The sequence below is a fragment of the Humitalea rosea genome, assembly GCF_003253705.1.
Taxonomy (GTDB): domain Bacteria; phylum Pseudomonadota; class Alphaproteobacteria; order Acetobacterales; family Acetobacteraceae; genus Humitalea; species Humitalea rosea.
Window position 1 is genome coordinate 57,333 of sequence record NZ_QKYU01000016.1, and the last position, 56,160, is coordinate 113,492.

Consider the following 56,160-nt stretch of genomic DNA (forward strand, 5'->3'; position numbering starts at 1 on the left):
GCCGCCTTCGAGGATGCGGTCCAGCGCGCCGCCGCCTTTGTGTTTCGGCAGATGCGAGGCCATCAGCGGCGTCAGCGTCAGCGACACGGCGCAGGAGACGATCACCGCGAGCGAGACGGTGGCGGCGAAGGCGTTGAACACGCGCCCGACCACGCCGCCCATCATCAGGATCGGCAGGAACACCGCGATCAGCGAGGCGGTGATCGAGAGCACGGTGAAGCCGACCTCCTTGGCGCCCATGATGGCCGCCTGCCGCGCCGGCATCCCCTTCTCCATGTGATGGACGATCACCTCCAGCACCACGATCGCGTCATCCACCACCAGCCCGACCGCGAGGGTGAGGCCGAGCAGCGTGATGTTGTCGATGCCGAAACCGAGCAGGTACATCAGCGCGAAGGTGCCGCAGAGGCTGATCGGCACCGCGATGGTCGGGATCAAGGTCGCCGAAACCCGGCGCAGGAACAGGAAGATCACCAGCACCACGAGGCCGATGGCGATCAGCAGGCTCTCCTGCACGTCATGCACCGAGGCGCGGATCGACTGGCTGCGGTCCAGCATCACATCCAGCACCGCGCCCGGCGGCAGCGATGCCTCCAGGCTCGGCAGGGCTGCGCGCACGCCATCCACCACCGCGACGGTATTGGCATCCGGCTGGCGCTGCACCGCGAGGATCAGCGAGCGCCTGCCGTTGCGCCAGGAGGAGATGCGTTCGTTCTGCACGCTGTCCGAGACCTCGGCGATGTCGCCCAGCCGCACCTGCGCGCCGTTGCGCGCGACCACCACGAGCTTGCCGAAATCCTCCGCATTCTGCGGCTGGTCATTGGCGCGGATGGTCAGTTGCTGCCGCTGGCCGGAGAGCGTGCCGACGGGGGTGACGGTGGTGGCGGAGGTGATCGCGGTCGCGACCTGGTCCACGCCGACGCCGAGCGCCGCCGTGCGGTCCGGATCGAGCCGCACCCGCACGCTGTAGAGCTGTTCGCCATAGGTCTGCACCTGCGACACCCCCGGCACCCGCGACAGCGCGGGGGAGACGAGGGTCGAGGCGATGTCGTTCAGCCGCCACAGCGGCACATCGCCGCCCGAGAGCGCCAGCAGCAGCACCGGCGCATCGGCGGGGTTGGATTTGCGGTAGCTGGGCGGCGTCGTCATCTCGGCCGGCAGGCGGCGCTGGGCGCGGGTGATCGCGGCCTGCACATCCTGGGCGGCGGCATCGATGTTGCGCGACAGCACGAATTGCAGCGTGATCTGCAGGGTGCCCTGGCCGCTGGAGCTGCTCATCTGCTCCAGCCCGCCGATGGTGCTGAACTCGCGTTCCATCGGCAGCGCGACCGAGGTCGCCATGGTCTCGGGGCTCGCCCCCGGAAAGCTCGCGGTGACCGAGATCACCGGGAAATCCACCCGCGGCACCGCCGCGACCGGCATGGACAGATAGCCGAGCACCCCGGCCAGCACCGTGCCGATCGCCAGCAGCGAGGTCATGACCGGCCGGCGGATGCAGAGTTCGGAGATGTTCATCGCCCGGAAACCTGCTGGATCGCGGCCTGCTGCACGGCCGGGGTCGCCTCGGCGGTTGGCCGGGCGCCGGCAGCACCTCGGGCCACGGCGCGCATGCCGTCGCGCAGGCGCTGGGCGCCCTCGGTCACCACCATGTCGCCGGCGCCCAGCGCCTCGGCCGCCAGCACCGCGCGGTCCCCGGCCAGCCGCAGCAGCCGCACCGGGACGCGATGGGCGGTGCCATCCTTGAGGGTGAAGAGGAACCGCCCCTCCGGCCCCGTCTGCACCGCCGCGACCGGGACGGAGAGCGCGGCCGCATCCGTGCGCGGCACCAGCACCGTCTCGACATATTGCCCGGGCCAGAGCCGGCCCTCGGCATTGTCGAAGCGGGCCTTGAGCAGGATGGTGCCGGTCTGCTGGTCCACGCTGCTGTCGATAAAGACGAGGTTGCCCCAGACCGGGGCGCCGCTGGCGTCCTCCGGCGCGCGAACGCGGGCGCGGGGGGTCTCGCCCCGGGTGGTGGCGGCGCGCAATTCCGCCAGCCAGCGTTCCGGGACGTTGAAGGTGACCAGCACCGGGTCGGTGGGCGTGATGGTGGCGAGCACGGTGCCCTCGGCCAGGCGGACGAGGTTGCCCGCCTTGATCGGCAGCGCGCCGAGCCTGCCATCGGCCTCGGCACGGATTTCGGCGAAGCTGATGTTCAGCCTGGTCTGTTCGATCTGCGCCTCATCCCCGCGCACCTGGGCTTCCCCCGCCAACGCATCGGCCGCGGCCTGTTCGGCGCGCTGGGCGGAGGCATAGGCATCCGAGCGCAGCGCGGCGTATCGCTGGGCATCCGACCGGGCGCGGGCCAGTTGCGCGCGGTCCTTGTCCAGATTGGCCTGCTGCTGCGCCAGCAGGGCGCGGTTGGCCCGGCTGTCCAAAGTGAACAGGGGCTGGCCGCGGGTGACGCTCTGGCCTTCCTGGACGTGCACCACCTCGATCTGCCCATCCACCCGGGCGCGGACCGAGACGATGGCGGTGGCCTGGACGATGCCATTGGCCAGCACCTCCAGCGGCACCGGGCCGATGGTCGCGGGGGCGGCGGAGACCGAGACGGCCGGCGGCCCGGCCGGGGCCCCAGGGCTGGGTTGCGCCCGCAGGTCGGGGGCCCAGAGCACGGGGGCCAGGAGCAGGAGCGAGGCGGCCAGGAGAGCACCGAGCTTCAGACGCATGCGAACAATCGCCCCGCGAGGAATTGAGATGTCCTCATCGCAGACCTCGGCCGTCGTCGCAGTGGCAGCGGTATGAAACCGGCGTCAGATTATGGACACCTTGGGTTGCAAACGACTGTTTCGCGGGCGGAATCGGTCGGGTCCTGCCCGGATTTTCCTCAGATGTTGACAGTCCCCCCGCTGCCCATGACCCTTGGCGCCATAAAAGGGCGGGAAGCGGAGGCATATCATGGCCGAGTTCGACCAGACCAAACGCGCGTTCAAGCTTCGCAGCGAACGCTGGTTCAACGATCCGCAGGACCCGAGCATGACGGCGCTCTATGTCGAGCGTCAGTTGAACTTCGGCCTGACCCGGGGCGAGCTGCAATCGGGGCGTCCGATCATCGGCATCGCCCAGACCGGCAGCGACATCGCCCCCTGCAACCGCCACCACATCGAGCTTGCGACCCGCATCGCCGCCGGCATCCGCGACGCGGGGGGCGTGCCGCTGGAATTCCCGATCCACCCGATCCAGGAAACCCTCAAGCGCCCGACCGCGGCGCTGGACCGGAACCTCGCCTACCTCTCGCTGGTCGAGGTTCTGCACGGCTATCCGCTGGATGGCGTCGTGCTCACCACCGGCTGCGACAAGACCACGCCGGCCTGCCTGATGGGGGCGGCGACCGTGAACATCCCGGCCATCGTCTTCTCCGGCGGGCCGATGCTGGACGGGCATTACCACGGCCGGCTGACCGGCAGCGGCACCATCGTCTGGGAAGCCAGGCGGATGCTGGCCGAGGGCCAGATCGACTACGAGGGCTTCATGGATCTGGTCGCCTCCTCCAGCACCAGCGTCGGCCATTGCAACACCATGGGCACCGCGCTCTCGATGAACTCGCTGGCCGAGGCGCTGGGCATGAGCCTGCCCGGCTGTGCCGCCATCCCCGGCCCCTATCGCGAGCGCGGCCAGATGGCCCATGCGACCGGGGTGCGGATCGTGGAGATGGTCAATGCCAACCTCCGCCCCTCCGACATCATGACCAAGGCGGCGTTCGAGAATGTGGTGGCCGTCGCCTCCGCCATCGGCGCCTCCTCCAACTGCCCGCCGCATATGGTCGCCATCGCGCGGCACATGGGCGTGGACCACACGCTGGACGACTGGCAGCGGGTCGGCGCCAATGTGCCGCTGCTGGTGGATTGCCAGCCGGCCGGCCGCTTCCTCGGCGAGAAATTCCACCAGGGCGGCGGCGTGCCGGCGGTGATGAAGGAGTTGCTGGCCGCCGGGCGGTTGAACCCGCAGGCCATGACCGTCACCGGCAAGACCATCGCGGACAACCTCGCCAAGATCGCCGACGGCGACCGCGAGGTCATCCGCGCCTACGAAAAACCGATGAAGGAGCATGCGGGCTTCATCGTGCTGACCGGCAATCTGTTCGACACTGCGGTGATGAAGATCAGCGTGATCGACGCCGAATTCCGCGCCCGCTTCCTCTCCGATCCCCCGGACATCTTCGAGGGCAAGGTCGTGGTCTTCGAGGGCCCCGAGGATTACCACGCGCGCATCGAGGACCCGGACCTTGGCGTGGATGAACGCACCGTGCTGGTCATCCGCAACACCGGCCCCGTCGGCTACCCCGGTGCCGCCGAGGTCGTGAACATGCAGCCCCCCGCGGCCCTGCTGAAGCGCGGCATCACAGCGCTTCCCACCATGGGCGACGGGCGGCAGAGCGGCACCTCGGCCAGCCCCTCGATCCTGAACGTCTCGCCCGAGGCCGCGGTCGGCGGTGGCCTGGCGCTGCTGCAATCGGGCGACCCGATCCGCATCGACCTCAACACCCGCCGCGTCGATGTGCTGATCCCCGAGGCGGAACTCGCGGTACGCCGCGCCGCCTGGGTGCCCCCGGTGCTGCTGAGCAAGACGCCGTGGGAGGAGATCCAGCGCAGCATGGTCGGCCAGCTTGGCTCCGGCGGCTGCCTGGAGCCTGCGACGCTCTACCTCAACATCCTGGAGACGCGCGGCGAAAGCCGGCACAACCACTGATGGCCGGTCGTCTCAACGGTCGCCGCTGCCTCGTCACCGCCGCCGGCCAGGGCATCGGCCGCGCCACCGCGCTGATGTTCGCGCGCGAGGGCGCCAGCGTCGTCGCCACCGACCGCGATGCGGCGCTGGTCGCCTCGCTCGCCGGGGCGGGGATCACCACCGCCGCCCTGGATGTGATGGATGATGCCGCCGTCGCGCGCATCGTCGCCGAGCACGGGCCCTTCGACGTGTTGTTCAACTGCGCGGGCTTCGTGCACCAGAACACCGCGCTGACCGCGACCGATGCCGAATGGGACTTCGCCTTCGCGCTCAATGTGCGGGCGATGTGGAAATGCATGGCGGCGGTGCTGCCTGGCATGATCGAGCGCAAGCGCGGCAGCATCGTCAACATGGCCAGCGCCGCCTCCTCGGTGAAGGGCGCGCCCAACCGCTTCCTCTACGGCACCACCAAGGCCGCCGTGGTCGGCATGACCAAGGCGGCCGCGGCGGATGTGGTGGCGCAGGGTATCCGGGTGAACTGCCTCTGCCCGGGGACGGTGGACACGCCCTCCCTCGGCGACCGGATCGCGGCCAATGCAACGGCCGCCGGGGGCCTGGAGGTGGCGCGGCAAAGCTTCGTCGCGCGGCAGGCGATGGGCAGGCTCGCGACGGCCGAGGAGATCGCGGCCCTTGCCACCTACCTCGCGGCGGATGAAAGCGCCTTCGTCACCGGCCAGGGCATCGTCATCGATGGCGGCTGGACCCTGTAGAATGATCCCGACCGACTTGAGGAGAGCCTTGCCATGAAGCTGCTGCGCTACGGCCATACCGGCCACGAACGTCCGGGGATGCTGGATGCGGATGGCATCATCCGCGACCTGTCCTCCGTCATCCCCGACCTCTCCGGCGCCGCGCTCTCTGCCGCGGGGATCGCCAAGCTCAAGACGCTGGACCCCACCAGCCTGCCCAAGGTCGAGGGCCGGCCCCGCCTCGGCCCCCCGGTCGCCGGGATGAAGAACTTCGTCTGCATCGGGCTGAACTACGCCGACCACGCGGCCGAAACCGGCAGCCCGATCCCCAAGGAGCCGATCGTGTTCCTGAAGTCGCTGGGCGCGCTCTGCGGCCCGGATGACGATGTGACCATCCCCAAGGACAGCGTGAAGACCGATTGGGAGGTCGAGCTTGCCATCATCATCGGCGACACCGCGCGCTGCGTCTCGGAAGATGCGGCCATGAGCCATGTCGCGGGCTATGCGGTCTGCAACGATGTGTCCGAGCGCGAATGGCAGATCGAGCGCGGCGGCACCTGGGACAAGGGCAAGGGCTGCGACAGCTTCGGCCCGCTCGGCCCCTGGCTGGTGACGGCGGATGAGATCCCCGATCCGCAGGATCTGGCGATGTTCTGCGACGTGGACGGGATGCGTATGCAGGATGGCTCCACCCGCACGATGATCTTCGGGGTGAAGAAGCTGGTGAGCTACGTCTCGCACTTCATCACGCTGCACCCGGGCGATGTGATCAGCACCGGCACGCCGCCGGGCGTGGGCCTGGGCAAGAAGCCGCCGGTGTTCTTGCGGGCGGGGCAGGTGATGCATCTGGGCATCGCGGGCTTGGGGGAACAGACGCAGAATACGGTCGCCTATTCGGAGTGAGGAAGGGTTGCGAGGGGCGCTGCCCCTCGCGCTCCCCGCCAGGACCCTGAGGGTCCTGGACCTCCCTCTCTAACGATCGGCCCAGGCACGGCCGAAGGGAGCCTGCGGTGGAGGGCGTAACGTCGTAGAAGATGCGCGACGGAGGGCCGAAGCGCGGTGACGACAACCTCCTCCCATGGAAGCGCAACTTGCCAGAGGAATAATTTCCTTGCACCGCAGCGAGTCCTTGTGCGAAAACCGCGCATCAAGACCCCAGCCACGCCCGGATCGACCGCAAAACCCCCGGAGCAATCGGTAATATGGTAAGATAGTAAGGCAGTAAGGCCCCTACATCGTCGCCCCCAACACCCAGGGCGCGAACTCCGACCCGCCAAAATCGAACCCCTCGCTCTTGGTCCGCTCGCCGCTGGCGGTCCGCAAAATCTGGGCGAAAATCCGCGTCCCCGCCTCCTGCACATCCTCCTCGCCGGACAGGATGGTGCCGCAGTTCACATCCATGTCGTCCTCCATGCGCTGGTACATGGCGGTATTGGTCGCGAGCTTCATCGACGGCGCCGGCTTGCAGCCAAAAACGCTGCCGCGCCCGGTGGTGAAGCAGACAAGGTTCGCCCCCCCCGCCACCTGCCCCGTCGCCGCCACCGGGTCGTAGCCCGGCGTGTCCATGAAGACGAAGCCGCGCGCGATCGCGGGTTCCGCATAGCCGATCACATCCACGAGGTTCGTCGTCCCCGCCTTGGCCATCGCGCCCAGCGACTTCTCCAGGATGGTCGTCAGCCCGCCCGCCTTGTTGCCGGGGCTCGGGTTGGCGTTCATCTCGGCCCCCTCGCGTTCGGTATAGGCCTCCCACCAGCGCATCAGTCCGACGAGTTTTTCCCCGACCTCGCGCGACACCGCCCGCCGCGTCAGCAGATGTTCGGCGCCATAGGTCTCCGGCGTCTCCGACAGGATCACCGTGCCGCCATGCCGAACGATCAGGTCCGACGCCGCCCCCAGCGCCGGATTGGCGGTGATCCCCGAATACCCGTCCGAGCCGCCGCATTGCAGTGCCACGGTCAGCCCGCTGACCGGGCAGGGCACGCGCTCGACCTGGTTCGCCTCATCCAGCACCTCGCGCACGAAGGCGACGCCGGCGGCCACCGTCTTGCGGGTGCCGCCCATCTCCTGGATGTCCATGTTGCGCAGCCGGCCGGAGAGCCGCTGTTCCTCCAGCATCCCGCCGATCTGATTGACCTCGCAGCCGAGGCCGATGGCGATGACATGGGAGAAATTCACGTGCCGCGCATAGCCCGCCAGCGTCCGGCGCAGCACGCGCAGCGGCTCGCCATCGGTCATGCCGCAGCCGGTCTTGTGGGTCAGCGCGACGACGCCATCGACATTCGGCCAGGCCGCCAGCGGGTCCTCCCCGGTCAGCGGATTGCGGCGGAAGGCCATGGCGATCAGGTCGGCGACATGCGCCGAGCAATTCACCGAGGTGACGATGCCGATGTAGTTGCGCGTCGCGATCCGCCCATCCGGCCGCACGAAGCCCGCGAAGGTGGCGGGATCATTGGCGTATTGGGTGGGCTTGGCGTCCACGCCCCAGGCGTAGTCGCGGGCGAAGTCGCCCATCGCGCAGTTGTGGGTATGCACCCATTCGCCGGCCGCGATCGGCACAGTGGCGAAGCCGATGATCTGGCCGTAGCGGCGGATCGCCTCGCCGGCCGCGTGTTCCCGCACCGTGACCTTATGCCCCGGCGGAATGCGCCGCAGGGTGGTGACGCCGGGGGCGACCGTGGTTCCGGGCGGCAGCGCCTGCCGGGCGATCACCACGCCATCCGTCTCGTTCAGGCGGATGACGGGGGGTGGGGCGATGGCATCCATGGCGGGGTCCTCCAGGCGTTCTGAAAACTCTAGGGCAGGATCGCAGGCGGATGCGATCCTGCCCCATCGGCTCAGGCGTCGTAGCCGGGCTGGGTCGCATCCAGCTTGCGCAGCAGCGCCGGCCATTCCAGCAGCCCGTAGCTGCGCGAGATCTCCGGCCCATACATGGCGCAGGAGGCGGCGACGACCTCATCGGACGGCATGTTCAGCTCGGTATTGCAGGCCATGGCCTGCAACTGCGCCTGGCAGGAGCGTTCCAGCCCATACATGGCGCTGAAGGTCTCGGCGACCGAGGCCCCGGCGGTGATCAGCCCATGGTTGCGCAGGATGAGGTAGTTGAACGACCCCAGGCTCTGCGCCAGCCGCGCGCGTTCGGACGGGTCGCGCTCCGGCCCGCGGAAGTCGTGGTAGCCGATGCGGCCATAGAAGCGCGTCGCCGTCTGCGTCAGCGGCAGCAACCCGCATTTCAGCGAGGAGACCGCCATGCCCGCGACGGTATGGGTATGCATCGCCGCCTGGATATCCGGCCGCGCGCGATACAGCCCGCTGTGGATGGTGAAGCCCGCGGGATGCATGCCGTAGGGCGTGTCCGGCTTGTAGGCGATTTCCCCATCCATGCTGACCTTGAGCAGGGAGGAGGCGGTGATCTCGCTGAACAGCATCCCGTTCGGGTTCAGCAGGAAGTAGTTCGGGCTGTCCGGCACCCGTGCCGAGATATGGGTGTAGATCATATCCGACATCCCATAGCCGTCGCAGAGCCGGTAACAGGCCGCGAGATCGACCCGCGCCTGCCATTCGGCGGCGCTGACCGAGCCCTTGATGGGTTCGATCTTGATGTGCGTCATGCTGGTCATGTCTGCCTCCTTCGAACGGGTCAATCAAACGGGTTCAATGCCGGCGCGTTCGATCACGCCGCGCCATTTTTCGATCTCCTGCGAGAGCTGGCGGGCCAGCGGCGCCGGCCCGTCCAGGCGCGGGATCGCGGCGCCCGCGGCGAAGCGGTCCAGCAGGTCGCGGTCCTGCCGCAGCAGCGCGAGTTCGCTGACCAGCCGCCCGGTCAATTCCTCCGACATGCCCTTGGGCGTGAACATCGCGAACCAGTTCGGCGCCTCATACCCCGGTACCTGCTCCCCGATCGCCGGCACATCGGGCAGTTCCGCCAGCCGCGCGGTCATGGTGGTGCCGAGCAGCCGGGCGCGGCCCTGGGCCGCATGGGCCAGCACCTCGATCGTGCTGCCGAAGATGAAGTCGATCTCCCCGGTGTAGATCGCGTTCACCGCCTGGCTGATGCCGCGATACGGCACATGCACCACGTCGATCTCGGCCAGCGAGGCGAAGAGCGCGCCGGCCAGATGGTTCGCCGAGGCGACGCCGCCCGAGCCATAGGTGAACTTGCCCGGATTGGCCCGCGCCTGGACCAGCAGATCGGCCAGCGAGGTGAAGCGCGACTCCGCCCGCACCATCAGCCCGGCCGGCACGTCGCAGACCAGGCTCAGCGGCGCCAGATCCCGCACCGGGTCGAGCCCCAGCCCCGGCCGCAAGGTCGGGATGATCGAGATGGAGGAGGAGATGAACAGCAGCGTCCCCCCATCCGGGGCCGCCTGCGCCACCGCCTGGGCGCCGAGCCCGCCGCCGGCGCCCGGCCGGTTCTCGATGAAGAAGGTGGCGCCGAGGCGGCGGGACAGCCGGTCCGCGATCACCCGTGCCGGCACATCCTGCGGGCCGCCGGCGGCGAAGGGGATGACAATCTTCACCTGGCGCATGGGCCAGGGCGCGTCCTCGGCCAAAGCCGGGCGCGCGGCCAGGGCGCCAGCCCCGATACCGAGCAGGAGCGACCTTCGATTCATGGGTGTTTTCCTCCACTGCGGCCGTTCCGGCCCTCATGGGGGAAGCATAGGACCGGATCGTTACACCGAACCATCCCTTGCCAAGCGGGCCTGGGGGGGCTTCAACCCCCGCCCATTTCCGGATGTTCCCGCGCGTGACCCCAGTGATCGGTATCGACTTCGGCACGACCAACAGCGTCGTCGCCGCGCGGCGGGCCGATGGCAGCGTCATCGCCCTCAGCCACGACACCGGGGATGTGTTCCGCTCCGTGCTGTGCTTCTGGGCCGATGCCGGCCGCACCCAGCATGCCGCGGGGCCGGCGGCGATCGAGGCCTATCTGGACGATCCGCTGGCCGCCCGGCTGATCATGTCGATGAAGAGCTACCTCGCCACCGCCTCCTTCACCGAGACGCGGATCTTTGGGCGCAGCTACAGCCTGCCGGGGCTGATCGCGTTGTTTTTGCGGGCGCTACTGGGGCCTTTCGCGGAGGAGATGGCCGGCGCCCGCGTGGTGGTCGGCCGCCCGGTGCGCTTCGCCGGCGAATTCGCCGATGACGCCTTCGGCGAGACCCGGCTGCGCGCGAGCTTCGCCGAGGCGGGGTTGCCCGAGGTCGAGGTCGGCCTCGAACCCGCCGCGGCCGGGCACCGTTTTGCCGCGGGGCTCGATCGCGCGGCGACGGTGCTGGTCGGCGATTTCGGCGGCGGCACCTCGGATTTCTCGCTGCTGCGCTTCGATCCGGCGCAGCCGGGGCGGGTGCGGGCGCTGGGCCATACCGGCGTCGGCATCGCCGGCGACGCGCTGGATTACCGCATCATCGACCATGTGGTGTCGCCGCTGCTCGGCAAACATGGCACCTATGGCGTCATGGGCCGCCAGATGCCGATCCCGCCGAGCTGGTACGCGAATTTCGCCCGGTGGCACCGGCTGCCGCTGATGCGGGCGCCGCGCACCCTGCGCGACATCGCCGAGGTCGCCCGCACCGCGCAGCACCCCGAGCGGCTGCACCGGCTGATCCGCTTCATCGAGGATGAGGCCGGCTACAGCCTCTACCGCGCCGTCTCCGGCGTGAAGGCGGCGCTCTCCGGCGCGGAGGAGGCGACCCTCTCCTTCCGCAACGAGGATTTCGTGGTCGAGGCCCCCATCCTGCGCCGCGACTTTGAGGCCTGGATCGCCCCGGAACTGACCCAGATGGCCGGCGCCATCGATGCGGCGCTGACCGATGCCGGGATCGCGGCGGGGCAGGTGGACCGGGTGTTCCTGACCGGCGGCACCTCGCTGGTGCCGGCGGTGCGGCAACTCTTCGTGGACCGCTTCGGCGCGGAGCGGATCACCGGCGGCGGCGAATTCGTCTCGGTCGCCGAAGGCCTGGCCTTGATGGGATGAAGGCCGGGGCCGCCCTGCTGCTGGCGCTGGCCGGCCCGGCCATGGCGCAGGAGGTGCCGGACCTGGTTTTGCCGGTGCGGCCGGCCTGCATCTCCTCCCCCTTCGGCGCGCGTGGGGATGACATCGGGCCGCGCGCCTCGACCAATCATTCGGGGATCGACCTGCCCGCCCCCGCCGGGGCCTGGGTGCAGGCGGCGGCGGCGGGGCAGGTGGTGGCCATCCGCCGCATCGGTGCCACGGGGCTGGAGGTTCAGATCCGCCACCCGAGCGGCGCCGTCACCCGCTACGCCCATCTCGGCACGGTGGCGCCGGCCCTCGCCTCCGGCCGCCGCGGCGTGGCGCGGGGGGAGCGGCTGGGGCGGGTGGGGCGCAGCGGCGTCACCTATGGCACGCATCTGCACTTCGAAATCCGCCTCGGCGGGCGGGCGATCGACCCCGCGCCCCATCTTCCTGTCGCCCCCTGTTCTTGACGGGCCCCCTGTTGACGGGGCCGGCGCCACGGCCTGACCTGGGGGCATGACGCTCCAATTCTCCGACATCTCCGCCGAGACCCCCACCCGCGACGGCCTGGCCCGGCGCTATGCCGCCATCGAGGCGTTGCTCGACGCGGGCGACCGCCCCGCCGCCATCGCCGCCTGGGACGGGCTGCGGCGCGAGGTGGAGACCTGGTCCTCCCTGGTCGGGCTGCGTTTCGCCCAGAACACCCGCGACGAGGCCGCCCGCGCCGCGCGTGACTACGCCGATGCCCTGGCGCCCGAGGCGCAGGGGATGGAGGTCGCCCTCAAGCGCCGGCTGCTGGCTGACCCGGACCGCGCGGCGCTGATGGCGCTGGTCGGCGCCCATGCGCTGCGGCTGTGGGAGACCGACATCACCACCTTCCGGCCCGTGATCGCGGCGGATCTGGAGGAGGAGAGCCGGTTGGGCGCGCGCTACACCGCGCTGCTGGCCTCGGCCGAGATCGAGATCTGCAGGGTGGTGGTGAATTTGGCCGGCCTCGCGCCCTATGCCGAGCACCGGGACCGCGAGGTGCGGCATGAGGCGGAACGGGCGCGCTGGGCGTTCTTCGCGCGGCACGGCGAGGAGCTGGATTCGATCTTTGACGCGCTGGTGAAGCTGCGGCACGGCATGGCGCGCAAGTTGGGGGATCGCGACTTCACGGCACTCGCCTACCGCCGGATGCGGCGGGTGGATTACGACGCGGCGGATGTGGCGCGGTATCGCGACCAGGTGGCGGAGCATGTGGTGCCGCTGGTCGCGCGGCTGCTGGAGGCGCGGCGCGTCGCCAATGGCTGGGACCGGCTACGCTACTGGGACGAGGCTTTTGTCGACCCGCAGGGCAATCCCGCGCCGATCGGCGACCACGACCATCTGGTGGCCGAGGCGCAGGTGATGTTCGACCGCATCGATCCGCGGCTGGCCGAGTTCTATCGGATGATGGTGGCGGGGGGGTTCCTGGATCTGAAGAACCGGCCGGGGAAGGCGGGGGGCGGGTTCTGCACCTCCTTCCCGACGGTGGGGGTTCCCTACATCTTCGCGAACTTCAACGGCACGCAGCAGGATATCGGCGTCTTCACGCATGAGATGGGCCATGCCTTCCAATGCTGGGAAAGCCGGGGGCAGCCGGGGATCGACCTGCTCTGGCCGACCATGGAGGCGGCGGAAATCCACTCCATGGGGCTGGAATTCCTGACGCATCCGCAGATGGGGCTGCTGGTGGGGGAGGAGGCGGCGGATCGGTTCCGGCGCATGCATATCATCGGCAGCCTGGCCTTCCTGCCCTACGGCGTCTGCGTCGATCACTTCCAGCATGAGGTCTATGCCAACCCCGACGCGACGCCGGCCGAGCGGCACGCGATGTGGCAGCGGCTGGAGCAGCGCTACATGCCGTGGACGGAGTATGGCGACCTTGCCTACCCGGCCAAGGGCGGGCGGTGGCAGGCCAAGGCGCATATCTTCAACAGCCCGTTCTACTACATCGACTACACGCTGGCGCTGTGCTGCGCGATGCAGTTCTGGGTCGCCTCGCGCCGGGATTTTCCGGGGGCGCTGGAGCGGTATGTGGCGCTGTGCGGGCGGGGCGGGGCGATGCCGTTTCAGGAGTTGGTGCGGTCGGCGGGGTTGCGGTCGCCGTTTGGGGAGGGGGCGTTGGCGGAGGTTGTCAGGGAGGCGGAGGGGGTGTTGGGGGTGTGAGGGGGGGCGGAGAGTTCCGTTAAACCGGGAACGCTATGCTCTGCTAAAATTTTACTTTGGTGGACGAGGGACGGCATCTATCAAGCGGCGCATCAGCAGGCTTGCAAGGACGAGGTATTGTGCTGCTTTAATCGCGTCTAGATTATGAATTAAGCTGTGGGAATGAGCGTTTCGTCCCCCTCGATAGAATCCTTTCAAAATTTCCATGTGTCCAATCTGATCGTTTCTTCCTGATTCACTGTCGATTTCGCTAAATATCAATAATGCTTTATCTATAGGAAACACGCTGTCACATAAAATTGGCCCGTCCGTCTTAAGGTCGGTCCTCTCTCGGATTTTATCGAACAATGAAGTGATTGCATCGACAACGGAATTTCTAAAATCGCCATTGTTGTAATGCTTCATGGATACTTGTTGAATAACAGGATGGAGTAAATTTTCGAGGCCCGCTATTGCAGGCGTTGGCTTGCGGCGAGTCAATTTTCCGTACAATTCGACGGTGCTCGCGTAGGTTTTCTCAAATATCTCCTTCTGCCCGATCCAATTTGGCGGTATTTCTTTTTCTTCTCCCCCAAAAACAGGAATGCGCTCACCACTGTGGTCGCGATAAATTCTAGCCAATTCATTATATTTTAATAGATGCCTCTTCCACGATACCCATTTACCAACATCAATGGCGTCGCTTTTGATGGATAATTCCATAACTTCTTTCAGAGAAGTGACGTCTACTATTAAATCATGCATGCTGTCTGGTGGCGTAGGTGGTGGGATTATTTTTGTCAAAACGAAAGCTCCGCATTAAATAGACCTGCGCACCCGCTGCTTCCTCTACCCGCCCCTCCAGCCCCTGACGCAGCGGCCACGCCACTATTGTCTGTCGGACCCAGCCACTATCTTCGTCCGGAAGCCGAAGGTTTTGGCCGGGGGCGGGCCCGCGCGTATCAGAGCGGTGTCGCAAAGCAGAAGGAGGCGCATGGCGACACCTTTTCGATTGCCTCGTTCCGAGCCAAGCCTACGGCGAACCTTTCATTACGTAAACGACCTACACACTCCGGAAAAACTGAACAGCCCCTCTCACTCCGCCGCCACCCCCCCCCGCGCCCCCTTCGGCCGAAACCTCCTTGCAATCCACGTCTCCGCCCGATCCACATACAGATACGCCACCGGCACAAAAATCAGGCTCAGCAGCGTCGAGGTCACCAACCCCCCGATCACCACCAGCGCCATCGGCGCCCGGAACTCGCTATCCGCCCCGATTCCCGCCGCGATATGCGCCATGCCCGCCACCATCGCGATCGTCGTCATCACGATCGGCCTTGCCCGTTTCCGCGCCGCCTCCATGATCGCCTCCTCGCGGGACAGCCCCTCATCCCGCCGCATCATGATCGCGTATTCCACCAGCAGGATGGAGTTCTTGGCGACGATCCCCATCAGCATCAGCACCCCGATCACCGCCGAAACCCCCAGCGCCTTCTGGGCCAGCAGCAGCGCCATCAAGGCCCCGCCGAGGGACAGCGGCAGCGCGCTCATGATCGTCAGCGGCTGCAAAAACCCGCCGAACAGCAGCACCAGCACCAGATAGACGAGCAAAACGCCGGAGCCGAGCGCCATGGCGAAGCCGCCGAACAGCTCCGCCATCACCTCCTTGTCCCCGGTCGAGCGCTCCCGCACCCCCGCCGGCAGCGCCTGCATCACCGGCAGCCCCGCCACCAGCTTGGTCGCCTCGCCCAGCGGCAGCCCGTTCAGCTCCGCCTCCACCGTCGCCTTGCGCTGCCGGTCCAGCCGGTCGATCTGCGCCGGCCCCGAGCCGCGATGGATCTCCGCCACCGCCTCCAGCGGCACCGAGATATTGCCCCGCCCCTCGATCCGCAGCGACCGCAGCCGGTCGATATCCCCCCGCGCCCGCTGGTCCAGCATCACCCGGATCGGGATCTGCCGGTCGGGCAAGGTGAAGCGCGCCAGGTTCTGGTCCACGTCGCCCACCGTCGCCAGCCGCGCCGTGGCGGCGATGGTGACGACCGAAATGCCCAGCTCCGCCGCCCGTGCCTCCATCGGCACGATCTGCAATTCCGGCCGCGCGAGCGAGGCCGTGGACCGCGCCCCCGCCAGTTGCGGCAGCCCGCGCATCTGCTGCTCCAACGCGCGTGAGGCCGCGGCCAGCGCCTCGGTGTCCGAGCCCACCAGCGTCACCTGCAACCGCGATCCGCTCTGCCCATCCGCGCCGAAGCGCACCCGCGCGCCGGGGATCTCGTTCAGCGCCGGGCGCACCGCGGCCTCGAACTGGCCTTGGGTCAGCCGGCGGTCGCCGCGCGGCAGCAGGGTGACGATCAGATTGGCGGTGCGCGGATCGCCCGCCTTGGTGGTGCTGCCCATGCCCGGCCCCATCGCGCCGCCGGTGCTGGAGGTGCCGAGGCTCGCAAAGACCGAGATCACCTCCGGCCGCGCCCGCAGGATGCGCGTCGCCCGCTGCACCACGCCCTCCGTCTCCGCCAGCGTGGCGCCCGGGGGCAGTTCGATGGCGATGGAGGAGCGCGCGCGATCCGCGCCGGGCACGAAATCCTGCGGGATATAGGGCACCAGCGCGATGGAGAGCGCGAAGAAGCCGACGCCCCCGGCCAGCGTCACCAGCCGATGCCGCAGGCACCAGCCGAGCATGCCGTAATACCCCCGCGCCACCACGCCCTCGCGCCGCTCCGGTTCCGGATGCGCCTTCAGGAAATAGGCCCCCAGCAGCGGCGTCAGCAGCCGCGCGACGATCAGCGAGAAGGTGACCGCCGCCGCCACCGTCAGCCCGAACTGGCGGAAGAACTGCCCCGGGATGCCCGGCATGAAGGCGACCGGCACGAAGACCGCGAGGATCGCCCCCGTGGTCGCGACCACCGCCAGCCCGATCTCCGAGGACGCATCCAGCGCCGCGCGATAGGCGCCCATCCCCGGGTTCTGCCGGATGTGGCGCACGATGTTCTCGATCTCCACGATCGCATCATCGACCAGCACGCCGACGACGAGGGTGAGCCCGAGCAAGGTCACGTTGTTCAGCGAGAAGCCGAGCACCTGCATCACGAAGAAGGTCGGGATCAGCGACAGCGGCATGGCGACCGAAGCCATGACCGTCGCCCGCCAGTCCCGCAGGAACAGGTACACGACGATCATCGCCAGCACGGCGCCGATCGCCAGCGCCTCGACCGCCGCCAGATACCCCGCCTTCACGAAGGTGACGGTGGAGGTGACCTGATGGATCTGCACCTCCGGGTATTCGGCCATGAGGTCGCGCGCCCGCGCCTCCACCCCCTCCGCGACCCGCACCTCGGAGGAGCCGCGGGTGCGCAGGATCTCGAAGGCGACGACAGGCCGCCCGTCCAGCCGTGCCGCGGTGCGGACCTCGGCGGTGCCGTCCTCGACATCGGCGAGATCGCCGAGCCGCGCGGTGCGGCCGTTGGTGAGGATGATGCTGCGCTCCCGCAGCGCCGCGACCGTGGTGGCGGAGCCGAGGGTGCGGATCGCCTGCTCCCCGGTCCCGATCGTGCCGCGCCCGCCGGGCAGATTGATGTTCAGGTCGCGAAGCTGCGTGTTCACCTGGTTGGCGGTGATGCCGAGCGCCAGCAGCCGGTCCGGCCGCAGCGCCACGCGGATCTCCCGCTCCACCCCGCCGACGCGATTGACCTGCGCGACGCCGGAGACGGAGAGCATGCCCTTCGCGATGGTGTCATCGACGAACCAGCTCAGCTCCGCCGTGGTCATGCGGGGGGAGGCGACGGTGAAGGTGACGATGGCGCCCCCCGTGGTCTCGACGCGGGTGATGATGGGGTCGCGGATCGCGGCCGGCAGGTCGCTGCGGATCTGCGCGATCTTGTCGCGCACGTCATTGGTCGCGCGGTCCACATCCTTGCCGAGCGCGAATTCGATGGCGGTGGTGGAGGTGCCATCCACGATGGTGGAGGTGATGTGCTTCACATCGCCCAGGCCCGCGACCGCATCCTCGACCCGCCGCGTCACTTGGCTTTCAAGCTCGGAGGGGGCGGCGCCGGCCTGGGAGATGGTGACCACGACAGCCGGCAGGTCGATGTCCGGGCTGTTGTTGATCCGCAGCATTGGATAGGAGAACAGCCCCGCCACCGTCAGCAGCAGGAAGATCACCGCGGTCGCGACGGGGTTGCGGATCGCCCAGCCGGAGATGTTGCGGTGGCGGTCCTCGATGGGCGCGCTCATCGCGCGGCCTGCACCAGGTCGCCGTCCGACAGGAAGCCGGCGCCGGCGACCACCACCGCCTCACCCGCGCGCAGCCCTTCGGTGATCTCGACCATGCCATCGCGCCGGGCGCCGGCGTTCAGGCGGCGCAGCTGCACCCGGCCGGTGCCCTCGGCCAGCACGAAGCTCGCCGGCGCGCCGTCGCGGAAGATCACGGCGGCCTCGGGCACCAGCACCATTTGCCGCTCCGGCCCCTGGATCTCGGCGCTGGCGAACATGCCTGGGCGCAGGCCGGAACTGGGCGGCAGGGCGATGTGCACGATGCCGAGCCTCGTGTCGGCCGCGACCACCGGGGCGATCTCGCGCACCTCGGCGGGGATCATGCGATCGCCATGGCGCACCGTCACCGGCTGGCCGGGATGGACCTGGGCCAGATCCAGCTCCGGCACCCGGGCGTCCAGCTCCAGCCGCCCGTCGCGCAGGATGCGGAACAGCTCCTGCCCCACCGCCGTCACCGAGCCTATGCGGGCCGAGACCTTGGAGACGATGCCATCGGTGGGGGCGAGGATGCGCGCCTGGTCCAGCCGTGCCTGCGCCGCCTCGGCCGCGGCGCGGGCGGAGGCGAGGCGGGCCTCGGCCTGCTGCGCCGCCGACCGGCGCTGGTCGAGCGTCTGGCGGGAGGCGCTTTGGCTCTGCACCAGCTGCTCGGACCGGGCGAGGTCGGCGCGCGCCGCCTGCAGTGCCGCTTCCGCCTCGCTGATCGCGGCGCGGGCCTGGTCGAGCTGGGCGGTGAGGACGCTGTCCTCCATCCGCGCCAGCAACTGGCCGGCCTTCACGCTCTGGCCTTCCTCGACCGGCGCCTCGACCAGCCGCAGCCCGCCGGCCTCGGCCCCGATGATCAGCTCCTGCCACGCGACGACGGAGCCATCGCCCATGACCATGGTGCGGACCGGTGCGGTCCGGGCCACGGCGATGGAGACGGTCAGGGCCGGGGTGGGGGCCGCCGCGGCCGGGGCGGGGGGCGGGGGGGCATGGGCGCGCTGGTACAGCACCACCCCCACCGCCGCGGCCGCGACCACTGCCAGGCCCGCGAGCCACCACCGCTGCCGGGTGCCGACCGGCGCGGGGGTTGAAGCGCGCTGGGCGTCTTCGGCGGTAACCTTGCTATCGAACATCAATCGTCCCAACGCGCCGCATGGCCAAAACGCAACATGCGGCCAGGTAAGTGTCTATTTGGGGGGAGGTATGGGGCGATCAACGCCGCCTCCCCTGCTGCGATGGTGCCGAACTGTAGCGTCTTCGTCAGGTGACGGATTTGTTTTCTCCGAAAAGGCGGCCGCCCCTGGTCGCGAGGAAACTTCGCACCCACCTGAAATGTTGCATTGCAGCATAGTAGCCGTCGCCCCATCCGGCGCACCGGCCTGAAAGGGTTTCCATGCCGTATTCGCCAAATGCCCGCTCGAAACTCCCGCTCAAGCTGTCCGAACTGATCGCCGCCAGCCGCCGTGGCGCCCGCCGCCTCGCGGCCGAGGCCGAGGCCAGCCTGGTGCCGGCATTGCAGGACTTCGGCGACAACCCAGGCCAGCTCCGGGCGCTCACGCATGTGCCGGCCAAGCGCCAGGCCAAGGCGCCCCTGGTGGTGGTGCTGCATGGTTGCGGCCAGACCGCCCAGGGCTATGACGCCGGCACCGGCTGGACCCAGATGGCCGACCGCCACGGGTTCGTGGTGCTGCTGCCCGAACAGCAACGCAGCAACAATCCCAACACCTGCTTCAGCTGGTTCGACCCCAATCACGCCAGCCGCGACCAGGGTGAGGTCGCCTCGATCCGCCAGATGATCGCGCATCTGGTGGCGGCCGAGGGCGTCGATCCCGATCGCGTCTTCGTCACCGGGCTTTCGGCCGGTGGCGCCATGGCGGCCAGCCTGCTGGCCACCTACCCCGAGGTCTTCGCCGGCGGGGCTGTGATCGCCGGCCTGCCGCATGGCGCCGCGACCTCGGTGCAGGAGGCCTTCGCCGCCATGTCCGGCGTTCGCGACCGGACGGATCAGCAATGGGGCGATCTGGTGCGCGGCGCCTCCAACCATAGCGGCCCCTGGCCGGTGGTCTCGATCTGGCATGGCGGGGCCGACCGCACGGTGGCGCCGGCCAATGCCGAGGCGCTGGCGCGGCAATGGCTCGATGTGCACGGCCTCGGCGATGCGGCGGGGCGTGTGCGGACCATCGCCGGCGCCGCCCATACCGCCTGGCACGGCCCCGATGGGGTGCTGCGGGTCGAGATGTTCGAGATCCCCGGCATGGCGCATGGCACCCCGATCGCCCCGCATGCGGAGGAGCATCCGGGCGGCACCCCCGCGCCCTTCATCCTGGACGCCGGCATCAACTCGACCTGGCACATCGCCGATCGCTGGGGCCTGACCGGGGTGGAATTCGCGCAGACCGCCGCACGCGCGCCCGCCGCACGCGCGCCTGGCGCCCCGCCCCCGGCGCCCCAGGCTTCCCCGGCGCCGGCCAATGATCCGCGCCCGACCGAGAGCGGCATCACCGCCACCATCAACAAGGCGCTGCGCGCGGCCGGGTTGATGTAATCCCTTCCGGCAGGCAACGCGGGCGCCCTTGCGGCGTTCGCAGGGTCAGGACAGGAAAGGCGCCTGATGAGCAGCAGCAGCCCACCCATACGGGTTCGACGACCGCGGTTTTATCGCCTGACGCGGTTGGGCTGGCTCGCGGTGGCGCGGCGCATCTGGCGTGAGGGAGCGTCCGACCGGATTTCCCTGGTGGCCGCGGGCTGCGCCTTCTACGCCATGCTGGCGCTGTTTCCCGCCCTTTCGCTGCTGATTTCCGTCTATGGGCTGGTGTTCGACCCCACCACGGTCGAGCCGCAGCTTGCCGTGCTGAACCGCTTCCTGCCCGAGATGGCGCAGCAACTCATCACCGCGCGTGTCCATGATCTGGTCACCGTCGAGCGGCCACGCCTCGGCATAGGTGCCGCGATCAGCGGCGCCATCGCGCTCTGGAGCGCCTCGGCCGGCACCCGCGGGATGATCGGCGCCCTGAACCTCGCCTATGAGGAGGAGGAGCGGCGCGGCTTCTTCGCCTTCCACGGCATGGCGCTGCTGATGACCCTGGCCGGCACCCTGGCGGTGGCGATCGGCATCGCGCTGCTGGTGTTCCTGCCGACCCTGGTCACGCTGTTCGGGCTGCCCACGCGCCAAGCCTTCCTCATTCGCGGCGGCTCGATGCTGTTGCTGCTGGTGCTGGTGACGGCGGGGCTGGCCGCGCTCTATCGCTTCGGCCCGTCCCTGCAGCACGCGAAATGGCGCAAGGTGGTGCCGGGGGCCGTCGCCGCCGCGCTGCTCTGGGCCATCGGCTCGGCGCTGTTCTCCTTCTACGTCACCAATTACGCGAGCTATGACGCGACCTATGGCCCGCTCGGCGGCGCCATCGGCCTGATGATGTGGCTGTATGTGACCGTCTTCGTCATCCTGCTGGGCGCCGAACTGAACTCCGAATTCGAGGTGCAGTCCGGGCTGCAGAACAAGAAGGTCGATCCCGCGAAGACCGTGGGGCCGCCGAGCTGAGCTTGGCGCCCCGGCCGCCGCGTGGTTCGCTGCGGCCATGCCAGCCGTTCCCCCTTCGCGCGTGAAGCCGGCGCTGCGCCTGCGTGTGGTGCTGAGCGAGAAGGTGGCCATCGGCCCGGGCAAGGCCGATCTGCTGGAGGCGATCCGCGCCGAGGGCTCGATCGCCGCCGCCGGCCGCCGCCTGCGCATGTCCTACCAGCGTGCGCATGACCTGGTGGCGGCGCTGAACGCCGATTTCCGCGAGCCTTTGATCGAGACCTCCACGGGCGGCGCCCGTGGCGGCGGCGCCCGGCTGAGCCCGGCCGGGGAGGCCGTGCTCGACACCTTCCGCGCCATCGAGGCGGAAGCCGCCGCCGCCGTCGAACCCCGGCTGGAGTGGCTGCGGGATACCCTGGCGCCCTGATGGGCCGCCGCATGTGCTAAAGGACCGCGGCATGACGCTGAAACGCATCGCCCTCCTCCTCCTCGGCCTCCCCGCCGTCCTGCTCCTCGCGCTGGTCGTCTGGGCCGCGGTCTTCTTCGATGCCGATGCGCTGCGACCCCGCGTCGCGGCCGAGGCCGAACGCGCCACCGGCCGCGCCCTGACCATCGCGGGGCCGCTGCGGATCGTGCTGTGGCCGCGCCCCTCGGTTAGCGCCGAGGGGCTGGCGCTGGCCAACCTGCCAGGCGGCTCGCGCCCCGAAATGCTGACGATCCGCCGCGCCGAGGCCGAGGTCGCGCTCTGGCCGCTGCTGCGCGGCAAGGTCGAACTGGCCCGGCTGCGGCTGGTGGGCGCCGATCTGCTGCTGGAAAACCAGAACTGGGTTTTCTCCCCCGCCGCTCGCCCGCCGGGGCGTGACACCGCGCCGAGCCCCGCCGCCGCCCGCTCGGGCAGCTTCGCCGTGGGCGAGGTGGTGCTGGAGGATGCGCGCATCGCCATGGACGGCCAGACCGCCACCATCCCGCGCCTGGTGCTGCGTGACGCGGCCGGGGGCGTGACCCTGGCCGGCCAGATCGAGACCCATGGGCTGGCGCTGGAGGCCAATGCCCAGGGCGGGCGGCTCGCCCCGCTGCTGGCCGGCCTGCCGGAGCCCTGGCCGCTCAAGGCCGAGGTCACCGGCCCCGGCCTTGCCGCCGGCTTCGAGGGCAGCCTGTCCAAGGGGCTGACCGGCGTGGCGCGGCTGCGGCTGGACCGGCTGTCCCGCCTCGCCCCCCTGCGCCCCGGCCTGCCGGAAGCCGAGGGCGTCGAGGCTGAGCTGCGCCTTGCCGGCTCCGCCCCCGGCGCGCTGCGCCTGTCCGTCGCTGGCCTGCCGATCGGCCCGGCCCGGGCGGAACAGCTGGTGCTGGCCGCCGATGGGCTGGCGGCGCCGCTTGGCGGGACGGGCCAATTGCGGATGGGGGCGGGGGTGCTCCAGGCCCGCTTCACCGGCGGGCCGCTGGCGCGCTTCCTGCCCGGGGCCGCGCCCGACACCTGGCCGATGCGGCTGGAGGCCGAGGGCGAGGGGCTTACCCTCGCCGCCAGCGGCGCCTTGCCGAAATCCGGCGGGCTGCCGGCGGTCGAGGTCGCCCTGCGCGCCGCCGATCTCGGCGCCGCCGGGCAGCGCTTCGGCCTGCCGCTGCCGGCGCTGCATGCGATGACCTTGCATGGCATCTCGACCCCGCTGCCCGATGGCCGGCTGCAACTGAGCCAGTTCGCCCTCGCCAGCACCGAGGGCGATGTGGCCGGCGATGGCGTGTTGACCCTGGGCGTGGTGCCGCGCGTGGCGGCGCAACTGACCAGCCGGCGGCTGGATGTGGCGGCGATGACCCTGGCGGTCGCGCGCGCCCCCGCCCCCGCCCCCGCGCCCGGCCCCGCCAGCCCGCCGGTGCCGCCGCCGCTCCCGGCCCGCTCCAACCGGGTGATCCCCGACCTGCCGCTGCCGGTCGGGCGGTTGAAGGACCTGCTGCTCGCCGCCGACGTCACCTGGAAGGCCGGTGAGGTGCTGTCCCAGGGCGAGACCTATCGCGACATCGACCTGCACCTGGTGCTGGGCGGCGGCAAGCTGCTGCTGGAGCCCTTCGACCTGACCCTGCCCGCCGGCCGCGCCGCGCTGCGGGTGGAGGCGGATGCGACCGCGACCCCGCCGCGCCTCGGGGTCCGGCTGCGGTCCGACCGGTTGGACAGCGCGGCGCTGGCGGATGCGCTGGGCATGGCGCGGCGCCTCGCCGGGCCCTTGGAGGTCGATCTGGACCTTGCAGGGCCGGGCGAGGATTTGCGCCGGTTCCTCGCCGGTGGCTCCGGCCATGTCGGGCTGGCGATGGTGGGCGGGCGGCTGGAGCGGTCGGCGCTCGCGGGCCTGCCGCCGGAGCTGGTCAGCCTGTTGCTGCCCGGCGGCATGCCGGCGGAGGGGGTGGCGCTGCGCTGCACCGCGCTGCGGCTGCGGGTGGGCGAGGGGGCGGCGCGGATCGAGACGCTGCTGATCGATGGCGACCTCGGCCAGCTTGGCGGCGGCGGGGGTATCGGGCTGGCGGATGAGAGCCTGAACCTGCGGCTGCTGCCGGATGTCCATATCGGCCAGGTCAATCTGCGCGCACCCTTCACCATCGTCGGCACGCTCTCGGTGCCACGGCTCGGGCAGGTCGATTCGGCCGGGGCCGCGGGCGGGGCGCTGGGGGCGCTGCTGTCGCTGCAACGCACGCCCGATCGTCGCCTGACCGAACTCGCGCAAGGGCTTTCCGGCGGCGGGCCGGCGCTGCCCGAATGCGCGCCCGCGCTGATGGCGGCCCGTGGCGGGCGTGAGGGGCCGGCCCCCGGCCCGCGCCCGGCCCGGCCATCCGCCGCCCCGGCGGCGGGCACCCCCGCGGACCCGCTGCCCGCCTCGCCGCAAGACCTGCTGCGCGGGTTGTTCGGCCGGTAAGGCAGGGCTATGCGGCGGGGATGAAACGCTTCTGGGACACGGCGCGGGCGGTGCCCGCCGCCACTGGCTTCGGCATCAACCTGGACGCGCGGCCGCTGCGCCTGCCGGGCGGCGCGCCGCTGACCGTGCCGGGGCTGCGGCTGGCCGAGGCGCTGGCGCTGGAATGGCACTCCGTCGGCGCCACCAAACAGACCGAATTCACCTGGGATTCGCTGCCGCTGACCCGGCTGGTCGGCACCGTGCAGGACCGCATCGCCCCCGATCCGGAGCCGACCATCGCGGCCATCGCGGTCTATGGCGAGACCGACCTGCTCTGCTACCGCGCCGAGGAGCCCAAGCTGCGTACCCGGCAGGAGGCCGCCTGGGACCCGCTGCTGGATTGGGCGCGGGATACGCTGCAAGCGCCGCTCGCCGTCACCCAGGGCGTGATGCCGGTGCCGCAGCCGAGCGCCTCGCTGCGCGCGCTGCGGGCGGCGGTGGGGGCGGAGGACCCCTGGGGGTTGGCGGCCCTCGGCGTGCTGGTGCCCGCCCTCGGCAGCCTGGTGCTGGGGCTGGCGGTGCTGCGCGGCCGGATCGGCGCGGCCGAGGCGATCGCCTGCGCCTTGGTGGATGAGAGCTTCCAGCAGGAATTCTGGGGCCTGGACGCCGAGGCGGAGGCGCGCGCCGAGGGCCTGGCCGCCGATGCGGCGCTGGCCACCAGCCTCATCGCCCTGGCCCGCGCGGGGTGATCGCGCGGCATCTGCTGATCTCCGGCCGGGTGCAGGGGGTCGGCTTCCGCCATTGGCTGGAACGCGCGGCGCGCGAGGCCGGCGTGTCCGGTTGGGTGCGGAACCGTGCGGGCGGCGAGGTCGAGGCTGTGCTGGCGGGCGATCCCACCGCCGTCGCCCGGCTGGTCGCGCGCTGCCGGGGCGGGCCGCCGGGCGCCGATGTCGCGGCGCTGGCGGAGGCCCCGGCCGAGATGCCGACGGGCGACGGCTTTCGCCGCCTGCCGAGCCTGTAACCTATTTCGCAGTTGCGAAGACGCGGCACTTCTGCCATCTAGCGCGGGTTGGCGGGGTTCTTCCCGCCCATGCCGCGCCCACCGCGTGATCGGCGACACCCCGCACCAAGCCGGGGGACGCCTGGGTGGCCTACCGGCCCATTACCCCGCCGTCGCCCAGCACCACGCCGGGGCCGCGGCCCGCGCCGAGCCTTCAAGGTTCGGCGAGCAGGATTTCCCTTGACCTCCACTGTTGATTTCGCCTCCCTCGGCCTCGCCGAACCCTTGATGCGCGCCATTGCCGACGCGGGCTTCACCACCCCCACCCCGATCCAGGCGCAGGCGATCCCCGCCGCGATGGAGGGCCGTGACGTCCTGGGCATCGCCCAGACCGGCACCGGCAAGACGGCCGCCTTCGGGCTGCCGCTGCTGCACCGCCTGCTGAACCAGGGCGGCCGGCCGCCGCGCGGCGGTTGCCGCGTGCTGATCCTCTCCCCCACCCGCGAACTCGCGGCCCAGATCGCCGAGGGCTTGCGCTCCTACGGCCGCCACACCGGCATGACCCATGCGGTCGTGTTCGGCGGCGTGCCGGAAGGCCCGCAGAAGCGCGCCCTGATGGCCGGCGTCGATGTGCTCGTCGCCACCCCGGGCCGCCTGATGGACCACATGGCCCAGGGCTCGGTGCGTCTGGACCACGTCTCGGCGCTGGTGCTGGACGAGGCCGACCAGATGCTGGACCGCGGCTTCCTGCCCTCCGTCCGCAAGATCATCGCCCGCGTTCCGGCCGCCCGGCAGACGCTGTTCTTCAGCGCCACCATGCCGACGGAAATCGACCGCCTGGCGTCGGAGATGCTGCGCGATCCCGTGCGCGTCTCCGTCGCCCCGGTCGCCACCACGGCCGAGCGGGTGAACCAGAAGGTTCTGCATGTCGGCCGCGACGGCAAGCGCCTGGCGCTGACCAAGGTGCTGACCGGCGAGGGCGTGGGCCGCGCGCTGGTGTTCAGCCGCACCAAGCATGGTGCGGACCGCATCGTGAAGCAGCTTGAGCAGGACGGCATTTCGGCCAATGCCATCCACGGCAACCGCAGCCAGAGCCAGCGCGAGAAGGCCCTCGCGGCCTTCAAGACCGGCGTGGCCCCGGTGCTGGTGGCGACCGACATCGCCGCCCGCGGCATCGACGTGCCGGGTGTCACGCATGTCATCCAGTACGACCTGCCGGAAGTGCCCGAGACCTATGTGCACCGCATCGGGCGCACCGCCCGTGCCGGCGCCTCGGGTGAGGCGGTGGCGCTGGTCAGCCCGGACGACATGTCCCTGCTGCGCGCGATCGAGAAGCTGACACGCCAGCAGGTGCCCTCCGAAGGCGAGGTGCCGGCCCCCGGCAGCTACCCGGCCAAGCCCCCGGGCCGCAGCCAGCAGCAGAACCGTGGCGGGCAGGGGCGCGGTGCGCCTCGCCCTGCCGGCGGTGGCAATGGCCAGGGGCGCGACCCGCGCCGGGCCGGGGCGCCGGGTGGCGGTGCCGCCGTGCGCCGCCCCGATGCGGCCCGCGCCGGCACCCCGCGTGGGGCGCCGGGTGGTGGCGGGCGTCATGCCTCGCCCTCCGCGCCGCGTGAGGCGTCCGAGGGCCGCAAGGACCGCGCCTGGCGCGATTCGGACTTCCGCGAGGGCTGATCGCGGCGGCCCCAGGCCGTTCTTTACAAAGTATTCATCGCTTCAAACTGTCCCTGGTGCCTCTCGCGCCAGGGACCATATGTTGCGGCGCACCAATTCTGGAGTGGCGATGATGACCAGCACGACCCCCGCCTCCGCCGCCGAGACCCTGATCAAGCTTCCCGCCTATTCCTCCGACGGGGCCGCCATCACGCCGATCCTCAGCATCGTCCCCCGCACCCCGCCCGCGGTGCCGAAGGCCTGACGGCCAGGTTCAGGAGTCGATCCTGATCCCCAGGCGCCGCACCAGCCCACCCCAACGCTCGGCCTCGGTCGCGATATAGGCGGCGGCCTGTTCCGGGCTGCTCGCCACGATCTCGAATCCCGCCGCTTCCAGCGTCGTCCTGGTCCGCGCATCGGCCAGCGCCGCCTGCGCCTCCGTGGCCAGCCGCGCGACGCGGGCGGCGGGCGTCGCCGAGGGCGCGACCAGCGCGACCCAGCCATAGGAGGTCGCATCCGGCAGCCCGGCCTCGGCCAGGGTCGGCACGTTCGGCGCGGTCGGGATGCGGGCATCGGCGGTGACGGCGAGCGCCCGCACCCGGCCCTCGTTCACCTGCGCCAGCACGGCGCCGGCCGAGACGAACATCGTCTCGATGCGCCCCGCGACCAGATCCAGCACCGCCGGCGGGAAGCCGCGATAGGGCGCGTGCTCCATCGTGGTGCCGGTGCGCGCCATGAAATCCTCCATGGCCAGATGGCTGCCCGAGCCCGCGCCGACCGAGGCATAGGTCATCTTGCCCGGGTTCGCCTTGGCATAGGCGATGAAGCCCGCGAGGTCGGTCGCCGGCACCGAGGGATGCACCACCAGCAACTGCGGCGAGCGCACCAGCAGCGAGATCGGCACCAGATCGCGGCGCGGATCATAGGGCAGGTTGGGGTAGAGCGCGGGCGCGACCGCGAGCGGGGAGTTGATGGACACCCCGATCACATGCCCGTCCGTCGCCTTGGCGATGGCATCGGTGCCGATGTTGCCGCCGGCGCCGGAGCGGTTGTCCACCACGAAGGGCTGGCCGAAGGCGGTGGTGAAATGCGCCGCGACCGCGCGGGCGGCGATATCGGGTGTGGAGCCGCCGGGGAAGGGGACGATCACGCGCACCGGCCGGTCAGGCCAGGCGGCCTGCGCGCGGGCCAGGCCCGGCATGGCCAGGGTCCCCGTCAGAGTCGTGCCGGCCAGGGCCGCAAAGCTGCGGCGCCCCAGCGTGGGGGGAATGCGTGTCATGCGTGTTTCCTCCTCCGTGCCCCCCGCGTGACCTTGGCCGGAGACCCATATTGAGCTTGTTTGCGGCTTAGCATCCGTGCTCCGGGGCGGCCAGCGCCTTGCCCCTGCCGCCATGACGGGCCAGAAAGCCTACCAACAAGCTCGCCGACAAGCCGCCGACAAGCCGCCCGCAACCCCGTTCAGGACCGCACCCCACATGAGCGATGCCACCTCTTTCGACGTGATCGTCATCGGCGCTGGCCCCGGCGGCTATGTCTTCGCGATCCGCGCCGCGCAGCTTGGGCTGAAGGTCGCCTGCGTGGAGAAGCGGGCGACTCTCGGCGGCACCTGCCTCAATGTCGGCTGCATCCCCTCCAAGGCGCTGCTGCATTCCTCCGAGCATTTCGAGGAAGCGCTGCACAAGCTCGCCGACCATGGCGTGAACGTCGGATCGGTCAGCCTGGACCTGGCCCGCATGCAGGCGCGCAAGGACGAGGTCGTCTCGGCCAACGTCAAGGGCGTCGAATTCCTGTTCAAGAAGAACAAGATCACCTGGATCAAGGGCGAAGCCCGCATCACCGCCCCCGGCGCCGTCGAGGTCGCGGGCAAGAGCTACGCGGCCAAGCAGATCGTCATCGCCACCGGCAGCAGCAGCATCGACCTGCCGGGCGTGACGGTGGATGAGAAGCAGATCGTCACCTCCACCGGCGCGCTGGAACTGGACAAGGTGCCCGGCCATCTGGTGGTGATCGGCGGCGGCTATATCGGGCTGGAGCTGGGCAGCGTCTGGCGCCGCCTGGGCGCCGAGGTCACCGTCGTCGAATTCCTGGACCGGCTGGTGCCGACCATGGATGGCGAGACCGGCAAGATGTTCGAGCGCGTGATGTCCAAGCAGGGCATCAAGTCCAAGCTCAAGACCAAGGTGACCGGCGCCAAGGCCGACGAGACCGGCGTGACCCTGACCCTGGAGCCCGCCGCCGGCGGCGAGGCGGAGACGTTGAAGGCCGATGTCGTGCTGGTCGCGATCGGCCGCCGCGCCAACACCGAGGGCCTTGGCTTGGCCGAGGTGGGCGTCGCGCTGGATGAGCGCGGCCGCGTCATTACCGACCATTTCGCCACCAACATCGACGGCATCTGGGCGATCGGCGACGTCATCACCGGCCCGATGCTGGCCCATAAGGCCGAGGAAGAGGGCGTGGCGCTCGCCGAGCTGCTGGCCGGGCAGGCGGGGCATGTGAACTACGGGGTCATCCCCGGCGTGGTTTACACATGGCCGGAAGTCGCCTCGATCGGCGAGACCGAGGAGCAGCTCAAGGCCCGCGGCGTCGCCTACAAGGTCGGCAAATTCCCCTTCACCGCCAATGCGCGGGCGCGGGCCATGGGCGACACCGATGGCTTCGTGAAGATCCTGGCGGATGCCACCACCGACCGCGTGCTGGGCGCGCATATCATCGGCCCGGATGCCGGTACGCTGATCGCCGAGATCGCCATCGCCATGGAATTCGGCGCGAGCAGCGAGGATATCGCCCGCACCTGCCATGCGCATCCGAGCCTGAATGAATCGGTGAAGGAAGCGGCCTTGGCGGTCGAGGGGCGCGCGCTGCATATCTGAGGCGGGCGGCGAGGGACGCTCGTCAGGGCGCCTCGGCGCCGAGGCGTCTCAGGGCGCTTCTGCGCCGTCGCGCGGGTAGGAAATCGTGACGCATGTGCCCTGGTTCGGCGCGGATGCGACCGCGACCCGCGCACCGCCCTGCTGCTGGAGCGATTGAACGATCAGCGCGCTCATCTTGCCGAGGGTCGGCCATGCAGCGCCCTCAGCCAATCCGACGCCGTCATCGGCGACGATGACCTGGCATCCTGTCGCATCGACCAGGCTGCGCAGGGTGATCGTGCCGCCGTCACGGCCGGCGAAGGCGTATTTCAGCGCGTTGGTCAGCAGTTCGTTGACCATGAGCCCGGTCGCCATGGCAACCTCGGCCGATACGGGAAAGGTGTCGAGGTGCAGGTCCAGGCGGATGCCCTGGTCCTCATGCGCCTGCATGACGGCCGATGCGACGCGGCGCAGATACGCGCCCATATCGATGCTGTCGCCCGCGGCCGCATCGTCGAGCGAACGGTAGAGCAGCGCCACGGATTCGACCCGCCCCGCGAGCCGGTCGAACCGGTCGCTGACCACGCCCTCCGGCAGGCAGTGGGATTCGAGCCTGATCAGGCTGGTGATCATCTGCAGGCTGTTTTTCACGCGGTGCTGCAATTCCCGCAGCAGGGTGTCGCTGGCGCAAAGCTGCTCCGCCAGGGTTTCGCAATCCGGCGTTGCGGCCAGATCGTTCCCGGCAGGCGCCGGCAGGCCGATCCTCGGCGCGCCGTCAGCATGATGACGGACCCTCGCCCGGTTTGGTGCTGCCATGGTGGCAGTGGCGCTATGCTCCGGCATCGGATGCCCCTTCGGCCACGTTTGGCGGCGCCAGCATGAGCATTGGGCAGGGGGGCGCGCCTTGCGGCAGATCAAGCCCTGCCGCCGTGGGGAATGGCGTTCTGTATCCCTGGCGGCAGTGGGGGGCTGAGCCGCCCGCGTCACGATCGGGGATGCGCGCCCTCCCACGCCTTGAGCAGCTGCGCCTCATCCACCGACGTATACCGCTGCGTCGTGGAGAGGCTGGCATGCCCCAGCAACTCCTGGATCGAGCGCAGATCCGCCCCCCCCGCCAGCAGATGCGTCGCGAAGGAATGCCGCAGCGCATGCGGCGTCGCGTGCTCGGGGATGCCAAGCGCGCGCCTGCCATCCCGCATCGCCTTCTGCGCCACCGCCGGGTCCAGCCGCCCGCCACGCGCGCCGAGGAACAAGGGCGCCTCGGCCCCGCCGCCATGCACGCGCAGCCACGCGTCCAGCACCGCCCGCACCGCCGGCAGCACCGGCACCAGCCGCTCCTTGGCCCCCTTGCCCATCACCCGCAGCGCGGCATCGCCGCCGAGCGTGGGTGCGTCGCGCCGGTTGAGCGCCAGCGCCTCGGCAATCCGCAGCCCGCAGCCATAGAGCAGGGTGAACAGCGCCCGGTCGCGCAGCGCCAGCCGGGGATCGTCCTGGACCAGATCGGTGCCCTCCGGCAGCGCCATCGCATCCTTGGGCGAGAGGGCGCGCGGGATCGGCTGCTTCGGGCGGGGGCCGGTGATGCCGGCGATGGCCAGCGGCTCCACCCCATGGGCGCGGGCGAGCCAGCGGAGAAAACTGCGCACCGCCGCCAATTGCCGCGCCCTGGTCGCGCGCCCGGCCCCGGCCCCCGCGCGCGCGGCCAGGAAGGCGCGCAGATCGGCGGGGCGCAGGGCCGCGAAGCTCGCCAGATCGGGCTCGCCGCCCAGGTGGCCCGTCAGGAAGCCCAGCAGGTCGGAGAGGTCGCGGCCATAGGCCTCGACCGTATGCGGGCTGGCGCGGCGTTCGCGGGCCAGGACATCCAGCCACTCCCGCAGCAGCGCCAGGCCGGTCATCGTCGCAGGACGGCGGCCAGCGCGCGGGCCAAAAATTCCAGCGCGCCGAGGCCGCCGCGCATCGGCAGCGCCTGGGCTTCCCGCGCGCCCAGCACCAGCAGCATCGGCTCGGGCAGCTCCAGCCGCAGCAGCGCATCGCGCACCACGAGAGGCGCGGCCTCGCCATGCAAGGCGGCGGTGGTGGCGGGGCCGTCGCGGAGCAGCACGGTGCGGCTTTGCGGCATCAGCCCGGCCGCCAGCGGCACCACCTTGCAGACGGCCAGGTTCAGCAGCCGAGGCCAGTCCTCGGCCACCGTCGCGCGGGGATCGGGTTGTTCGACCAGCGCCAGCACGGCGGCCTGGACGCAGGCGGCCAGGGATTGCGCGGCCTCCCGCCGGGCCGCCGCGACGCGGCCACCGGTGCGGGCGGCGGCCAGCATCGCGGCCATGTGGTCGGCGAAGACCTCGCCATGCAGGCGGACCGGCGGTTCCAGCACGGCATAGAGAGCGGGGTGTTCGGCCAGGAAGCGCGGATGCGCCGCCAGCCATGCGGCAACGGCGGCCGCATCGGTCGTGGCGGGTGCGGGGAGGGGCTGCTTCGGGGCATTCATGGCGCCATGGTGCCGCTTCGGGCCCGGCGGCTGCAAGCCAGGCCTTGATCCCGGCGGCGCGGCGCCCTCTCTATGCGACATGCGCGCCATACTTCTGCTCCTCGCCGCCCTCGTGGCCACTCCGGCTCTGGGGCAGCAGTCACGCCCGGCGACGGCGGGGGAATCGGCGGCCGTCATTTCGCCCCGCGCCGAGGTCACCCTTCTGGCCGAACCCGCCGCGATCGCGCCGGGGCAGCCCTTCCGCATCGGGCTGCGGCAGCGGCTGGCGCCGGGCTGGCACACCTATTGGCGCAACCCCGGCGATGCCGGGCAGGCGACCGACATCAGCCTGACCCTGCCCGCCGGCGCGGATGAGGGCGGCATCACCTGGCCGACGCCGCAGCGCATCCCCTACGGGCCGCTGGTGAACTACGGCTACGAGGGCGAGGTGCTGCTGCCCATCACGGTGACGCCGCCCGCCGATCTGCGCCCGGGCGACACCTTCACCATCAGCGCCGAGGCAAGCTGGCTGGTCTGCGCCGATGTCTGCATCCCGGAGGAGGGGCTGTTCACCCTCAGCCTGCCGGTCGAGCCCTTCGCCCGCCTCGGGCCGCATGGCGATGCCTTCCTGGCCGCCGAGGCCGCGACCCCCCGCCCCAGCCCCTGGCCCGTCCGCGCCGGATTTTTGGGCACGCGCGGGACGCTCACCCTGGTGGACCCCGCGCTGACGGCCGCCGCGGTCACCGACGCCTATTTCTTCGCCGCCGAGAATGCGGTGCTGGACCATGTCGCCCCCCAGCCGCGGCGCTTCGCCGATGGCGCCATGACGCTGGACCTGGCCCGTGGCGGCGCGGCGCTGCCCGCGACCCTGGCGGGCGTCGTGGTGATCACCGATGCCGCCGGGGTGCGCAGCGCCTATGAGGTCGCGGCCCCGCCCGGCGCGATCGAGGCCGCACCCGCCGGCATGGCCCTGTGGCAGGCGGCGGGGCTGGCGCTGCTGGGCGGGCTGCTGCTGAACCTGATGCCCTGCGTCTTCCCCGTGCTGGCGATGAAGGCGATGGCGCTGGTGCGCCTCGGGGGCGCGGCGCAGGCGGCGGTGCGCATCGAGGCGGGCTTCACCACCCTCGGCGTGCTGGCGAGCTTTTCGGTGCTGGCCGGGGTGCTGCTGGTGCTGCGCGCGGCGGGCGGCGTGGCGGGCTGGGGGTTCCAGTTCCAGTCGCCGCTGTTCGTGGCGGGCATGGCCTGGGTGATGCTGGGGATCGGGCTGAACCTCTCGGGGGTGTTCCATGTCGGCGGGCCGGTCGGGGTCGGCGCCGGGCTGGCGGCGCGGGGCCACAAATTCGGCTCCTTCATGACCGGGGTGCTGGCGGTGCTGGTGGCGACCCCCTGCACCGCGCCCTTCATGGCCGCGGCCCTGGGGGCGGCCTTCGTGCTGCCGCCGCTGGGCATGCTGGCGGTGTTCCTGGCCCTCGGGCTGGGCTTGGCGGCGCCCTATGCGGCGCTGGCGGTGGCGCCGGGGCTGGCGCGGGCGCTGCCGCGGCCGGGGGCCTGGATGGGGCGGCTGCAACAGGCACTGGCCTTCCCGATGTATGGCGCGGCGATCTGGCTGGTCTGGGTCGTGGCGCAGCAGAGCGGGCCGGATGGGATGCTGCTGGTCCTGGTCGGCGGGCTGCTGCTGGCCTTCGGCGCCTGGGCGCTGGGCGTGGCGCAGGCCTCGGCCGGCGCCGGGCGGCGGATCGGGCGGGTCGTGGCGCTGCTGGCGGTGGTGGGGGCGGCGGGGCTGCTGCTGCCGCTGCGCGGGGCGGCGCCGGCGACGGCCGCCGTGCTCGGCGATGCCGAGCCCTGGTCGGCCGAGAAGGTCGCGGCGCTGCGGGCGGCGGGGCGGCCGGTCTTCGTGAACCTGACCGCCGCCTGGTGCATCACCTGCAAGGTCAATGACCGGCTGGCGCTGGAAACCACGGCGACCCGCGCGCTCTTCGCCGCGCATGACGTCGCCTATCTGAAGGGCGACTGGACCCGGGGCGACCCGGCCATCACCGCGCTGCTGCGGGCGCATGAGCGGGCGGGGGTGCCGACCTATCTGTTCTATCCGCCGGGGGGAGGCGAGCCGCGGTTGCTGCCGCAGGTGCTGACCGAGGCGATCCTGCGCCGGGCAGTGGGCGGCTGAGGGTCATCCACCTCAACGGGCCGATCAACAGCGGCAAGTCCACGGTCGGCCGGATGCTGGCGACGCTGCTGCCCGGAGCGCGCTTCGTCGATGGCGACGATCACGATGCTCCGCAGGATGCGCCCCTGGCCTTGCGGATCGCGGCGGCAATGGCGCGGATCGAGCGGGAGATTGCCGCTGGCGGCCCGCTCGTGGTGGCCTATCCGCTGGACCAGGCGGGGGACGACAGGCTGCGGAGGGCCTGCACCGCGGCCGGCCTGGCGCTGAGCGTGGTGACGCTGGCTCCGCCCGAGGCGGTGGCGCTCTCCGACCGCGGCGCGCGGCGATTGACGGAGTGGGAACGCGGCCGTGTGCGGGAGATGTATGCCGAGGGCTACGCGACGCGCGGCTTCAGCGACCTCATCATCGATACCTCGGGACAAACGCCCGGGGCGGTCGCGCGCGATATCATTCGGAGGCTGTGACCTTCGGCTTTCGTAAAGATTCACTCCGCGATACTGTGGCGCAAAGAAGGAAACCCCATGCGCCGCCTCCTATTCGCCGTCCTCCTCGCACCCATGCTCGCCCTCGGCCTCGTCCCCGATGCCTCGGCGCAGGGCAGGCAGAATTTCTCCCTGGTCAACCGCACCGGCTACCAGATCAACGAGCTTTATGTCGGCCCGTCCAGCAGCCCGAACTGGGGCCGCGATATCCTGGGGGAGAACGTCCTGGCCAATGGCCGGCGCTTCGACGTGCGGTTCCCGCAGAGCGCGGCGGCCTGCATGTGGGATATCAAGGTCGTCTATGAGGATGGCGACACGTCGGAGTTCATGCAGGTGAACCTCTGCCGCGTCAGCACGGTGACCCTGTTCTGGAACCGTCAGGCCGGCACGACCCGCTTCGTCGTCGAATAACGCAAGCGAGGGGCGAGGGGCAGGGCCCCTCGTCCTTCGGTCAGAACGCGACGCGGGGCCCGCGACGGCGCGGATTCGCGCCGGGATCGGTCAGCGCGCGGCGATCGTCGCGCTCACGCGGCGGCGGGGCGCTGGCGATATCGACCTCCAGCTCCTTGATCCGCGCCTTGATCGCATCCTTGGTCGCGGCCGAGGCATGCGACTTCATCGTCCCCAGGGTTTCCCGCAGTTCGGACACCAGGCGCTTCTTCTCCTCCAGCGTCCGCCGGATCGGGCGGGCGTCGGAGAACTGGCTTTCATGGGAACGCATCGCTGCCTCCTGCTGAACAGGTTGCCGCCGGTCTGCCCGGCGGCCTCAACCCGCAGCCTAGCACCCGCGACCGGATTCGTCGCGGGGGGAGTTCGTCAGACGTCGAGCAACAGGCGGCGCGCGTCCTCGACGCCTTCCTTGAGCCGGACCAGGAAGGAAACCGCTTCCTTGCCGTCCACGATCCGGTGGTCATAGGACAGCGCCACATACATCATCGGCCGGATCACGACCTGGCCCTTCACCGCGATCGGCCGCTCAACGATGTTGTGCATGCCGAGGATGCCCGACTGCGGCGGGTTCAGGATCGGCGTGGACATCAGGCTGCCGTAGATGCCGCCATTGGTGATGGTGAAGCTGCCGCCGGTCAGGTCGTCCATCGCCAACTGGCCGTCGCGGGCGCGCTTGCCGAAATTGGCGATGCCCTTCTCGATATCCGCGAAGGACATCGCATCGGCCCCCTTCAGCACCGGCACCACCAGCCCATTGGGGCCGCCGACCGCGATGCCGAGGTTGACGAAGTTCTTGTAGATCACGCTGTCGCCGTCGATCTCGGCATTGACCGCCGGAAATTCCTTCAGCGCCCGGATGCAGGCCTTGGCGAAGATCGACATGAAGCCGAGCTTGATGCCGTACTTCTTGGCGAAGGCCTCATTGTACTCGCTGCGCAGCGCCATCGCCGCCGACATGTCCACCTCGTTGAAGGTGGTCAACATCGCGGCGGTGTTCTGGGCCTCCTTCAGCCGGCGGGCGATGGTCAGGCGCAGGCGGGTCATCTTCACCCGCTCCTCGCCCGCATCCAGCGCGCGCGGCGCCTTGGCGGCGGCGGCCGGGGCGGCGGCGGGCAGCGGGCCGCGCGAGAGCAGCGCCAGCACATCGCCCTTGGTGATCCGGCCATCCTTGCCCGACCCGTCGCCGAGCTGGGCGGCGGAGAGGCGGTTCTCGATCATCAGCTTGTTCGCGGCCGGCATCGGCTCGACACCGGGGCGGGGGACGGGGCCCGCGGGCGCGCGAGGCGGCTCCACCGCCGGCTCGGCCTTGGCGCCGGTCGCCGGCGTGGGCTCGGACGGGGCGACCCGCGGGGCGGCGGCGGCGGCGGCACCGGCGGCGATGCTGCCCAGAATGGCACCCGGCTCGACCTCGGCGCCCTCGGCGGCGGAAATGCTTTCCAGCACGCCGGCGGAGGGGGCATTGACCTCGACCGTCACCTTATCGGTCTCAAGCTCGACCAGCGCCTCATCGGCCGCCACGGCCTCACCGACCTTCTTCAGCCAGCGCGCGATGGTGGCGGTCGAAACACTTTCGCCGAGGGTGGGTACCAGGATGTCGGTCATGGATTTTCCAGTCTGAGATCGTAAGGAGCGCGCCGTGGGCGCGAAGGGCGCGCGCGGCTCAGGCGAGACGAAGGGCGCTGCGGACGAGGGTTTCCTGCTGGGCCGCATGGACCTTGGCGAGGCCCGTGGCCGGGCTGGCCGCGGCCTCGCGCCCGACGAAGCGCGGGCGCCGGCCCTTGCCCTCCAGGCTCAGCAGCACCTTCTCCAGCCGGCGGTCCACGAAGCTCCAGGCACCGTTGTTCTCCGGCTCCTCCTGGCACCAGACCACCTCGGCATTGGCATAGGGCGCCAGGGCCGCGGCCAGGCTGCGGTCGGGGAAGGGGTAGATCTGCTCCAGCCGGATGATCGCGACATCCGTCACGTTCTGCTCCCGCCGCTCGGCGATGAGGTCGTAATAGACCTTGCCCGAACAGATCACGACGCGCTTCACCTCCTCCGGGGCGACCAGCGTGTCGGTCTCGGGGATCACGTATTTGAAGGCGCTGCCTGGGCCGAAATCGGCGAGCGGAGACACCGCGAGCTTGTGCCGCAGCAGGCTCTTGGGCGTCATCACGATCAGCGGCTTGCGGTAATTCGCCTTCAACTGGCGGCGCAGCGCGTGGAAGTAGTTCGCCGGCGTGGTGAAGTTGCAGACCCGGATGTTCCGCTCGGCGCAGAGTTGCAGATAGCGTTCCGGCCGGGCGGAGGAATGCTCCGGCCCCTGGCCCTCATGCCCATGCGGCAGCAGCATGACGAGGCCGGACATCCGCAGCCACTTCGTCTCGCCCGAGGCGATGAACTGGTCGATGATGACCTGCGCCCCATTGGCGAAATCGCCGAACTGCGCTTCCCACAACACCAGCGTATGCGGATCGGCCAGCGAATAGCCGTAGTCGAAGCCGAGCACGCCCATCTCGCTCAGCAGCGAGTTGAAGGCTTCCATCCGCGGCTGACCTTCGCGGATGTTGTTGACCGGCATGTATTCGGCCTGGGTGGTCTGGTCGATCAGCACGCAATGGCGCTGGCTGAAGGTGCCACGCTGCACATCCTCGCCCGAGAGGCGCACCCGATGGCCGTCGAGCAGCAGCGTGCCGAAGGCCAGCGCCTCGGCGGTGGACCAGTCGATGCCCTCGCCGCTTTCGATGGCGTTCTTCTTCGCCTCGAGCTGACGCACGATCTTGGGGTTGGCGTTGAAATCATCCGGGACACGGGCCAGGGCCAGGCCGACCTCGCGCAGCACCTCGGGGCTCACCGCGGTCGCGTGGAGGGTTTCGACCTCCTCGCCGACGCCCGTGGCCTTCAGCCCGGTCCAATGGCCTTCCAACCAATCGGCCTTGTTCGGCTTGAAGCCCGTGGAGGCCTGATAGGCATCCTCCAGGGTCGCGGTGAAGGCCTGCAGGATCGCCTGGCTCTCGGCCGCGGGCACATCGCCGCTGGCGGCCAGGGCGGCGGCGTATTTCACCCGGATCGTCTTGGTCTCGCGGATGCGGGCATACATGGCGGGCTGGGTGAAGGCGGGCTCGTCGCCCTCATTATGCCCGTGACGGCGGTAGCAGACGATATCGAGCACGATATCGGCGGCGAATTGCATCCGGTATTCGGCGCAGAGGCGGGCGCAGAACACCACGGCCTCCGGGTCATCGCCGTTCACATGCAGGATCGGCGCCTGGATGCTCTTGGCGACATCGGTGCAATACAGGCCGGAATAGGCATGCACGGGCACGGTGGTGAAGCCGATCTGGTTGTTCACCACCAGATGCACGGTGCCGCCGGTGCGGTAGCCGATGAGCTGGGACATCGCCAGCGTCTCATAGACCAGGCCCTGGCCGGCGAAGGCGGCATCGCCATGCAGCAGGATGGCCATGACGCTGCGGCGGGTCTTGGTGTCCCCCGCCATGTCCTGGCGGGCGCGGACCTTGCCGATGACGACCGGATCGACCGCTTCCAGATGCGACGGGTTCGGCTGCAAGGACAGATGCACCATCTTCCCGCCGATCTCGACATCGGTCGAGGTGCCGAGATGGTACTTCACATCGCCCGAGCCCTGGACGTCATCCGGGTTGGCCGGGTTGCCCTTGAACTCGCTGAACACCTGGGTGAAGGGCTTCTTCACCACATTGACCAGCGTGTTCAACCGGCCGCGATGCGGCATGCCGATCGCGATTTCATTGACGCCGGCCTTGGCCGCGACCTCGATGACGGTCTGGATCGCGGGGATGGTGACATCCGCGCCCTCCAGCCCGAAGCGCTTGGTGCCGACGTATTTGCGGGCACAGAAGGCCTCGAATTCCTCGGCCTCGGTGATCTGGGAGAGGATCTCGCGCTTGGCGGCCGCGTCGAATGCGGTCAGCCAGGGCGCGCCCTCGATCCGCATCTGGATCCAGGATTTCTGGCCCGGGTCCTGGATATGCATGAACTCGACGCCGATCGAGCCGCAGTAGGAGGCCCGGCAGATCGCCACGATCTCACGCAAGGTGGCGCTTTCGCGGCCCAGCACCTTGTCGATGAAGATGACGCGGTCGAGGTCGGCCTCGGTGAAGCCGTAGGAGACCGGGTCGAGCTCGGGGTGCTTCTTCTTCTCGGTCAGGCCGAGCGGGTCGAGGCTCGCCTCCAGATGGCCGCGCACGCGATAGGCGCGGATCAGCATCAGGGCACGGATCGAATCCAGCACCGCGGCGCGGGCGGTGGCCGGGTCGGCGGCCGATTCGGCGCCCTTGCGGGCGGCGGGGGGCGCATCGGCTTCCGGGCCAAAACCGCCGCGGGGGCGGGGGGACCAGGGGGCGCCCTGGGCATCGCCCAGGACCAGCCGCGCCTCATCATCCAGGGCGGCGAAAAGCTCGGCCATGGAGGGATCGACGCTATCGGGGCGCTCCACCCACCGGGCGTAGGTATCCGCGAGATACGCGGCATTCGCCCCGGTCATGGCGGTTGCGAGGACGTCCACTCCGGCCATCGGTCTGTCTCCATGCTCCCTGTGCGGGAGCCTGCATGTCATCTTATCGGCGGGCGCAGCAATAGGCGGCTCGCGGCCGCAAGCCTAGGCCCGCACCGTGAAAGATGGGTAGCGGTGCGGAAAACAACGCGCACGGCTCGGCATGGCCGACCCGTGCGCGTGGCGGGCCTCAGCCCTTGAGGGCCTTGACCATGGTCGAACCCAGGGCCGCCGGGCTGTCGGCGACATGGATTCCAGCCGCTTTCATGGCGTCCATCTTGGCCTCGGCGGTGTCCTTGCCGCCGGAAATCACGGCGCCGGCATGGCCCATGCGCCGCCCCGGGGGGGCGGTGACGCCGGCGATGAAGCCGACGACCGGCAGGTTGCGCTTGCCGGGGCCGAAATTGGCCTCCTTCAGATAGGCTGCCGCGTTGATTTCCGACTGCCCGCCGATCTCGCCGATCATGATCAGCGCCTCGGTCTCCGGGTCGGCCAGGAACAGCTCCAGCACTTCGATGAAGTCGGTGCCCTTGACCGGGTCGCCGCCGATGCCGACGCAGGTGGACTGGCCGAGGCCGGCCGCCGTGGTCTGCGCCACCGCCTCATAGGTCAGCGTGCCCGAACGGGAGACGATCCCGACCTTGCCGCGACGATGGATATGGCCCGGCATGATGCCGATCTTGCAGGCATCCGGCGTGATCACGCCCGGGCAGTTCGGCCCGATCAGGCGGGATTTGGAGCCGGACAGCGCCCGCTTCACGCGCACCATGTCCAGCACCGGGATGCCTTCGGTGATGCAGATGATCAGCGGCATTTCCGCGTCGATCGCCTCAAGGATGGCATCGGCCGCATAGGGCGGCGGCACGTAGATGACCGAGGCATTGGCCCCGGTCACGGCCGCGCATTCGGCCACGGTGTCGAACACCGGCAGGCCGATATGGGGGGTGCCGCCCTTGCCCGGCGTCACGCCGCCGACATAGGTGCTGCCATAGGCAATCCCCTGCTCGGCATGGAAGGTGCCCTGGGCGCCCGTAAAACCCTGGGTCATCACGCGGGTCTGTTCGTTGACGAGGATCGCCATGGCTCAGGCCACCTTCTTCACGGCGGCGACGACCTTCTGGGCCGCGTCCGCGAGGTTGTCCGCGGGGATGATCGCAAGGCCGCTCTCGGCCAGGATCTTCTTGCCCAGATCGACGTTCGTGCCTTCAAGCCGCACGACCAGGGGCACCTTCAGCCCCAGGGTCTTGGTGGCCTCGACGACGCCGGTCGCGATCATGTCGCATTTGGCGATGCCGCCGAAGATGTTGACCAGGATCGCCTTGACGTTGACGTCGGAGGTGATGATCCGGAACGCCTCGGTCACCCGCGCCGCCGTGGCGGTGCCGCCGACGTCGAGGAAGTTCGCCGGGGAAGACCCGTAGAGCTTGATGATGTCCATGGTCGCCATGGCCAGGCCCGCGCCGTTCACCATGCAGCCGATCTCGCCATCGAGCGCCACATAGTTCAGGTCGTTCTTGACCGCGTCGAGTTCCTTGGGGTCCATCTCGCTGTCGTCGCGCAGCGCCTCGATGTCCTTGTGGCGGAACAGCGCGCTGTCATCGAAGGAGACCTTGGCATCCAGCGCCACGATCTCGCCGGCGCCGGTCACCACCAGCGGGTTCACCTCGACGATGGCGCAATCCAGATCGACGAAGGCCTTGTAGAAGGCCGCCACGAACTTGGTGAAGGCGGCCACCTGCTTGCCCTTGAGGCCGAGGCCGAAGGCGAGCTTGCGGGCGTGGAAATCGGAGAAGCCGGCCGCCGGGTCGATCGCGGTGCGCAGGATCTTCTCGGGCTGGTGCTCGGCGACCTCCTCGATCTCCATGCCGCCCTCGGTCGAGGCCATGATGGTGATGCGCGAGGTCTCGCGGTCGATCAGCAGGGAGATGTACAGCTCGCGGGCGATGTCGCAGCCGGCCTCGATGTAGAGGCGGTTGACCTGCTTGCCCTCGGGGCCGGTCTGCTTGGTGACCAGCACATTGCCGAGCATGGCGGTCGCGGCTTCCTTGACGGCCTCGATCGACTTGACGACGCGGACGCCGCCCTTGCCGTCCGGGTCGTTGGTGAAGCGGCCGGCGCCACGGCCACCGGCGTGGATCTGGCTTTTGACCACATAGACGGGGCCGGGCAGCTTCTTGGCCGCGGCCTCGGCTTCCTCGGGGGTGAAGGCGACGTAGCCGTCAAGGACCGTCACGCCGTAGCGCTTCAGCAGTTCCTTGCCCTGGTATTCATGAATGTTCATGCGCGGGGACCCCCCTCAATGAGAAAGGGCGGCCGAAGCCGCCCTTGGTGTCGTTCAGCCAACCAGCTTGCGGCTGGCTTCGATCAGTTCCTTGACCGCGGCGCAGGATTTGTCGAACGCGGCCTGCTCCTCGGCGTTCAGGGCGATTTCCACCACCCGCTCCACGCCGCCGGCGCCGATCACGACCGGCACCCCGACATAGAGGCCGTCGATGCCATACTGCCCGGACAGATAGGCGGCGCAGGGCAGCACGCGCTTCTTGTCCTTGAGGAAGCTCTCGGCCATCGCGATGGCGCTGGCGGCCGGGGCGTAGAAGGCGCTGCCGCGCTCCAGCAGCTTCACGATCTCGCCGCCGCCATTGGCGGTACGGGTGCAGATCGCGTCGATCTTCTCCTGCGTGCTCCAGCCCATCTTGATCAGATCGGGCACCGGGATGCCGGCGACGGTGGAGTAGCGGACCAGCGGCACCATGGTGTCGCCATGGCCGCCGAGGACGAAGGCGGTGACGTCTTCGACCGAAACGCCGAATTCCTGGGCCAGGAAGAGGCGGAAGCGGCTGCTGTCCAGCACGCCGGCCATGCCGACCACCTTCTCCGGCGGCAGGCCCGACTTCTCCTGGAAGACCAGGACCATGGCATCCAGCGGGTTGGTGATGACGATGACGAAGGCATCGGGGCAGTGGGTCTTCACGCCCTCGGCCACCGTCGCGATGACGCCGGCGTTCTTGGCCACCAGGTCGTCACGGCTCATGCCCGGCATGCGGGGGAAGCCGGCGGTGATGATGACGACGTCGGAGCCCGCGATGGCGCTGTAGTCAGAGCCGCCCGTCATGTGGCTGTCGAAGCCATCCACCGGGCTGGACTGCATGATGTCGAGCGCCTTGCCGGCGGCCACGCCACCGAACACGTCGAACATGACGACGTCCCCGAGCTCCTTGAGCCCGATCAGATGGGCGAGCGTGCCGCCGATGTTGCCAGCGCCGATGAGCGCGATCTTCTTGCGAGCCATGGGGGGGGATCTTTCGCGGATGCTCAGGGCATTGTGAACAGCGCCGCCTCCCTAGCGCGCAGGCCCGCCCGGAGCAAGGCATGCGGTAAGTTCAGGGGGGCGGCAGGGCGGGGCCGGGAGGCCCCGCCGTCGGGTCAGAGCGGCATGCAGCGGGTCACGTCGGTGTGGCCGCGGGCCAGGGTCGCCATGGTGCCGGCCGGACAGTCGGACTGGGTGTTGGAGGCGACCGGCAGGCCACCCTGCCAGGAGGCGCTGCGCTGGCCGATGCAGCGGCCGCGGCGGTCGCGGCTCTGGCAGGCCTCATTGGCGCTGGTGCGGCGGGCGGTGGCGGCGGCGCGGGAGCCGCCGCGGCGATGCGTGGCGCTGGCGGTGCGGCGGCGGGCCGTGCTGCTCGCGGCGCGGCGGGTGGTGGTCGCGGCCTGGCGGCGGGGGGTGTTCGCCGCGGCACGGCGGGTGGCGGGGGTCGCGCGGGTGGCGGCCTCGGCGCGGCTGGAACTCGCCTGGGCGCGGCGGTCGGCGGCGGCCTCGGCCGTGGCGATGGGGGCGATCGCGAGCAGCGACAGCATGAGCAGGGTCAGCAGGCGCATGGAGCCTCCTTGGGGTTCGGATGGGGTCAGGTGAGGTGGGGCAGGGCCAGCCAATCCTGGCTCTGCATTTCATTCAGGCGCGAGGCGGTGCGTTCGAACATCGAGGCATTCTCCCCCCGCTCGTACAGCGAATCGGGCGCGGCGGCGGCGCTCGCCACGATCTTGCAGCGGTGTTCGTAGAGCGCGTCCACCAAAGTGATGAATCGCCGGGCACGATCGGCACTGTCTGGTCCCAGCCGGGGCACGTTGTCCAGGATCAGCGTGTGCACATGTGTCGCCAGCGCCAGGAAATCGGCCGGGCCGAGCGGGCGGCCGCAAAGGTCGTCGAAGCTGGCGCGGGCGACCCCGCCCGATTCCTCGGGCAGTTCGAGGTGACGGCCCAGCACCTCCAGCACCAGCGGCTTGCCATTCGGCTGGCCGGTCAGCTCCAGGAAGGCCGAATCCAGCGCCCGCTCGGCCCGGCCATCGGCCGGCACATGCCAGGTCGGCAGGCCGCGGATGCGGTCGCGGCGGAAATCCCGCGCCGATTGCAGGTACAGCACCGCCACCCGCTGCTTGATCAGGGCGATGAAGGGCAGGAAGGCATCCCGCCCCGGCTTGCCCTTGAACAGGTCGCCCGGCGCGGTGTTGGAGGTCGCGACCACGACGCAGCCACGGGCGAACAGCGCCTCGAACAGCCGGCCGAGGATCATCGCATCGACGATGTCATGGACCTGGAATTCGTCGAAACAGAGCAGCGCGGCCTCGGCCATGATGCTGTCGGCGAGCGGCGGGATCGGGTCGGCATCGCCCGGATTGGCCTGTTTCCAGGCATGGATGCGCTTGTGCGCGTCCTGCATGAACTGGTGGAAGTGGATGCGGCGCTTGCGGCTGACCTCGGCGGTCTCGAAGAACAGGTCCATGAGCATGGACTTTCCCCGCCCGACCTCGCCGACCAGGTAAAGGCCCTGGGGGGCGTCGCCGGGGGCCTCATCCACCGGCTTGCGGCGGAAGACGCGGGTGAGCCAGCCGGTCGCCTCGGGGGCCTCGGGCCTCGGATCGTAGCCGCGCAGCCGGCGCCACAGGTCCTGCAGGGTTTCGGCGGCCAGTTCCTGGGCGGGGTCGGCGGCCAGATCCCCCGCCGCGACGCGGGCGCGATACAGCGCCAACGGCCCGCCATGCAGCGCGGCCGAGGCATTCCTGGGGCCTGATCCGGTGATCGAGGCGTCCGTCTGGGTGCCATCCATGTCGGGGCGGGGGTACTCCGCCGGCTCCGGGATCGCAACCCCGCCAAAATCGCCTCCAAAACGCCTGCGGGGCAAATCGACCGGCCGACCCTCCCCCCCGCCTCCCCATGGTGGCATGCTGCGGCGCGGCAAGGCGGGAGGTGACGGCGCGGATGGGTGGAATCGGAGCCGCGGCATGAGTACGCCGCTGCAAGGGGTGCTGCTGCAGTTGACGGCGCTCGCCTTCTTCGTCGCGATGGACACCGTCATCAAATACCTGACCGGCGTGATGCCGGTGCCGCAGATCATGTTCGGCCGGTTCCTGTTCCATCTGATCGTGGTGGCGATCGCCATCCGGGTCGCGACCGGCAGCCTGCCCTGGCGCACCCGGGCGCCAAAACTGCAGACCATCCGCAGCCTGTGCCTGTTCGGGGCGAATTTCATCTTCTCCACGGCGCTGTTCTACATCCCGCTGGCGGATGCGACGGCCGTCGGCTTCGCGGCGCCGGCCCTCACCGTCGCGATGGCGGCCATCTTCCTGCATGAGCGGGTGGGGTGGCTGCGCTGGGTCGGGGTCGCGGTCGGCTTCGCCGGGGTGCTGGTGGCGCTGCGGCCGCCGATCCTGACGGGGGAATCCGCACCGCACTGGGCCACGGTGCTGCCGCTGTTCACGGCGCTCATCTTCTCGGTCTACCAGATCCTGACCCGCAAGCTCGCGACGATCGACAACGCGCGGACCACGGTGCTCCATACCTCCTTCGCCGCGCTCTGCATGACGGCGGTGATCGTTCCCTTCGTCTGGGTGCCGGTGCCGGGATGGGTCTGGGGCGCCTTCCTGGGCCTGGGGCTGCTCGGCGGGATCGGGCATTTCCTGCTGGTGCTGGCCTATACGCGGGCGCCGGCCAGCCTGCTCGGGCCGTTGCATTACACCCAGTTGATCTGGGCTTCGATCTCCGGCGCGCTGGTCTTCGGGCAATGGCCGAGCCTTTGGACCCTGGCCGGCGCGGTGATCATGGCACTGGGAGCGGTGCTGGTCGCCTTGCCGCGCCGCAGGACATAACAATGAACGAAAAGGAACGAAACGCGATCGGGGCTTGCTTTACCGACCCGGTTGCTGTTCATCCAAGACAAACCAGAGGACTCGGCATGTCCGCCACTGCGCCGCAAGGCTCCCCCGCCCACCCGCACCCTCGGGCGGCCCTCGATGCCGATTCGGTTCGCGACGCTTACCGACGTTGGGCCAATGTCTACGATACTGTCTTCGGCGGCATTTCCGCCTTTGGCCGCAAGCGCGCCGTCGCCGCCGTCAATCGCCTGCCTGGCCTGGCGGTGCTGGAGGTCGGCGTCGGCACCGGCCTCGCCCTGCCGCGTTACGACCGGGTGAAGCGGGTCACCGGCATCGACCTGTCGCGGGAGATGCTGGACAAGGCGCGCGAGCGTGTGGCGGCCGAGGGGCTGACCCATGTCGATGCGCTGCTGGAGATGGATGCGGAGGCGATGGCCTTCCCCGACGCCAGCTTCGACATCGCGGTGGCGATGTTCACCGCCAGCGTCGTGCCGGATGCCAGGCGCCTGTTCGCCGAGATGCAGCGGGTGGTGCGGCCCGGCGGGCGGCTGCTGTTCGTGAACCATTTCGCGGCCGAGGCCGGGCCGCGCTGGTGGGTGGAGCGCGCGATGGCGCCGCTGTCGCGCACCCTCGGCTGGCATCCCGATTTCAACCTGCGCGACCTGCTGGACCCGACGGAGGCGCGGATCGAATCCCTCGAATCCGCCCCGCCGGCGGGGTTGTTCACCCTGGTCCAGATCCGGAACGGCAGTGAGCCCGCACGGGTGCAGGCCGCGGCGGCCTGAACCGGGCGTCATCTGGCACCGCCTGATACGCCTCGGCGGCTTGTGCGGTGCGGCAGGCAAAGACTATAGGTCCGGCAGTGAGGCGGCTTCTCGGAGCTTAGCCACCGGGTGACTTTTACAGCGTGGGGCGCGTTGTGCGGCCCGATGCGGGGGCAGGATCGGCGAATGCGGTTTTCAGGCATGATGCGCGCATGGGGCAGGACGGCCGGCATGTTGCTGGCGACGCTGCTGCTGGCGGCGGGGCCCGCCCTGGCGGCGGATGGCGAGATGACCGGCGCACCGGTTCCCTGGGGCATGGGCCTGCAGCAGGCCGGTGGCGTCCTCAAGCGCACCATCCATGATTTCAACGAGTTGGTCTTCTGGATCATCGTCGTCATCACGGTCTTCGTCGCAGGGCTGCTGCTCTGGGTCGTCTATCGCTACAGCGCCGCGAAGAACCCCGTCCCCTCCCGCACCAGCCATCATTCGCTGCTGGAAGTGGCCTGGACCGTGGTGCCGGTGCTGATCCTGATCGTGATCGCCATCCCCTCCTTCCGCCTGATCTATTATGAAGACCGTGCGCGCGACGCCGACTTCACGATCAACGTGCAGGGCCGGCAGTGGTACTGGCACTATGCCTACCCGGATCAGGGCAATTTCTCCTTCGATTCCTACGCGGTCGCCGATGCCGACCTGCAACCCGGCCAGTTGCGGAACCTGACCGTGGACAACCCCCTGGTGGTGCCGGTCGGCGCCACGGTGCGGGTGATCACGACCGGGCATGATGTGATCCACTCCTTCTTCATCCCCTCGCTCGGCGTGCAGCGCTACGCGATCCCGGGGCGCGCGCTGGAGACCTGGTTCCAGGTCGATCGCGCCGGCACCTTCTACGGCCAGTGCAACCAGATCTGCGGGACCAACCATTGGTTCATGCCGATCATGGTCCGCGCGGTGCCCAAGCCCGAATTCGACGCCTGGGTGGCGCAGGCGCAGGCCCGCTTTGCCCAGGGGCAGGCGCCGGGCTACCCCGAGCCCGCACCGGTCGCCGTCGCCTCGGCGGCGCGTTGATCCTTCTCAACCCGCCCGGCTCCGTCCGGGCGGATATTCGACAGACGTAAGTAAGGACGGATGGACATGGCGACCGCGGCTCACGCTCCCGACCATCATGACGACCACGCCCCCGGGTTCGTGTCGCGTTGGTTGTTCTCGACCAACCACAAGGACATCGGCACCCTCTACATCATCTTCTCGCTGGTCGCGGCGCTGGTCGGTGTCGGCCTGTCGCTGATCATGCGGCTGGAGCTGATGCAGCCGGGGCTGCAGTTCTTCTCCGACGGGCAGATGTGGAACGCCTATGTCTCGGCCCACGGGCTGATCATGGTGTTCTTCGTCATCATGCCGGCGCTGATCGGTGGCTTCGGCAACTGGTTCGTGCCGATCATGATCGGCGCGCCGGACATGGCCTTCCCGCGGCTGAACAATATTTCATTCTGGCTGCTGGTGCCGGCCTTCATGCTGCTGACCGCCTCGCTCTTCGTGGGCGGCGGTGCCGGCGCGGGCTGGACGATCTACCCGCCGCTGTCGGATGACACCTATCAAACCGGGCCCGCCATGGACATGGCGCTGTTCTCGCTGCACCTGGCCGGCGCCTCGTCGATCCTTGGTGCCGCGAACTTCATCACGACCATCTTCAACATGCGCGCCCCGGGCATGACCTTCCACAAGATGCCGCTGTTCGTGTGGTCGATGCTGGTCACCGCCTTCCTGCTGCTGCTGGCCGTGCCGGTGCTGGGTGGCGCGATCACCATGCTGATCACCGACCGCAACTTCGGCACCGCCTTCTTCGACCCGGCCGGCGGCGGCGATCCGGTGCTGTTCCAGCATCTGTTCTGGTTCTTCGGCCATCCCGAAGTCTACATCATGATCCTGCCCGGCTTCGGCATTGTCAGCCATGTGATCTCGACCTTCTGCAAGAAGCCCATCTTCGGCTATCTCGGCATGGCCTACGCCATGGTCGCGATCGGCGTGGTCGGCTTCATCGTCTGGGCGCACCACATGTTCCAGAGCGGGATCGACGTCGATACCCGCGCCTACTTCATGGCCGCGACGATGGTCATCGCGGTGCCGACGGGCATCAAGATCTTCTCCTGGATCGCCACCATGTGGGGCGGCTCCATGGATCTGAAGACGCCGATGCTCTTCGCCATTGGCTTCGTCTTCCTGTTCACGGTCGGCGGCGTCACCGGCGTCGTGCTGGCCAATGCCGGCATCACCCAGGTGCTGCACAACACCTATTATGTGGTGGCGCACTTCCACTACGTGCTCAGCCTTGGCGCCGTCTTCACCATCTACTGCGGGTTCTACTACTGGATCGGCAAGATGAGCGGCCACCAGTACCCGGAGTTCTGGGGCAAGGTGCATTTCTGGCTGACCTTTGTCGGCGTCAACCTGACCTTCTTCCCGATGCACTTCCTGGGCAACCAGGGTATGCCGCGCCGCTATCCCGACTACCCGGATGCCTTGGCCGGGTGGAACATGGTGGTCTCGATCGGCTCCTTCATCTCGGTCGCCTCGTTCCTCCTGTTCTTCTATGTCGTGTACCGGACCTTCAAGAGCCCGGTGAACGTGGTTGCCAACCCCTGGGGTGAGGGCGCCACGACCCTGGAATGGCAGGTTTCCTCCCCGCCGCCGTTCCACACCTTCGAAGAACTCCCGCACATTCGGTGATCTGATGAGCGACGCATCCCTGACAACGAAGGGGGCCCTGGCCCCCTTCGACGTTTCCTCCGACCTGTCGGAGGTGAGCGACTGGGTCGCGCTGCTGAAGCCGCGCGTGATGATGCTGGTGGTCTTCACCGGCGCCGTTGGCATGGCCATCGCGCCGGGGCATCAGCATTGGGTGCTGAGCCTCGTCGCCATCCTCTGCATCGCCATCGCCTCGGGTGCGGCGGGCGCCATCAACATGTGGTTCGACCGCGATATCGACGCGGTGATGCGCCGCACCGCGCAGCGCCCGGTGCCGATGGGGCGGATCGCGCCCAATGGGGCGCTCGGCTTCGGCGTCACCCTCTCGGTCTTCTCCGTCACGCTGATGGGGCTCGCGACCAACTGGGTCGCGGCCTCGATGCTGGCGGGATCGATCGGCTTCTACGTCTTCGTCTATACGATGTGGCTGAAGCGGCGGACGCCGCAGAACATCGTCATCGGCGGCGCCGCCGGCGCCTTCCCGCCGATCATCGGCTGGGCCGCCGTCACCGGCGGCACCGCGCTGCCGCCGATCGTGCTGTTCCTCATCATCTTCCTCTGGACGCCGCCGCATTTCTGGTCGCTCTCGCTCTGGGCCCATGCCGATTACGAGCGCGCCGGCGTGCCGATGCTGCCGGTGGTCGCGGGGCAGAAGGAAACCCGGCGCCAGATCCTGATCTATGCGGCGGTGCTCTTTCCCGTCGGGCTGGCGCCCTGGGCGCTCGGCTTTGCCGGGCCTGCCTATGCGGTGGTCGCGGCCGGGCTCGGCGCCTGGTTCCTGCATGCCTGCTGGAAGGTTTTTTCCGACGCGCAGGACGCCGAAGGGCGTAGCCTGACCAAGGACGCCCCGGCGCGCTGGGCGTTCCGCGTTTCCCTCATCCACCTGGCGGGGATCTTTGCCGCCATCGCCATGGATCACTGGATATTCGGCTGATGGCCCCCCCGTTGTATGAAATCGCGGAAATGACCGCGGAGCAGAAGACCGCCTTCTACCGCCGTCGCCGCGCCCGCAACTACGCCATCCTTGGCGTGCTGATCGCCCTGGTCGTGATCTTCTTCATGGTCAGCGTGGCGAGGATGGGGAGGAGCTGATGCCCCCCGGCCCCAACCCCGATCTGACCCGCCGCAACCGCCGGACCGGCGCCATCGCCTTCGCCGCGGTCTTCGGCATGATCGGCGTCTCCTTTGCCGCGGTGCCGCTCTACCGGGTGTTCTGCCAGGTCACGGGCTTCAACGGGACGCCGGTGATCAACTCCGCCGCCTCCCCGGGTGTGGCCAATGGCACCACCATGACGGTGCGCTTCGATGCCAATACCAACCCAGGCCTGCCCTGGGATTTCGCGCCCGAACAGCGCCAGGTGCGGCTGCAGCTGGGCGAGGAAGGCTTGGCCTTCTACACCGCCCACAACCGCGCCGGCACGCCGGTCGAGGGTGTGGCCGTCTACAACGTCACGCCCGAGGTGGTCGGGCGCTACTTCCACAAAACCGCGTGCTTCTGCTTTGACTCGCAGACCCTCGCGGCGGGCCAGAAGGTGGATATGCCGGTGTCCTTCTGGATCGATCCGAAGATCGCCGATGACCCCAATACCCGCGACATCCGCACCATCACCCTGTCCTACACCTTCTACCGCACCCTGGCGGATGCAGAGCGTGCCGGGACCCTGGCCAGCGCTGGGCCGCATGTCGGCCGGCGGGAGACGTTGACGCGCTGAAGCCCCGCCTTGCTGCAATGCAAGAACCCAACGGCCGAGGCTTGATCCGCACGGCCGTTTCGTCGATTGATGGGCGCGGAAGGTGATGCGCCCCATCGTATCCCCAACGCACGAAGAGCACAGGCGGAAGAGCAGAGGCGATGGCAAGCAGCACGACCATGGCGACCGTCGAAGAAGCGGCCCCGCCGCACAAGCACCCCTATCATCTTGTCGATCCCTCGCCCTGGCCGCTGATCGCGGCCTTCTCGGCGGGGACGATGTTGTTCGGCATCGTGCTCAACGCCCATTACGGCATGCACTGGCCGTTCCTGCTCGGCCTCGCCGGCGTGCTCTCCTGCATGTTCTTCTGGTGGCGCGACGTGGTGCGCGAAAGCCGCACGCCCGGGCTGCATACCCCGATCGTCCGCATCGGCCTGCGCTATGGCATGGTGCTGTTCATCGCCTCCGAGGTGATGTTCTTCGTGGCCTTCTTCTGGGCCTATTTCCACTTCGCGCTCTATCCGAACCATGTGTCGGGGGCCGAGACGGCGATCTGGCCGCCCAAGGGCATCCTCACCTTCGACCCGTTCGGCCTGCCGTTCCTCAACACCATGATCCTGCTGCTCTCGGGCTGCACGGTGACCTGGGCGCATGAGGCGCTGCTGCAGAACAACCGCAAGGACATGCTGCTGGCCCTGGGGCTGACGGTGGTCCTCGGCGTGTCCTTCAGCGGCTTCCAGGCCTGGGAATACACCGAGGCGCCCTTCGCCTTCTCCGGCGGCGGCATCTACCCCTCGACCTTCTTCCTCGCCACCGGCTTTCACGGCTTCCACGTGATCATCGGCACGATCTTCCTCGCGGTGTGCTGGTTCCGCGCCCGCGCCGGCCAGTTCTCCCCCGCCCGTCACTTCGGCTTCGAGGCCGCGGCTTGGTACTGGCACTTCGTGGACGTGGTCTGGCTGTTCCTCTTCATCTGCATCTACTGGTGGGGAGCGGGCGAAATCGCCGTCCACTGATGCCAACCACGCCCCAGCCGGGCCTGGGAGTGGTTTTGCGTGGCCGGTGCCCCAATTGTGGGACCGGCCCGCTGTTTTCCGGGCTGCTCGACATACGCCCCACCTGCCGCGACTGCGGGCTCGATCTTTCGGCCTATGATGCGGGCGACGGGCCGGCGGTGGCGGCCATCTTCGTCGTCGGCGCGCTGGCCATGATCGGCGCCTTCCTGGTCGAGTTCCGGCTGGAGCCCCCGCTCTGGGTCCATGCCGTGATCTGGCCGCTGCTGGTCCTGCCGACCTCGCTCGCGGTGATGCGGATCGCCAAATCCGCGCTGATCTACCAGAGCTTCCACCACCGCCGCGCCTGATGCGCTCCCGCCGCCCCCTGCTGCTGGTCCTCGCGGCGGCGCTGCCGGCACTGGCGATCCTGCTTGGCCTCGGCTGGTGGCAGGTGCAGCGGCTGGAGTGGAAGACCGCGATGATCGCGGCCATCACCGCCTCGGAGGCCGGGCCGGCGGTGCCGCTTGGCCCCACCCCCCCCGCCTTCACCAAGGTCCTGGTCGAGGGGGTGTTCCGCCACGACCTCGAAGCCCTGCTCGGGCTGGAGGTGCGCGGCACGGTCCTCGGCGCCGAGCTTCTGGTCCCGCTGGAGCGCCCGGGCCTGCCGACTCTGCTGGTCGATCGCGGCTGGGTGCCGATGGAGCGCGGCACGGCCACCATCGACCACCCGCAAGGCGTCGTTGCCGTGACCGGCTTCATCCATCCGGGTGACCGGCCGGGGATCTTCGCGCCGCGGGACGATACCGCCGGCCGGCGCTTCTACACCTTCGATCCGCCGGCGATCGGCGCGGCCCTGGGCCTGCCGGATGTCGCGCCCTTCGCTTTGGTCGCCATCGGCCCCGCCACCGGCCGGCTTCCCGATCCCGCGCATAGCCTGCCGCGGCCGGCCAACAACCATCTTGGCTATGTCATCACCTGGTGGGGGCTGGCGGTCGCCTTGCTCGGCGTGCTTGCTGCTGTGGCGCTGCGCCGCCGCCCCGCCCCCTGACCGGACACCCCGCGATGCCCTCTGCCGCCTATGCCCGCCTGCGTGACCGCTTCGCCCGCATCGCCACCATCGGCGAATGCCAGGCCATGTTGAGCTGGGATGCCAGCGCCATGATGCCCGAGGGCGGCGGGGCGGCGCGCGGCGACCAGCTCGCGGTGCTCTCCGGCATCGGCCACGAGATGCTGATCGCGCCGGAGGTCGGCGACGACCTCGCCGAAGCCGAGGCGACGGGCGATTGGGATGCGGCCAACCTCGACCTCATGCGCCGCGCCCATGGCCGCGCGACCGCCTTGCCGACCTCGCTCGTCGAGGCCAGCACCCGCGCCAACAGCGCCTGCGAGAAGGCTTGGCGCGAGGCCCGCCGCACCGCCGATTTCGCCGTGGTGCAGCCCTATCTGACCGAGGTCGTCTCGCTCCAGCGCCAGACCGCGCAGGCGCTCTCCGCCGCGACCGGGCTCAGCCCCTATGACGCGCTGATGGACGGGTTCCAGCGCGGCGTCACCGCCGCGGATGTGGAGCCGATCTTCGCCGCCTACGAGGTCTTCCTCGCCGAGGCGCTGCCCCGCGCCGAGGCGTTGCAGGCGACCCGCCCCGCGCCGATCGAGCCCGCGCCGCCCTTCGCCATCGCGGCCCAGCGGGTGCTGTGCCGGGAGATGTCGGCCCGGATCGGCCTCGACTACACCCATGCCCGGCTGGACGAGAGCCTGCACCCCTTCAGCGGCGGCACGCCGACCGATGTCCGCATCACCACGCGGTATGAGGAGACGGGCTTCGCCCAGGCGCTGCTGGGCGTGCTGCATGAGACGGGGCACGCGCTCTACGAACGCGGCCTGCCCACCGCCCAGGCGCGCCAGCCGGTCGGGGAATCGGCCGGCATGGCCGCGCATGAATCCCAGTCGCTGATCATCGAGATGCAGGCGGCGCGCACCGATGCCTTCCTGGGCTTCCTCGGGCCGCGCTTGCAGACGGCCTTCGGCGGCGATCCGCGCGCCTTCGCGCCGGAGAACCTCGCCCGGCTGTTCCGCCGCGTGCGCCGCGGCTTCATCCGGGTCGATGCGGATGAGATGACCTACCCCGCCCATATCATCCTGCGCTTCCGGCTGGAGCGGGCGCTGATCGCGGGGAACCTCTCGGTCGCGGATCTGCCGGGCGCCTGGAACGAGGGCTTCCTCGGCCTGCTCGGGATGATGCCGCCGAACGACACCATGGGCTGCCTGCAGGACATCCATTGGCATGATGGCGCCTTCGGCTATTTCCCGTCCTACACCCTGGGCGCCATGGCGGCGGCGCAGCTGATGGCCGCGGCTCGCCGCGCCCTGCCGGGGCTCGATGCGCAGCTTGCGGAATGCGACCTCGAGCCGCTGCTGGCCTGGCTGCGGCAGAATGTGCATGGGCAGGGCGCGCGGCTGGGCTTCCAGGACCTGCTGCGGACGGCGACCGGCAAGCCGCTCGATCCCGCGGATTTCACCGCGCATCTAACGGCTCGTTATCTCGTGTGAGCGGGTTCTTCACAAATTCGTGTCTTAATCCCCGGCGAGTCCTGTAAAGACGAGGCTGGAGACCCCGGCGAACCCCACATGACCACCCCACAGCCGGACACGATGGCCGCCCGCACCGCAGATCGCGCATTGATCGCGCTGCTGGTCATGGTCACGACCTTGCCTTTGCTGTTGCTCGCCCTGTCGGCCTGGACCTCGTGGCAGCAAAGCTGGGCGGCGGCGGCCAACACCATGGAACGCGCGGCCGATGCGGGGGCCGAATATGCCCGCCGGGTGCTGGATGGCCACGCGCTGCGCCTCGAACGCGCCAATGACCTGCTGGAAGGCTTGGCCGATGCCGAGATCCGGGCGCGGGCGGACCACCTCCAGACCGCCTTCCGGCGGATTGCGGGCGAGGCGCAGCTTGGCCAGGTGCCGCTGAACATCTTCGCCTTCGACCGGAACGCCGCCCTGCTCGTCGGCGGGGGCGTGCTGCCGGTGTCGCAGCAGGAGGGCTTCGACGAGCGCGACTATGTCGCGGCGCTGCGCGTCCCAGGGGCGCCCAGGATCTACCTCAGCCGCGTCCATGTCGGGCTGATGGGGGGGCGGGCCTATTTCGCGGTCAGCCGGCGGCGGCATGGCGCGGCCAATGGCCTGCCGCGAGGAAGCTACGACGGGATCATCATGGTTGCCGCCTTCCTGGACTCGGCCGGGGCGGCACTTGGGCGCCTGCCGCCCGGGGCCGGGGACGCCACCGCGCTGATCCGCGAGGATGGGGAGATCCTCGCGCGCTCCGGCAGCAGCGCCAGCGAGGCCATACCGCGCATGGCGCCCGACGATCCCATCGTCCAGGCCATGGCGCGGGGTCAGGAGCACTGCCTCATCCGGGTCGTCTCGCCCATCGATGGCGTGCCGCGGTTTCTGGCGCTGCGGCGGGTGGAGGGGTGGCCCGCCTATGTGCTGGCGGGGCGCCCGGATGCGGCGGTCATGTCGGAATGGTGGCAGATCGTCGCCGGGCAATCGGCCATCGCCATCCCCGCCTGGGGGATGCTGGTCGCGATGACCACGCTCGTCTGGCGGCGCAAACGGGCGCTGGCCGGGGCGAATGCCGCATTGGAGGCCCGTGTCACCAGCCGGACCGCCGAGCTGACGACGCGGAGCGAGGCGCTGGCGGAAAGCGAGGCACGGCTGCGCCTGGCGCAGGAGGCCGCCATGGTCGGCACCTGGGAGCTGGATCTGGCAACCCGCCGGCGGCACTGGTCCAACGAGCAGTTCTGGCTCTACGGCCTGCATCCCTCCAGCGACGGCTGTCTCGGGGAGGGGCTGTTCTACGCGATGGTGCATCCCGAGGACCGCGCGCTGATCCGCCAGGCCGAGGCGCGGGCGAGGGAAATCGGGGAGTTCGAGGCCGAGTTCCGCATCCTGCGCCCGGCGCTGGAGCAGGATGAGGGGGGGCCGGAACTGCGCTGGCTGCTGT

Annotated in this window: 50 protein-coding genes (2 of these 50 running past the window's edge); 30 read left to right on the top strand and 20 right to left on the bottom strand. The window is 69.7% G+C overall.

Features of this window, described 5'->3' with window-relative positions; genetic code table 11:
- Both C8P66_RS14565 and C8P66_RS14570 read right to left on the bottom strand, forming a co-directional pair.
- Window positions 1–1,515 carry the 5' portion of an efflux RND transporter permease subunit gene (locus C8P66_RS14565; RefSeq protein WP_111399008.1) on the bottom strand. The gene continues 1,602 nt to the left of window position 1, outside the view, so only the first 1,515 of its 3,117 coding nucleotides appear in the window; the start codon lies at window positions 1,513–1,515; the stop codon falls past the left edge of the window.
- Entirely contained in the window at window positions 1,512–2,708 is a 1,197-nt protein-coding gene (locus tag C8P66_RS14570; protein ID WP_111399009.1) for an efflux RND transporter periplasmic adaptor subunit, read from the bottom strand. The genes C8P66_RS14565 and C8P66_RS14570 overlap by 4 nt, the downstream gene beginning before the upstream one ends.
- 229 nt (window positions 2,709–2,937) lie before the next feature.
- Between C8P66_RS14570 and C8P66_RS14575 the strand changes: the two genes are divergently transcribed.
- Genes C8P66_RS14575 through C8P66_RS14585 form a run of 3 tightly spaced genes read left to right on the top strand, consistent with a single transcriptional unit; the run spans window position 2,938 to window position 6,359 of the window.
- Complete coding sequence (locus C8P66_RS14575) at window positions 2,938–4,728, top strand: IlvD/Edd family dehydratase (protein WP_111399010.1); 1,791 nt, start codon at window positions 2,938–2,940, stop codon at window positions 4,726–4,728.
- Window positions 4,728–5,477: an SDR family oxidoreductase gene (locus C8P66_RS14580; RefSeq protein ID WP_111399011.1), complete on the top strand. Its 750-nt coding sequence runs from the start codon at window positions 4,728–4,730 to the stop codon at window positions 5,475–5,477. The genes C8P66_RS14575 and C8P66_RS14580 overlap by 1 nt, the downstream gene beginning before the upstream one ends.
- 33 nt (window positions 5,478–5,510) lie before the next feature.
- On the top strand, window positions 5,511–6,359 hold the full coding sequence (locus C8P66_RS14585) for a fumarylacetoacetate hydrolase family protein (RefSeq protein ID WP_111399012.1): 849 nt from the start codon (window positions 5,511–5,513) through the stop codon (window positions 6,357–6,359).
- A 327-nt stretch (window positions 6,360–6,686) separates the two neighbouring features.
- Here C8P66_RS14585 and C8P66_RS14590 read toward each other — a convergent pair whose 3' ends face one another.
- The 3 genes from C8P66_RS14590 to C8P66_RS14600 all read right to left on the bottom strand — a co-directional run bounded on the left by C8P66_RS14590 (window position 6,687) and on the right by C8P66_RS14600 (window position 10,066).
- Complete coding sequence (locus C8P66_RS14590) at window positions 6,687–8,219, bottom strand: UxaA family hydrolase (RefSeq protein WP_211314155.1); 1,533 nt, start codon at window positions 8,217–8,219, stop codon at window positions 6,687–6,689.
- Window positions 8,220–8,290: 71 nt separating this feature from the next.
- The gene (locus C8P66_RS14595; RefSeq protein ID WP_111399013.1) at window positions 8,291–9,073 is read right to left on the bottom strand and encodes a class II aldolase/adducin family protein; all 783 of its coding nucleotides are present in this window, start codon (window positions 9,071–9,073) and stop codon (window positions 8,291–8,293) included.
- 24 nt (window positions 9,074–9,097) lie between these two features.
- A complete protein-coding gene (locus C8P66_RS14600) occupies window positions 9,098–10,066 on the bottom strand; it encodes a Bug family tripartite tricarboxylate transporter substrate binding protein (protein WP_111399014.1) in 969 nt (322 codons plus the stop codon).
- 122 nt (window positions 10,067–10,188) lie between these two features.
- On the opposite strand from C8P66_RS14600, the gene C8P66_RS14605 reads away from it, so the two are divergent.
- From C8P66_RS14605 to C8P66_RS14615, 3 genes are read left to right on the top strand one after another with little or no spacing between them, the layout of a single operon-like run.
- Window positions 10,189–11,430, top strand: coding sequence for an Hsp70 family protein (locus tag C8P66_RS14605; RefSeq protein WP_111399015.1), 1,242 nt, complete (start codon window positions 10,189–10,191; stop codon window positions 11,428–11,430).
- A complete protein-coding gene (locus C8P66_RS14610) occupies window positions 11,427–11,900 on the top strand; it encodes a M23 family metallopeptidase (protein WP_111399016.1) in 474 nt (157 codons plus the stop codon). The genes C8P66_RS14605 and C8P66_RS14610 overlap by 4 nt, the downstream gene beginning before the upstream one ends.
- A 46-nt stretch (window positions 11,901–11,946) precedes the next feature.
- Window positions 11,947–13,620, top strand: coding sequence for a M3 family oligoendopeptidase (locus C8P66_RS14615; protein ID WP_111399017.1), 1,674 nt, complete (start codon window positions 11,947–11,949; stop codon window positions 13,618–13,620).
- A 51-nt stretch (window positions 13,621–13,671) separates the two neighbouring features.
- Here C8P66_RS14615 and C8P66_RS14620 read toward each other — a convergent pair whose 3' ends face one another.
- The 3 genes from C8P66_RS14620 to C8P66_RS14630 form a co-directional block, all read right to left on the bottom strand.
- A complete protein-coding gene (locus C8P66_RS14620; RefSeq protein WP_158537257.1) occupies window positions 13,672–14,322 on the bottom strand; it encodes a TIGR02391 family protein in 651 nt (216 codons plus the stop codon).
- 372 nt (window positions 14,323–14,694) lie between these two features.
- On the bottom strand, window positions 14,695–17,829 hold the full coding sequence (locus C8P66_RS14625; RefSeq protein WP_170141577.1) for an efflux RND transporter permease subunit: 3,135 nt from the start codon (window positions 17,827–17,829) through the stop codon (window positions 14,695–14,697).
- Window positions 17,826–18,983, bottom strand: a complete 1,158-nt coding sequence (locus C8P66_RS14630; RefSeq protein WP_111399019.1) for an efflux RND transporter periplasmic adaptor subunit — start codon at window positions 18,981–18,983, stop codon at window positions 17,826–17,828. The genes C8P66_RS14625 and C8P66_RS14630 overlap by 4 nt, the downstream gene beginning before the upstream one ends.
- A gap of 260 nt (window positions 18,984–19,243) precedes the next feature.
- Between C8P66_RS14630 and C8P66_RS14635 the strand changes: the two genes are divergently transcribed.
- The 8 genes from C8P66_RS14635 (at window position 19,244) to C8P66_RS24720 (ending at window position 27,158) form a co-directional block, all read left to right on the top strand.
- On the top strand, window positions 19,244–20,395 hold the full coding sequence (locus tag C8P66_RS14635) for an extracellular catalytic domain type 1 short-chain-length polyhydroxyalkanoate depolymerase (protein ID WP_111399020.1): 1,152 nt from the start codon (window positions 19,244–19,246) through the stop codon (window positions 20,393–20,395).
- A 66-nt stretch (window positions 20,396–20,461) separates the two neighbouring features.
- Entirely contained in the window at window positions 20,462–21,388 is a 927-nt protein-coding gene (locus C8P66_RS14640) for a YihY/virulence factor BrkB family protein (protein ID WP_111399021.1), read from the top strand.
- A gap of 37 nt (window positions 21,389–21,425) precedes the next feature.
- Window positions 21,426–21,791 carry a winged helix-turn-helix domain-containing protein gene (locus tag C8P66_RS14645; protein ID WP_111399022.1) on the top strand — a complete coding sequence of 122 codons (366 nt, stop codon included), beginning with the start codon at window positions 21,426–21,428 and terminating at the stop codon, window positions 21,789–21,791.
- A 31-nt stretch (window positions 21,792–21,822) separates the two neighbouring features.
- Entirely contained in the window at window positions 21,823–24,264 is a 2,442-nt protein-coding gene (locus C8P66_RS14650) for an AsmA family protein (protein WP_111399023.1), read from the top strand.
- A 20-nt stretch (window positions 24,265–24,284) separates the two neighbouring features.
- Window positions 24,285–24,992, top strand: a complete 708-nt coding sequence (locus tag C8P66_RS14655; protein ID WP_111399024.1) for an ATP12 family chaperone protein — start codon at window positions 24,285–24,287, stop codon at window positions 24,990–24,992.
- The gene (locus C8P66_RS14660; RefSeq protein ID WP_111399025.1) at window positions 24,989–25,264 is read left to right on the top strand and encodes an acylphosphatase; all 276 of its coding nucleotides are present in this window, start codon (window positions 24,989–24,991) and stop codon (window positions 25,262–25,264) included. The genes C8P66_RS14655 and C8P66_RS14660 overlap by 4 nt, the downstream gene beginning before the upstream one ends.
- 267 nt (window positions 25,265–25,531) lie before the next feature.
- Complete coding sequence (locus C8P66_RS14665; protein WP_146422881.1) at window positions 25,532–26,914, top strand: DEAD/DEAH box helicase; 1,383 nt, start codon at window positions 25,532–25,534, stop codon at window positions 26,912–26,914.
- A gap of 112 nt (window positions 26,915–27,026) precedes the next feature.
- Window positions 27,027–27,158 carry a hypothetical protein gene (locus C8P66_RS24720; RefSeq protein ID WP_281271351.1) on the top strand — a complete coding sequence of 44 codons (132 nt, stop codon included), beginning with the start codon at window positions 27,027–27,029 and terminating at the stop codon, window positions 27,156–27,158.
- 9 nt (window positions 27,159–27,167) lie between these two features.
- Here C8P66_RS24720 and C8P66_RS14670 read toward each other — a convergent pair whose 3' ends face one another.
- Entirely contained in the window at window positions 27,168–28,172 is a 1,005-nt protein-coding gene (locus C8P66_RS14670; protein WP_170141578.1) for a Bug family tripartite tricarboxylate transporter substrate binding protein, read from the bottom strand.
- Window positions 28,173–28,368: 196 nt separating this feature from the next.
- Between C8P66_RS14670 and lpdA the strand changes: the two genes are divergently transcribed.
- Window positions 28,369–29,763 (top strand): dihydrolipoyl dehydrogenase, encoded by a 1,395-nt coding sequence (lpdA, locus tag C8P66_RS14675; protein WP_111399027.1) that lies wholly within the window; start codon window positions 28,369–28,371, stop codon window positions 29,761–29,763.
- Window positions 29,764–29,811: 48 nt separating this feature from the next.
- Here lpdA and C8P66_RS14680 read toward each other — a convergent pair whose 3' ends face one another.
- The 3 genes from C8P66_RS14680 to C8P66_RS14690 form a co-directional block, all read right to left on the bottom strand.
- On the bottom strand, window positions 29,812–30,585 hold the full coding sequence (locus C8P66_RS14680; RefSeq protein WP_111399028.1) for a sensor histidine kinase: 774 nt from the start codon (window positions 30,583–30,585) through the stop codon (window positions 29,812–29,814).
- Between the two features lie 140 nt (window positions 30,586–30,725).
- Window positions 30,726–31,634, bottom strand: coding sequence for a tyrosine recombinase XerC (locus tag C8P66_RS14685; RefSeq protein ID WP_111399029.1), 909 nt, complete (start codon window positions 31,632–31,634; stop codon window positions 30,726–30,728).
- Window positions 31,631–32,224 (bottom strand): hypothetical protein, encoded by a 594-nt coding sequence (locus tag C8P66_RS14690; RefSeq protein WP_111399030.1) that lies wholly within the window; start codon window positions 32,222–32,224, stop codon window positions 31,631–31,633. The genes C8P66_RS14685 and C8P66_RS14690 overlap by 4 nt, the downstream gene beginning before the upstream one ends.
- Window positions 32,225–32,303: 79 nt before the next feature.
- On the opposite strand from C8P66_RS14690, the gene C8P66_RS14695 reads away from it, so the two are divergent.
- Genes C8P66_RS14695 through C8P66_RS14705 form a run of 3 tightly spaced genes read left to right on the top strand, consistent with a single transcriptional unit; the run spans window position 32,304 to window position 35,263 of the window.
- The gene (locus C8P66_RS14695) at window positions 32,304–34,370 is read left to right on the top strand and encodes a protein-disulfide reductase DsbD family protein (RefSeq protein ID WP_111399031.1); all 2,067 of its coding nucleotides are present in this window, start codon (window positions 32,304–32,306) and stop codon (window positions 34,368–34,370) included.
- 53 nt (window positions 34,371–34,423) lie between these two features.
- Window positions 34,424–34,834: a hypothetical protein gene (locus C8P66_RS14700; protein ID WP_211314157.1), complete on the top strand. Its 411-nt coding sequence runs from the start codon at window positions 34,424–34,426 to the stop codon at window positions 34,832–34,834.
- A 57-nt stretch (window positions 34,835–34,891) separates the two neighbouring features.
- Window positions 34,892–35,263 carry a hypothetical protein gene (locus C8P66_RS14705; protein ID WP_111399033.1) on the top strand — a complete coding sequence of 124 codons (372 nt, stop codon included), beginning with the start codon at window positions 34,892–34,894 and terminating at the stop codon, window positions 35,261–35,263.
- A gap of 40 nt (window positions 35,264–35,303) precedes the next feature.
- Here C8P66_RS14705 and C8P66_RS14710 read toward each other — a convergent pair whose 3' ends face one another.
- From C8P66_RS14710 to zapE, 8 genes are all read right to left on the bottom strand, one after another.
- On the bottom strand, window positions 35,304–35,573 hold the full coding sequence (locus C8P66_RS14710) for a hypothetical protein (RefSeq protein ID WP_111399034.1): 270 nt from the start codon (window positions 35,571–35,573) through the stop codon (window positions 35,304–35,306).
- A 95-nt stretch (window positions 35,574–35,668) separates the two neighbouring features.
- The gene (odhB, locus tag C8P66_RS14715) at window positions 35,669–36,904 is read right to left on the bottom strand and encodes a 2-oxoglutarate dehydrogenase complex dihydrolipoyllysine-residue succinyltransferase (RefSeq protein ID WP_111399035.1); all 1,236 of its coding nucleotides are present in this window, start codon (window positions 36,902–36,904) and stop codon (window positions 35,669–35,671) included.
- Between the two features lie 58 nt (window positions 36,905–36,962).
- Window positions 36,963–39,836: a 2-oxoglutarate dehydrogenase E1 component gene (locus C8P66_RS14720; protein ID WP_111399036.1), complete on the bottom strand. Its 2,874-nt coding sequence runs from the start codon at window positions 39,834–39,836 to the stop codon at window positions 36,963–36,965.
- 169 nt (window positions 39,837–40,005) lie between these two features.
- Complete coding sequence (sucD, locus tag C8P66_RS14725) at window positions 40,006–40,896, bottom strand: succinate--CoA ligase subunit alpha (RefSeq protein WP_111399037.1); 891 nt, start codon at window positions 40,894–40,896, stop codon at window positions 40,006–40,008.
- 3 nt (window positions 40,897–40,899) lie between these two features.
- Complete coding sequence (gene sucC, locus C8P66_RS14730) at window positions 40,900–42,096, bottom strand: ADP-forming succinate--CoA ligase subunit beta (protein WP_111399038.1); 1,197 nt, start codon at window positions 42,094–42,096, stop codon at window positions 40,900–40,902.
- A gap of 54 nt (window positions 42,097–42,150) precedes the next feature.
- Window positions 42,151–43,104 (bottom strand): malate dehydrogenase, encoded by a 954-nt coding sequence (gene mdh, locus C8P66_RS14735; protein ID WP_111399039.1) that lies wholly within the window; start codon window positions 43,102–43,104, stop codon window positions 42,151–42,153.
- Between the two features lie 134 nt (window positions 43,105–43,238).
- Window positions 43,239–43,691: a hypothetical protein gene (locus C8P66_RS23885; protein ID WP_111399040.1), complete on the bottom strand. Its 453-nt coding sequence runs from the start codon at window positions 43,689–43,691 to the stop codon at window positions 43,239–43,241.
- A gap of 26 nt (window positions 43,692–43,717) precedes the next feature.
- Window positions 43,718–44,917, bottom strand: a complete 1,200-nt coding sequence (gene zapE / locus C8P66_RS14745; protein ID WP_111399041.1) for a cell division protein ZapE — start codon at window positions 44,915–44,917, stop codon at window positions 43,718–43,720.
- A 175-nt stretch (window positions 44,918–45,092) separates the two neighbouring features.
- Between zapE and C8P66_RS14750 the strand changes: the two genes are divergently transcribed.
- The 12 genes from C8P66_RS14750 to C8P66_RS14800 form a co-directional block, all read left to right on the top strand.
- Window positions 45,093–45,956 carry a DMT family transporter gene (locus C8P66_RS14750; protein ID WP_111399071.1) on the top strand — a complete coding sequence of 288 codons (864 nt, stop codon included), beginning with the start codon at window positions 45,093–45,095 and terminating at the stop codon, window positions 45,954–45,956.
- Between the two features lie 86 nt (window positions 45,957–46,042).
- Window positions 46,043–46,747 carry a class I SAM-dependent methyltransferase gene (locus C8P66_RS14755; protein WP_111399042.1) on the top strand — a complete coding sequence of 235 codons (705 nt, stop codon included), beginning with the start codon at window positions 46,043–46,045 and terminating at the stop codon, window positions 46,745–46,747.
- A 210-nt stretch (window positions 46,748–46,957) separates the two neighbouring features.
- The gene (coxB, locus tag C8P66_RS14760) at window positions 46,958–47,794 is read left to right on the top strand and encodes a cytochrome c oxidase subunit II (RefSeq protein ID WP_245903555.1); all 837 of its coding nucleotides are present in this window, start codon (window positions 46,958–46,960) and stop codon (window positions 47,792–47,794) included.
- A gap of 66 nt (window positions 47,795–47,860) precedes the next feature.
- Complete coding sequence (ctaD, locus tag C8P66_RS14765; protein ID WP_111399072.1) at window positions 47,861–49,453, top strand: cytochrome c oxidase subunit I; 1,593 nt, start codon at window positions 47,861–47,863, stop codon at window positions 49,451–49,453.
- Between the two features lie 4 nt (window positions 49,454–49,457).
- The gene (locus C8P66_RS14770; RefSeq protein WP_111399044.1) at window positions 49,458–50,405 is read left to right on the top strand and encodes a heme o synthase; all 948 of its coding nucleotides are present in this window, start codon (window positions 49,458–49,460) and stop codon (window positions 50,403–50,405) included.
- Window positions 50,405–50,563 (top strand): hypothetical protein, encoded by a 159-nt coding sequence (locus C8P66_RS23890; RefSeq protein ID WP_158537258.1) that lies wholly within the window; start codon window positions 50,405–50,407, stop codon window positions 50,561–50,563. Before C8P66_RS14770 ends, C8P66_RS23890 begins: the two co-directional genes overlap by 1 nt.
- A complete protein-coding gene (locus C8P66_RS14775) occupies window positions 50,563–51,183 on the top strand; it encodes a cytochrome c oxidase assembly protein (protein WP_111399045.1) in 621 nt (206 codons plus the stop codon). The genes C8P66_RS23890 and C8P66_RS14775 overlap by 1 nt, the downstream gene beginning before the upstream one ends.
- Window positions 51,184–51,323: 140 nt before the next feature.
- Complete coding sequence (locus tag C8P66_RS14780; RefSeq protein WP_111399046.1) at window positions 51,324–52,178, top strand: cytochrome c oxidase subunit 3; 855 nt, start codon at window positions 51,324–51,326, stop codon at window positions 52,176–52,178.
- A gap of 29 nt (window positions 52,179–52,207) precedes the next feature.
- A complete protein-coding gene (locus C8P66_RS14785; RefSeq protein WP_111399047.1) occupies window positions 52,208–52,525 on the top strand; it encodes a DUF983 domain-containing protein in 318 nt (105 codons plus the stop codon).
- Window positions 52,525–53,205: an SURF1 family protein gene (locus C8P66_RS14790; protein WP_111399048.1), complete on the top strand. Its 681-nt coding sequence runs from the start codon at window positions 52,525–52,527 to the stop codon at window positions 53,203–53,205. Before C8P66_RS14785 ends, C8P66_RS14790 begins: the two co-directional genes overlap by 1 nt.
- Before the next feature lie 14 nt (window positions 53,206–53,219).
- Window positions 53,220–54,704: a carboxypeptidase M32 gene (locus C8P66_RS14795; protein ID WP_111399049.1), complete on the top strand. Its 1,485-nt coding sequence runs from the start codon at window positions 53,220–53,222 to the stop codon at window positions 54,702–54,704.
- A gap of 78 nt (window positions 54,705–54,782) precedes the next feature.
- Window positions 54,783–56,160: the 5' portion of an HWE histidine kinase domain-containing protein gene (locus C8P66_RS14800; protein WP_146422878.1), read on the top strand. The gene runs 707 nt beyond the window's last position; the window shows 1,378 of its 2,085 coding nt (coding positions 1–1,378); it begins with the start codon at window positions 54,783–54,785; its stop codon lies off the right edge, out of view.

Bases quoted from the DNA above. Each gene is read 5' to 3' on its own strand.
- C8P66_RS14585 (WP_111399012.1), top strand. From the start codon at position 5,511: ATGAAGCTGCTGCGCTACGGCCATACCGGCCACGAACGTCCGGGGATG.
- C8P66_RS14640 (WP_111399021.1), top strand. From the start codon at position 20,462: ATGAGCAGCAGCAGCCCACCCATACGGGTTCGACGACCGCGGTTTTAT.
- C8P66_RS24720 (WP_281271351.1), top strand. From the start codon at position 27,027: ATGACCAGCACGACCCCCGCCTCCGCCGCCGAGACCCTGATCAAGCTT.
- sucC (WP_111399038.1), bottom strand. From the start codon at position 42,096: ATGAACATTCATGAATACCAGGGCAAGGAACTGCTGAAGCGCTACGGC.
- C8P66_RS14665 (WP_146422881.1), top strand. From the start codon at position 25,532: ATGCGCGCCATTGCCGACGCGGGCTTCACCACCCCCACCCCGATCCAG.
- C8P66_RS14635 (WP_111399020.1), top strand. From the start codon at position 19,244: ATGCCGTATTCGCCAAATGCCCGCTCGAAACTCCCGCTCAAGCTGTCC.
- C8P66_RS14670 (WP_170141578.1), bottom strand. From the start codon at position 28,172: ATGACACGCATTCCCCCCACGCTGGGGCGCCGCAGCTTTGCGGCCCTG.
- C8P66_RS14655 (WP_111399024.1), top strand. From the start codon at position 24,285: ATGAAACGCTTCTGGGACACGGCGCGGGCGGTGCCCGCCGCCACTGGC.
- C8P66_RS14680 (WP_111399028.1), bottom strand. From the start codon at position 30,585: ATGCCGGAGCATAGCGCCACTGCCACCATGGCAGCACCAAACCGGGCG.
- C8P66_RS14775 (WP_111399045.1), top strand. From the start codon at position 50,563: ATGCCCCCCGGCCCCAACCCCGATCTGACCCGCCGCAACCGCCGGACC.
- C8P66_RS14770 (WP_111399044.1), top strand. From the start codon at position 49,458: ATGAGCGACGCATCCCTGACAACGAAGGGGGCCCTGGCCCCCTTCGAC.
- C8P66_RS14590 (WP_211314155.1), bottom strand. From the start codon at position 8,219: ATGGATGCCATCGCCCCACCCCCCGTCATCCGCCTGAACGAGACGGAT.
- C8P66_RS14570 (WP_111399009.1), bottom strand. From the start codon at position 2,708: ATGCGTCTGAAGCTCGGTGCTCTCCTGGCCGCCTCGCTCCTGCTCCTG.
- C8P66_RS14755 (WP_111399042.1), top strand. From the start codon at position 46,043: ATGTCCGCCACTGCGCCGCAAGGCTCCCCCGCCCACCCGCACCCTCGG.
- C8P66_RS14620 (WP_158537257.1), bottom strand. From the start codon at position 14,322: ATGGAATTATCCATCAAAAGCGACGCCATTGATGTTGGTAAATGGGTA.
- C8P66_RS14700 (WP_211314157.1), top strand. From the start codon at position 34,424: ATGCTGGCGACGCTGCTGCCCGGAGCGCGCTTCGTCGATGGCGACGAT.
- C8P66_RS14615 (WP_111399017.1), top strand. From the start codon at position 11,947: ATGACGCTCCAATTCTCCGACATCTCCGCCGAGACCCCCACCCGCGAC.
- lpdA (WP_111399027.1), top strand. From the start codon at position 28,369: ATGAGCGATGCCACCTCTTTCGACGTGATCGTCATCGGCGCTGGCCCC.
- odhB (WP_111399035.1), bottom strand. From the start codon at position 36,904: ATGACCGACATCCTGGTACCCACCCTCGGCGAAAGTGTTTCGACCGCC.
- C8P66_RS14685 (WP_111399029.1), bottom strand. From the start codon at position 31,634: ATGACCGGCCTGGCGCTGCTGCGGGAGTGGCTGGATGTCCTGGCCCGC.
- zapE (WP_111399041.1), bottom strand. From the start codon at position 44,917: ATGGATGGCACCCAGACGGACGCCTCGATCACCGGATCAGGCCCCAGG.
- C8P66_RS14720 (WP_111399036.1), bottom strand. From the start codon at position 39,836: ATGGCCGGAGTGGACGTCCTCGCAACCGCCATGACCGGGGCGAATGCC.
- C8P66_RS14600 (WP_111399014.1), bottom strand. From the start codon at position 10,066: ATGAATCGAAGGTCGCTCCTGCTCGGTATCGGGGCTGGCGCCCTGGCC.
- sucD (WP_111399037.1), bottom strand. From the start codon at position 40,896: ATGGCGATCCTCGTCAACGAACAGACCCGCGTGATGACCCAGGGTTTT.
- C8P66_RS14695 (WP_111399031.1), top strand. From the start codon at position 32,304: ATGCGCGCCATACTTCTGCTCCTCGCCGCCCTCGTGGCCACTCCGGCT.
- C8P66_RS14750 (WP_111399071.1), top strand. From the start codon at position 45,093: ATGAGTACGCCGCTGCAAGGGGTGCTGCTGCAGTTGACGGCGCTCGCC.
- C8P66_RS14625 (WP_170141577.1), bottom strand. From the start codon at position 17,829: ATGAGCGCGCCCATCGAGGACCGCCACCGCAACATCTCCGGCTGGGCG.
- C8P66_RS23885 (WP_111399040.1), bottom strand. From the start codon at position 43,691: ATGCGCCTGCTGACCCTGCTCATGCTGTCGCTGCTCGCGATCGCCCCC.
- mdh (WP_111399039.1), bottom strand. From the start codon at position 43,104: ATGGCTCGCAAGAAGATCGCGCTCATCGGCGCTGGCAACATCGGCGGC.
- C8P66_RS14795 (WP_111399049.1), top strand. From the start codon at position 53,220: ATGCCCTCTGCCGCCTATGCCCGCCTGCGTGACCGCTTCGCCCGCATC.
- ctaD (WP_111399072.1), top strand. From the start codon at position 47,861: ATGGCGACCGCGGCTCACGCTCCCGACCATCATGACGACCACGCCCCC.
- C8P66_RS14705 (WP_111399033.1), top strand. From the start codon at position 34,892: ATGCGCCGCCTCCTATTCGCCGTCCTCCTCGCACCCATGCTCGCCCTC.
- C8P66_RS14645 (WP_111399022.1), top strand. From the start codon at position 21,426: ATGCCAGCCGTTCCCCCTTCGCGCGTGAAGCCGGCGCTGCGCCTGCGT.
- C8P66_RS14790 (WP_111399048.1), top strand. From the start codon at position 52,525: ATGCGCTCCCGCCGCCCCCTGCTGCTGGTCCTCGCGGCGGCGCTGCCG.
- C8P66_RS14595 (WP_111399013.1), bottom strand. From the start codon at position 9,073: ATGACCAGCATGACGCACATCAAGATCGAACCCATCAAGGGCTCGGTC.
- coxB (WP_245903555.1), top strand. From the start codon at position 46,958: ATGTTGCTGGCGACGCTGCTGCTGGCGGCGGGGCCCGCCCTGGCGGCG.
- C8P66_RS14575 (WP_111399010.1), top strand. From the start codon at position 2,938: ATGGCCGAGTTCGACCAGACCAAACGCGCGTTCAAGCTTCGCAGCGAA.
- C8P66_RS14605 (WP_111399015.1), top strand. From the start codon at position 10,189: ATGTTCCCGCGCGTGACCCCAGTGATCGGTATCGACTTCGGCACGACC.
- C8P66_RS14610 (WP_111399016.1), top strand. From the start codon at position 11,427: ATGAAGGCCGGGGCCGCCCTGCTGCTGGCGCTGGCCGGCCCGGCCATG.
- C8P66_RS23890 (WP_158537258.1), top strand. From the start codon at position 50,405: ATGGCCCCCCCGTTGTATGAAATCGCGGAAATGACCGCGGAGCAGAAG.
- C8P66_RS14650 (WP_111399023.1), top strand. From the start codon at position 21,823: ATGACGCTGAAACGCATCGCCCTCCTCCTCCTCGGCCTCCCCGCCGTC.
- C8P66_RS14690 (WP_111399030.1), bottom strand. From the start codon at position 32,224: ATGAATGCCCCGAAGCAGCCCCTCCCCGCACCCGCCACGACCGATGCG.
- C8P66_RS14630 (WP_111399019.1), bottom strand. From the start codon at position 18,983: ATGTTCGATAGCAAGGTTACCGCCGAAGACGCCCAGCGCGCTTCAACC.
- C8P66_RS14580 (WP_111399011.1), top strand. From the start codon at position 4,728: ATGGCCGGTCGTCTCAACGGTCGCCGCTGCCTCGTCACCGCCGCCGGC.
- C8P66_RS14780 (WP_111399046.1), top strand. From the start codon at position 51,324: ATGGCAAGCAGCACGACCATGGCGACCGTCGAAGAAGCGGCCCCGCCG.
- C8P66_RS14710 (WP_111399034.1), bottom strand. From the start codon at position 35,573: ATGCGTTCCCATGAAAGCCAGTTCTCCGACGCCCGCCCGATCCGGCGG.